The sequence below is a fragment of the Xanthomonas sp. WHRI 10204 genome, assembly GCF_040202875.1.
Lineage (GTDB): Bacteria > Pseudomonadota > Gammaproteobacteria > Xanthomonadales > Xanthomonadaceae > Xanthomonas.
Window position 1 is genome coordinate 308534 of the sequence record NZ_JBEGDW010000002.1, and the last position, 57671, is coordinate 366204.

Consider the following 57671-nt stretch of genomic DNA (forward strand, 5'->3'; position numbering starts at 1 on the left):
CGGCAGCGCTGGAGTGCGGACGACCTCAGCGCAGCCCGGTTTCCCCGCGCGCGATCACCAGGCGTTGAATTTCAGACGTTTCTTCGTAGATCTCGGTGATCTTGGCGTCGCGGAGAGCGTTCCAGCGTTGCCGCACCTGCGGCAGCGCTGGAGTGCGGACGACCTCAGCGCAGCCCGGTTTCCCCGCGCGCGATCACCAGGCGTTGAATTTCAGACGTTCCTTCGTAGATTTCCGTGATCTTGGCATCGCGAAAGTAGCGCTCCAACGGCATCTCTTTCGAGTAACCCATGCCGCCGTGGATTTGCACCGCCTGGTGAGTGATCCACATTGCCGCCTCCGAGGCGGTGAGCTTCGCGACCGCCGCTTCGGTGCCGAACTTTTTACCCTGCCCCTTGAGCCAGGCCGCACGCAGCGTCAACAGCAACGCAGCATCCAGCTTGCACTTCATGTCGGCGATCTTGGCCTGGGTCATCTGGAAGGTGCCGATGGCCGCGCCGAAGGCCTTGCGCTCCTTGACGTACGTAAGCGTGGCTTCATACGCGGCGCGCGCAATGCCAACCGCTTGCGAGGCAATCCCGATGCGCCCGGCATCGAGCACGCTCATCGCGGTCTTGAAGCCCTCGCCTTCCACGCCCAGCACGTCGTCCGGCTGCGCCACATAGTCGGCGAACTCGATCTCGCAAGTGGCCGAGGCGCGAATGCCCAGCTTGGGCTCGGTCTTGCCGCGATGAAAGCCCGGTTTGTCGGTGTCGACCATAAAGGCAGTAATGCCGCGCGAGCCCTTGTCAGGCTCGGTCACTGCAAACAACACAATGTACTTGGCCACCGGGCCGGAGGTGATCCAGCTCTTCTTGCCGTTGATGACAAAGCTGCCATCGGCCTGCTTGACCGCGCGGCAGCGCATCGCCGATGCATCCGAGCCGGACTGCGGTTCGGTCAGCGCAAATGCGCCGATATGCGTGCCTTCGGCAATCGCGCGCACGTACAGCTGCTTCTGCACCTCGCTGCCGTTCTTCAGGATGCCGGTGCAGAACAGCGAGTTGTTGACCGACATGATGGTGGAGTGCGCGCCGTCGCCGGCCGCGATCTCGATCATCGCCAGCGCGTAGCTGATCGGGTCCATGCCGGCACCGCCGTACTCGGCCGGCACTTCGATGCCCATCAGGCCGTTTTCGCCCAGCAGCCGGATGTTGTCCAGCGGGAACTCGCCACTGCGATCGAACTGTTCGGCGCTGGGGGCGATCTTTTCCTGGGCGATCCGGCGGGCCACGTCCTGGATCATCAGTTGCTCTTCGGTAAAGCTGAAATCCACGTTCGACCCCTTCCGGTTATTGACTGAGCGGCCATTGTAGCCACAACCATTCGCATGCGTATGTAGTTGACCCAACACCCCGCCGGGCCGAAAATATCTCCATATCGCGATATAGAGATATTCATGGATCTGGAAGACTGGTCGGCGCGCCTGAAAGTGTTTGCCGACGCCACCCGGGTACGCCTGCTGGCGCTGCTGGAACAGGAAGAACTCACCGTGGCCGAACTGTCGGCCATCACCCGTCTGGCCCAGCCGCGCGTGTCCACCCATCTGGCCAAGCTCAAGGAAGCCGGGCTGGTGCGCGACCGCCGCGCCGGCGTGTCGGCGTATTACCGCTTCGACGAAGTGTCGCTGGACCCGGCCCAGCGTGCGCTGTGGCTGGCGCTGAGCACGGGCAGCGACGACCCGCTGCTGCGCCAGGATGCCGAGCGCGTGGCGGCCGTGCTGGCCAACCGCGCCGCCGACCAGAACTGGGCCGATTCGGTGGCCGGCGACATGGAGCGGCACTACTCGCCCGGTCGCACCTGGGAAGCGCTGGCGCGCACCGCCCTGCCCTTGCTGGAAACCGGCGACGTGCTCGACATCGCCTCCGGCGACGGCGTGCTGGCCGAACTGGTCGCCCCGCACGCCACCCGCTACATCTGTATCGACACCAGCGCACGCGTAGTTGCCGCTGCCAGCGAGCGCCTGCGCAAACTGCGCAACGTGGAAGTGCGCGAAGGCGACATGCATGCGCTGCCCTTCCCCGACGCCAGCTTCGACCTGGTGGTCCTGATGCACGCGCTGACGTATGCCGCAAAACCGGCGCAAGCGGTGGCCGAATCCGCACGCGTGTTGCGCCCCGGCGGGCGATTGCTGCTGTGCAGCCTGGCCAAACACGAACATCGCGCGGCCGTGCACGCCTATGGCCACGTCAATCTCGGGTTTGCCGCCAAGGAACTGCGCAAGTTCGTCGAAAAAGCCGGGCTGGATGTGTCCAGCCTGGAGACGGTGACGCGCGAAAAACGCCCGCCCCATTTCGAAGTGATCTCGTTGATTGCGATGAAACCGGGAGTCGGAAGTCGGGAATCGGGATTGGTTGACAACAACAGCACGAGTGCGCGGAGAGCTGGCTGATGACATCCCTGACAATCGCAAATTCCGAACCCCTAATCCCGTTCTCGCTGCCATGGCTGCGTCCGGACCGTGCAGCCAAACTCACTGCCGCGCTGCGCGAACGCATCCTCATCATCGATGGCGCGATGGGCACCATGATCCAGCGCCACGATCTGCAGGAAACCGACTATCGCGGCACACGGTTTGCCGAGGGCTACGACAGCGCGCATGTGCATGGCCCGGGCTGCGATCACGCCCACACGCAGGAAGGCCACGATCTGAAGGGCAACAACGATCTACTGTTGCTGACCCGCCCCGAGATCATCGCCGGCATCCACCGCGCCTATCTGGATGCCGGTGCCGACCTGCTGGAAACCAACACGTTCAACGCCACCTCGGTCAGCCAGGCCGACTATCACCTGGAACACGTGGTGTACGAATTGAACAAGGCCGGCGCGCAAGTGGCGCGCGAATGCTGCGATGCCGTCGAAGCGCTGACGCCGCACAAACCGCGCTTTGTGATCGGCGTGCTCGGCCCCACCAGCCGCACGGCGTCGATCAGTCCGGATGTCAACGATCCCGGCTACCGCAACACCAGTTTCGATGCATTGCGCGAGACCTACCGCGAGGCTGTCGAAGGCTTGATCGACGGCGGCGCCGACACACTGATGGTGGAAACCATCTTCGACACGCTCAATGCCAAGGCCGCGCTGTACGCGATCGAAGAAATCTTCGAAGCACGCGGCGGGCGCTTGCCGGTGATGGTCTCCGGCACCATTACCGATGCGTCCGGTCGCACGCTGTCCGGGCAGACTGCCGAAGCGTTCTATGCCTCGGTTGCGCACGGGCGGCCGCTGTCGGTGGGCCTGAATTGCGCGCTGGGCGCCAAGGATCTGCGCCCGCATGTGGAAACGCTGGCGCAGATCGCCGACGCCTATGTCAGCGCGCATCCGAACGCTGGGTTGCCGAATGCGTTTGGCGAATACGACGAAACGCCCGAGGAAATGGCCGAGACGCTGCGCGAATTTGCCCAGTCCGGCTTGCTGAATCTGGTTGGCGGTTGCTGCGGTACATCGCCGGACCACATCCGCGCAATTGCCGAAGCGGTAGCGGATCTGCCGCCGCGGCAGTTGCCGGGTGCGCAGGAGCTGGCAGCGTGATGCAGTACGTTAGCCCTCATCCGGCGCTGCGCGCCACCTTCTCCCGCACGCGGGAGAAGGACAGCACATTGCTCCGCACGTGGACGAAAGCTCCCTTCTCCCGCACGCCGGAGAAGCACGACACATTGCTCCGCACGTGGATGAAAGCTCCCTTCTCCCGCACGCGGGAGAAACACGGCACATTGCTCGGCACATGTACAAAAGCTCCCTTCTCCCGCACGCGAGAGAAGCACGGCACATTGCTCGCCACGTGGATGAAAGCTTCCTTCTCCCGCGCGCGGGAGAAGGTGCCCGAAGGGCGGATGAGGGCCATCTCGATCCGCGCCCTGCCAACCGCCAACTATCATCGCCTCGCCTGGACATTCGCCACGTCCGACGCCCGCCAGAGCATCGCATGAGCACTCCCCGCTACACCCGCCTGTCGGGCCTGGAACCGCTGGTCATCACGCCGGACCTGTTGTTCGTCAACGTCGGCGAGCGCACCAACGTCACCGGCAGCGCGCAATTCCGCAAGCTGATCAAGGAAGAGCGTTACGAAGAAGCCGTGGACGTGGCGCGCCAGCAAGTTGCCAATGGCGCACAGATCCTCGACGTCAACATGGACGAGGGTCTGATCGATTCCGAAAAGGCGATGACGCGCTTTCTCAACCTGATCATGTCCGAGCCGGATATCGCGCGTATTCCGGTGATGGTGGATTCGTCCAAATGGACGGTGATCGAAGCCGGCTTGAAGTGCCTGCAAGGCAAGAGCGTGGTCAACTCGATTTCGTTGAAAGAAGGCGAAGCGCTCTTTATCGAACAAGCACGCAAGGTGCTGCGTTATGGCGCCGCCGCCGTGGTCATGGCCTTCGATGAAGTGGGCCAGGCCGACACCTGCGCACGCAAAGTGGAAATCTGCACGCGCGCCTACAAAGTGCTGACCGAGCAAGTGGGTTTTCCGCCGGAAGACATCATCTTCGACCCGAACATCTTTGCCGTGGCCACCGGCATCGAAGAGCACGATAACTACGCAGTGGACTTCATCGAGGCGACGCGCGAAATCAAACGCACGCTGCCGCACTGCCATATCTCCGGCGGCGTGTCGAATGTGTCGTTCTCCTTCCGTGGCAACGAGATGGTGCGTCAGGCGATTCACTCGGTGTTTCTGTTCCATGCGATCAAGGCCGGCATGGACATGGGCATCGTCAATGCCGGTGGCATGCCGATCTACGACGAGCTGGACCCGGACCTGCGCGAGCGCGTGGAAGACGTCATCCTCAATCGCCGCAAAGATGGTACCGAGCGGCTGCTGGAAATCGCCGAACGCTACAAGGGCAGCAAGGGTGCGGCCAAGGTCGAAGACCTGGCCTGGCGCGAAAAACCGGTGCGTGCACGCCTGGCGCATGCGCTGGTGCACGGCATCGATGCCTATGTGGAAACCGACACCGAAGAAGCGCGCCAGCAATCGACACGCCCGCTGGATGTGATCGAAGGCCCGCTGATGGACGGCATGAACGTGGTCGGCGACCTGTTCGGCGCCGGCAAGATGTTCCTGCCGCAGGTAGTCAAATCCGCGCGCGTGATGAAAAAGGCCGTGGCCTATCTTCTGCCGTACATCGAAGCGGAAAAACTGCGCACCGGCGACGTTGGCAAGTCCAACGGCAAGATCATCATGGCCACCGTGAAAGGCGATGTGCACGACATCGGCAAGAACATCGTCGGCGTGGTGTTGGCGTGCAACAACTTCGACGTGGTGGACCTGGGCGTGATGGTGTCTGCGCAGGTGATCCTGGACCGTGCGCGCGAAGAAAATGCGGATCTGATCGGGTTGTCCGGATTGATTACGCCCTCGCTGGAAGAAATGTCGCATGTGGCGCGCGAAATGCAGCGACAGGGTTTTGATATTCCGTTGTTGATCGGTGGCGCCACCACCTCGCGCGCGCACACCGCGCTGAAGATCGACCCGCATTACGCCGCACCCACGGTCTGGGTGAAGGATGCCTCGCGTGCGGTAGGCGTTGCGCAATCGCTGATTTCGCGCGACCTGCGTCAGGCCTTCGTCGCTGCCAACGAGGCCGACTACGCCGAGATCCGCGCACGCCATCGCAACCGTGGCGATGCAAAACGGCTGGTGTCGTTGGAAAAGGCACGCGCCCAGCGTTTCGATGGCGATTGGGCTAACTACACACCGCCCACTCCGCGTCAGCCTGGCCTGCACGTATTCGACGATTACCCGCTGCAAGAGTTGATTGAGCTGATCGACTGGACGCCGTTCTTCCAGGCGTGGGAGCTGGCCGGCAAATTTCCGGCCATCCTCAGCGACGAGATCGTCGGCACCCAGGCCAGCGAGCTGTATCGTGACGCGCGACGTATGCTCAAGCAAATCGTCGACGAAAAATGGCTCACCGCCAAGGCGGTGTTTGGGCTGTGGCCGGCCAATGCAGTAGGCGACGATGTTGTTGTACTGACCGAGCCGGCAGAATCGGGAATCGGGAATCGGGAATCGCAAGGCGATGCATCGGCACCCGACCATTCCCGATTCTCCATTCCCCATTCCCTGCATTTTTTGCGCCAGCAAGTCGACAAACCCGTCGACCGTCCCGACTTTTGTCTGGCCGATTTCATCGCACCCAAGAGCAGCGGCAAGCAGGACTGGATCGGCGGGTTTGCGGTCACTGCCGGCATCGGCATCGACCCGCATGTTGCGCGTTTTGAAGCGGCGCACGACGACTACAACTCAATCCTGCTCAAGGCATTGGCCGATCGCCTGGCCGAGGCACTGGCCGAGCGCCTGCATCAGCGTGTGCGCACCGAGTTCTGGGGATACATCGACAACGAAGAGCTCGACAACGAAGCCTTGATTGCCGAACGCTATCGCGGCATTCGCCCGGCACCCGGTTACCCCGCATGCCCGGAACACAGCGAAAAACGCACGTTGTTCGATCTACTCAATGCCGAACGCAACACGGACATGTCGCTCACCGAGAGCTTTGCGATGCTGCCCACTGCAGCGGTGTCCGGGTATTACTTCAGCCATCCCAAAAGCCAGTATTTCGTGGTCGGGCGGCTGGGCAAGGAACAGGTCGCCGACTACGCCAAGCGCAAGGGCATCACGCTGGCATTGGCCGAACGCTGGCTGGCATCGAATCTGGATTACGACCCGGAATAACACCGGGCCGGCATCGCCATCAGCGGCCAACCCAACAACGTAGGAGCGCACCAGGGCGCGATGCGGCCTTACCGATAAAACCCCATCGCGCCCTGGTGCGCTCCTACATCACGGCGCGGCCGCACAGACGGCCGCGCCCTATTACACCCGCATCAAACTGCTGGGCGAAACACATACAACACGTTGCAGGACACACGCATGGTGCGGCACCCGAATAACACCGGGCCAGCATCACCGCAAGCAGCGACCAACCAACGTAGGAGCGCACCCGGGCGCGACAAGGCTTTACCGATAAAGCCCCATCGCGCCCGGGTGCGCTCCTACATCACGGCGCGACCGCACGATAGACGGCCGCGCCCTGTCACACCCGCATCAAGCTGCTGGACGCAACACGTTCAACACTTCGTAGCACGCGCCCATGGTGTGGTAATCGGTCTTGCCGGCCGGGCTCTTCTCGTCGCTGTACTTGCGGTTATCCGCATCCAGAATGCGATACCACGCGCCGTAGCGGTGGTCGACCATGTGGGTCCAGGAGTACTCCCACAGCTTGTCGTACCACTGCCAGTAGTGCGCATCGCCGCTGCGCTGCGCCAACAAGGCAGCTGCAGCCAACGACTCGGCCTGCACCCAGAAATACTTGTCGTCATCGCACACCTGCCCGTCAGGTGCGAAGCCGTAATACAGCCCGCCGCGCTGCGCATCCCAGGAGCGATCCACCGCAACATCGAACAGATGTTGCGCAGTCGGCAACAACCAGTCTGTCGGCGCGTAGCGATCCAGCAGCATCAGCAGCTTGGCCCACTCGGTCTGGTGACCCGGCTGGAAGCCCCAGGGGCGGAACAGATGCTTGGGGTTATCGCGGTTGTAGTCCCAGTCGATGTTCCATTGCGGGTCGTAGTGCTCCCACACCAACCCATCGGCCTTGGCCGCCTGGCGTCGGGTCATGGTGTCGGCCAGCTGCAGCGCACGATCCAGATAGCGCTGCTCGCCGCTGGCCTCGTAGGCGGCGATCATCGCCTCGCACATGTGCATGTTGGCGTTCTGGCCGCGATAGCGGGTGAAGTTGAACTGCGCATCGGCCTCATCGCGATACAGGCCGAATTCCGCTTCCCAGAAGTACTTTTCCAGCAGCTGCCAGGTTTCGTCCATCCATTCGCGCGCTTCGGCAATACCGGCTTTCAGGCCGCACGAATACGCCAGCAGCACGAACGCCACACCGTAGCAGTGGTTCATGTCGTCTTCGACCACGCCATCGCGCAGCGTCCACGCATACCCGCCAGTGGCCGCATTGCGGTGCACGTTGCGCAGATACTCCAGGCCGTGACGCACCGCTTGCAGATACTCGGCATTGCCGAATTCGCGATAGGCCATCGCGTAGTTGAAGACGAAGCGCGTGCTGCTCACCAGATGCCGGTGGCCGGCATCGTAGATGCTGCCGTCATCCTTGAAATACTGGAAGAAGCCACCGGCCGGGTCGATCGCGCGCGGGTGATAGAACGCCATGGTGTCGGCAATATGCTGGCGCAACACATCGGCCGAGCGGAAATCGGGGGCGGGAGATGCGGGCAACGGGCTCATGCTTGTTCCTGGATCAGAGAATGGACTTCATCGATGCTGGGCATCGCGGCGAACGCGCCTTTGCGCGTCACTGCCAGTGCACCGACAGCGGCCGCGAAACGAATCACCTGCGTCATCGCCGCAGCATCGCCGCACAGGTGTTCAAGCGTGCTCGCACGTGCGGCCAGCTGATACAGCAGACCACCGACGAACGCATCGCCAGCCGCGGTGCTGTCGCGCACCTGTACAGTGAACGCCGGCACCTGGCCAGAATCCACCCGTGTCTGCCAATGCACCGGGCCACCGCCGTCGGTGACCAGCAGCCAGCGCGCGTTGCCCTGCCACAGCTTCTGCGTCACCGCGCTGGCATCGCTATGCAAGGTGCCGGCCAGATACTCCAGTTCTTCGCGCGAGAGCTTGACCACGTCGGCCAGCGCCAACGCTTCCCACAGCAACGCAGCCGGGTCCACATCCTGCGGCCACAGCATAGGGCGCAGATTGAGATCCAGGCTGACGATGGCGCCGTCGGCACGCGCGCGGCGCATGCCGTCCAGCGTGCATTGCGCGATCGCATCCTCGGTCATGCTGTTGGAGCACACGTGCAGCACCGCTGCCTGCGCAAACCCATCGGCGGCAAAGTGCTCCGGACGGAACAGCAGGTCCGCTGCCGGTGGCCGGTAGAAGCTGAAACTGCGCTCGCCGGCGTCGTCCAGCGCCACAAACGCCAGCGCGGTCTTGGCTTCATCGGTGCGCACGATGCCATCGGTGACAACACCGGCCTGCTGCAGACTCTGCAACAGGAAATCGCCAAACATGTCACGCCCGAGCATGCCCACAAAATGCGCAGCGCCGCCGAGCTTTGCCACCGCAACCGCCACGTTGGCCGGCGCACCGCCGGCATATTGCGCGAAGGTGCGCGCGTCATCGGTACTGGCCTGCGGCAAGGCCAGCATGTCGATCAAGGCTTCGCCGAAGCAAACCAACTGGTTCTTGGCAGCACTCATGCGCGCGCCTCCGCCAGTGCGCCGCGCAAACGCGAACCCCAGATGCCGTAAAACACGATGTACAAGTAGCACACCAGCGGCAGCACGAACGACTCATGCAGGCCGATGCGATCCGCCAGCAAGCCCTGCAGATACGGCACGATCGCGCCACCCACAATGGCCATGATCAACAGGCTGGATGCGCGCCCGGTCAGCGGACCGAGCCGCTCGATGCCCAGGGTAAAGATGGTCGGGAACATGATCGAGTTGAACAGCCCGATCGCCACCAGCGCATACACCGCCAGCATGCCGCCACTGGCCATGGTCAGGCCCAGCAGCAAGGCGTTGATCCCCGCAAATACCGACAGCAGCACGCGTGGCGACAGCTTGGCCAACAACGCCGAACCGATGAAGCGGCCGATCATCGCCAAGGTCCAGTACGCCGACACATAGGTAGTCGCCTCGCGCTCGGTGAACCCGCCGATCTCAGGCAACGAGAAGTAATTGACCATCAGGCTGCCGATCGCCACTTCTGCGCCGACATAGAAGAAGATCGCCAGCACACCGAAGCGCACATGCGGGTGACGCAGCGCATCCAGTAGCGAATGCTTGCTCTCTTCCTTCTGCGCGCCGGCATCGGTCAACGTGGGCAGACGGAACAGAAACACGAAGATCGCCAGCAAAAACAGCACCACGCCCAGCCCGATGTAGGGGCCTTGCACGGCCTGCGCTTCCTGCACGCGATAGGCCAGCTGCTCGGCCTCCGGCAACGCCTTGAGCTGGTCGCCGCTCATCACCGTGTTGGAGAGGATCAACCAGCCGCCCAACAGCGGCGCAATCGCGGTCCCCAGCGAATTGAGCGCCTGCGCCAGGGTCAGCCGGCTGGAGGCACTGCGCTCCGGACCCAGCAACGCGACATACGGATTTGCCGCCACCTGCAGGATGGTGATGCCGGTGGCAAGCACGAACAACGCCCCCAGAAATGCGCCATACACGCGTAGTTCCGCCGCAGGCCAGAAACCCAGCGCACCGACCGCCGCCACCGCCAGCCCAGCGACGATGCCCTGCTTGTAGCCCAGGCGATTCACCAGCCAACCGGCCGGCAACGACATCAGGAAGTACGCACCGAAGAAGGTGAACTGCACCAGCATCGCCTGCGCAAAGTTCAGCTCGAACACCGCCTTCAGATGCGGAATCAGGATGTCGTTGAGGCAGGTGAGAAAGCCCCACATGAAAAAGATCGTGGTGACCACCGACAACGCGACGCCGTTGTTGACGGGCGCCTTGTTGCCGCTTGGCACAGTGGATTGCGTGGAAAGGGAAACCATAGGAGTTGCCTGGTCAGCGGCCTGAGGCCTTGGTGGGGGAATGGGCGGGAGAATCGCTTACGGGATGTTGCGAAGACACAGAGAGGAGTGAGGGCGCGCAGGCGCTACTCGCGCGGACCTTCAGCGCCACTGCAGCGGTGAGCCGCTGCGACGCCAGGTCCGGGCTGCCGATGCGCTGCAGCACCAGCTGCGCAGCTTGCCGGCCGCGCGCACGCGGATCGGCCGCCAGCGTGGTCAACGCCGGGGTAAACAACGCGGCTTCGGCAATATCGTCGAAGCCAGTCACCGCGAAGTCGCGGCCCGGAACGATCCCATGCATCGCCAGCGCGGCCATCAGGCCAAGCGCAACGCTGTCGTTGTAGCAAACCGCCGCGGTCGCGGCATGGTCGGCATTGTCGAGCATGCGCGTGCCACACAGTGCGGCGTCCTGACGATTGGGCGCCGACTCGACGTACTGCACCGTCAGACCCGCGCCGGACATCGCGCGCGTATAACCGGCGCGGCGCTGCCGGCACGAGCTGGATTCGGCATGCCCGCCGAAAAACACGATGTGCCGATGACCTTGTTCAATCAGATGCGTGCAGGCCAGAAACGCGCCCTGTTCGTTGTCCAGCGCCAACAGGTCCCAGCCGGCGCCTTCCACCTCACGATTGAACAACACCACGTTGCGCTGGCGGCCCAGCACCTGCGCCAGCGCCTGCGCCTGGCTGCCCTCGGCGGGCGATAGGATGATCCCGGCCGGCGTGTGCTCCATCAACGAGGTCAGCACCGCCTGCTGCCGCTGTGTGGACTCGCCGGTACTGCCCAGCAGCGTGACGTAGCCGGCCGCACCCAACGCTTCGTCGACGCCAGCTGCAAACTCCGCGAAAAACGGGTTGGACAGATCATTGATGACCAGCGCGATGCTGGACGAGGTGCGCTGGCGCAGATTGGCCGCGGCCCGGTTGTAGACGTAGTTTTGCCGATCCAGCTCGGCTTCCACCCGCGCGCGCGTATTGGCATGCACCAGCGGGCTGCCGCGCAGCACCAGCGACACGGTTGCGCGCGAGACGCCGATTGCGCCTGCGATGTCGCGCAGCGTCACCGCGCCACGCCGTGCCGGGCGTACTTCGCCAGCCTCCGGCGCAGCCGAGGCCTGCTTGGGACGCGTCAAGCGCTGGGACCCGCTGAGTGAAAAACGCGCATGTAGTGGACTGGAATTGGATCGATCCAATTAAGCCTTTTCCCGCCATTCAATGCATGCGGCAGTGCAGCATGGGACGCGCAGATGCCAGCGGCGCAACTGTGGCCGGTCAATGGCACCGAGCCGCATCAGTCTAGACAAACAGCTTACTGCAGCTTCTGGCAACCGCAGCGTGCAGTCGCGATCTGTGGATGGCACGCGCGTTGCGCCGTGCGCCCCGCCCCGCTCCACGCGCGTCGATTGATCACCCACACGTCTGACAGACCGCCGTGACGCGCAGCCGAGAGATCTGCTGCAGTCACGCAAGCGTCCGAAATCCAAGCGACCGCGCCGTTACCCCAGCAACGCCAATGTAGGGCCGCCGCAATGCCAGGACTCGCGCCGCGCTGTCGCACGCGTGCCCGGGCTACTATTGACCCGTTACTGAAACGCGATCGACAAGCCGATCCCACCCTGCCAATCCGGGCTTTCCGAGGTCAGCCCGCGCAGCACCGAAACATCCAGCTGCATTGCGTGCGGCAGTTGCCAGGCACCGCCGGCGCCCGCCACACGCGAATGCTCGCTGCCGGTATCCAGGCCCGCTTCTACGTAACTGCTGAAATGCGCGCCCGAGAAGAACGTGTAATTGGGCGAAAACGTCCACGTGTGCCCATCGTTATCGCGTGCGTAATTGACGTACAACGCCAGCGCGCGCTGCTGCGCCAGATCCCACGATGCAGTCACCCCGAGCTCGCGCGAATAGCCATCGCTGAAGGCAGGGCTGCCGGTCGGCACGCGATAGGTGCCCAGTGCCGCCCAATGAAAACTCTCCGATCGCGACGGCAAGGCGACCTTCAACCCGACCTGGCTGTCGCCACCGCCGTGCGCGCGCGCACCACCACCGTGCTGCCAGTTGTAACTGTCGCTGCCCAGTTGCAGCTCCACATGCTCGGACACCCCAAGACGCAGCACGGTGTCGGCGGTGTACAGCGTCGTGCGCTGACCATCCGCACGGTCGGTACTCGCATCCGGCAAGCCCTGCTCCCATGCGAACGCGCCAGGCTGCAGCACCTCGGCAGCGAACGGGATACCAGGACGGTCGAACGCCGGGGCGTCTTCCGACTGCGCAAATGCCTGCGAACTCACACCACAACAGAGCGCAAACACGACGCCGGCCGACGCAAGCAGGCGACCGGCATGCAAACGCAGCGCATCAGGTGCGGCCGATGAAACCGATTCGCCAGCGCAGGACTTCATGCATTTGGAGGATGTGGACATATGCAGCACCAATCGGGAAGTGAGCCACAACGCAACAGGCACCAAGCCTGTCTGCGCCACTCTGTAGAGGCGCGCATAGTGCGGCCCCGGCCGTGACCGGCCTGTATAGCGAATGTACTCCCGGCACTGGTCCGCAACCGGCGGCTGGAAAGGAAATCCGACCAGATCCACCGCGACGCCCGGAATCGATAAGACATTGCCATTGTTCGCGCTGCCTGTCTTCCAACAGGAGTGCGTCAATGGAAGGCTCAGGCGGCGATCGATTGTTAGGTGGCTGGCATCGGCTTGGTGTTGGTGTTCCGCTTGCATCCACCGCATCGCCGGCTGACACTTGGCAGGTCACTTCATCGGACGGTCAACGTGGCAAGCCCCGCATCGGACGCAGCACCAGACAACACGGTCGTCGACGCCTCAGCCCACCTGGCCACCTTCGTTGGTCCATCCTGGCCTAACCAGTCAATCAAGCCGACGTACCTACGGCACGCGGCTTACTTCCGGCATTAGGGTGCACACGCGACAGGACGCAACATGGAAGTTCTAAAAGCGACTTTCGGCCCAAGAGAGCCGGGAACTAATTGGCAAATCGTCGCATTGGACTCGCTCCAGGCACATCCTGTGACCGCTCAAAAACTTGGTCTCTCCCGAGTCAAGGACGGGGTTCACCTAGCTGGGGAAAGGTCATTCGGCCCGATTTCATACTACTTAGGTCAGAGCATTGTCCCGATCGTTGCGCTATCGAACGATTTGTCGTGGATGAAATGCATTGGCACGGGCTTCTTCGTTAGCTGTTCTGGGCTTCTCGTTACAGCAGCACACGTAATTGCCGATCCGATCGAAAGCGACTATGCCGAATCTAGAGAAGTGTCCAGTTCTATATGGCAATCGGATGTAGTGACACTTGGGGTGATGGTCCCAAGCAATCCCATCATGGAACCAAGCGGCTACGTCTTTCGTCACCTTGAATGGGCCACGTTTCTGGCTGAAAAAGCAGACTCTCCGCTACCGTTTGGGCGTTCTCATCTCAAGCTAAATGCAGACATCGCTATCTGCAAAGTCCAACAACCAGAGCCACGAATACCCTATCAACCACTGGCCCTAATTCAGAAAGGTATCAACGGTTTTGGAGCTTCCGTTGGGAAGGACGCTACCGCTATTGGCTACGGCGAGATGAGAGATCACATCCAACTCAAGGTCAACGGGCATCAAGTCATATGTGACCTACCATTTCAACTAAACATCTCGACGGGAGTCGTGCTTGAGCACTTCGTAGACAACGCAATCAGCCGCGCCTCGCCGTCTCCCGGCCCTTGCTTTTCCGCGTCTCTACCGCTGCCACCAGGAATGAGTGGTAGTCCGATATTTGACCATGAAGGAATCTATGTGCATGGCGTCGCTAGCATGGGCCTGTCGGACTCAGATGGCCCCACCGATCATGGTTACGGCTCAATGCTGGCACATGCGATTCACATGCCAATTGCGGCACTGGAAAGCCGCAGCCTTGCCGACATAACGCGAGCAGGGGATTGCGGCATGATGATCATGCAGGGCCCCGGAGACATCTAAGTTCGCCCTAACAATTCGTCCAAGCCGACACCGCTTCGCGGCGCGGATTAACTCAGGTGTTCGACCGAGCCCAGGCGCAGCATGTAACGGTCAATGGCGCGATGTAAAACGGGCTGCGCCACCACGACGCAAACGCACCCAACGTTGCGTGGCCCGCGAAACCACCACAAACAACAAGGGCACCCGACAGGTGCCCTCGTGTCACACCACCAGTGGATTGCGGTGTTACCAGACCAGATCGTCGGGCACCTGATATTGGGGATCGGCGTACGGGTCGTCGCCTGCCGGCGCATTCGGGTCCACCTTCAGGGCCACCGACGGTGCGAACACGGATTCGGCCTCGGCGAGTACCTCGGCCGTCACCAGCAGATAGCGCCCATTGAGTTGCAGCACGCCCAGCTCGCCGGCATTGAGTGCCTTGAGCTGATCGGCGGTGACGTAGATGCGCTTGATCTTGCCGCCATACGGGAAATGCCGCGCGATGTCGGCATCGGCATGGTTCAAGCCCTTGTCCTTGAGCAGCTCCTCGAGCTTGGCCTTGGCTTCGCGACGCAGGCGTGCTTCTTCCTGCTTTAGGCGCTCGGCTTCGATGCGCTCGTCTTTTTCGCGCTGCGCACGGATCGCATAGGCCTTGGCCAGGTCGATGTCCTCGCGCGTGCGCGCCGGCCTGGGGCCACGCCGGTCGGCATTTGGATGTTGGGGGCGTGGCGACGCTGCCGGCTTGCCATCGTGGCGCCGGTCGGGCCTGCCATCGCTTTTGCGTTCGCTGGTTGCATCGGTCGCCGCAGCGGCGTGTGGCCGCTGCGGTCCCCTGCCCTGGCCACCCGGCCTGTTGCCGCCAGGTGCGGGCTTGCCACCGTTGCCATGGTGACGCGCGGCAGGCCGTGCGTCGGGTTTGCGTTCGGGCTTGGGCGCGGACTTGAAGCCCAGGCCAAGCAACTGGTCACGTAAGGTATCGCTCATGGCGGTGGCAATCTGCAATCAATAGTGCGGAGGCGGCGGTTCGTCCGCTGCATCGGCAAACAACGTGGAGCGCACCTTGCCCAGATCCTCGAGCAGGTGGCGGATCAGCTCGGCATTGCGGGCACCCGTCAAACGGGCGTCCGCAAGTGCTTCACTCAGTTCATTGAGCGCCTGCTCCTGAAAGGAGAGGCGCGTTTCCAGTTCCACCAACCGCGCGTCCAGTTCCTGGTCGCGCGGCGAGAGTTGCTCATGCATGCAACGAACGGCCTCGTCCGATGGCGTAGTAAGCAAGACCTGCGGCTTCGATTTCCTGCGGGTCATACAGGTTGCGGCCGTCGAACACGACGTCGTCCTTCAATGCCTGCTTGATCTTGCCGAAATCCGGACTACGGAACTGCTTCCACTCGGTGACAACAACCAGTGCGTCGGCGCCTTCCAGTGCAGCAAAGGCTTCGTCGCAGAAGGTCAGGTCGTCGCGCTCGCCGAAGATGCGCTTGGCCTCGTGCGTGGCTTCCGGGTCGTAGGCACGCACGGTGGCGCCGGCTTCCCACAACTGCGCCATCAGACGACGGCTGGAGGCCGCACGCATGTCGTCGGTATTGGGCTTGAACGCCAGGCCCCACACCGCGAAGGTCTTGCCGGCGATGCTGCCGCCTTCGCCACCGTAATGACGCTGCACCAGTTCGAACAGGTGCCCCTTCTGCGCGTTGTTGACGCTTTCCACCGCGTTGAGCAGGGTTGGCTGCATGCCGTACTGCTCTGCGGTCTTGGCAAGCGCCTGCACGTCCTTCGGGAAGCACGAGCCGCCGTAACCGGCACCGGGATAGATGAAGTGCCAGCCAATGCGCGGATCAGAGCCGATCCCGTTACGCACGTGCTCGACGTCCGCACCGACACGCTCGGCAATATTGGCGATCTCGTTCATGAAACTGATCTTGGTCGCCAGCATCGCGTTGGCCGCGTACTTGGTGAGCTCGGCCGAACGCACGTCCATTTCCACAATGCGATCGCGGTTGCGATTGAACGGGGCATACAGACGACGCATGCGTGCGATCGCAGCCGGCTTCTTGGCGCCGATCACGATCCGGTCCGGACGCATGCAGTCGGCCACCGCATCGCCTTCCTTCAGGAACTCGGGGTTGGAGACGACATCGAATTCGTGGTCCACGCCACGTGCGTCCAGCTCTTCCTGGATCGCCGCGCGCACCTTGTCGGCGGTCCCGACCGGCACCGTTGACTTGTTGACCACGACCGACGGGCCGTCGATATGGCGACCGACAGTGCGCGCAACCGCCAGCACGTACTGCAGGTCGGCACTGCCATCTTCGTCCGGCGGCGTGCCCACAGCGATGAAGGTGATTTCGCCGTGCGCAATCGCCTCGGCGGCGTCGCTGGTGAAGCGCAACCGGCCAGAGGCATGGTTGGCTTTCACCATCGGCTCCAAGCCGGGTTCGTAGATGGGAATCACCCCACGATTGAGACCATCAACTTTCGCCTGGTCGATATCCACGCAGATAACGTGATGACCTACTTCCGCCAGACAGGTACCGGTGACAAGACCAACATAGCCGGTACCAAAGATCGCAACTCGCATGGGTGGGGGTACTCCTGTGGGGGATCAGGGAAGGATACCCATCAGTTCGACATCGAACGTCAACGTTGCGTCCGGTCCGATCGGCCCCCCTTGCGTGCCGTTCGGGCCATAGGCCAAGTTGGATGGAATCCAGAAACGATATTTCGAACCGACCGGCATCAATGCGACGCCCTCGGTCCAACCGGGAATGACTTGATCCAGACCGAACTCGGCCGGCTGGCCGCGCTGGTACGAACTGTCGAAGACCTGCCCGTCGAGCAGCTTGCCTTCGTAGTTCACACGGACCTTGTTGGTCCGCATCGGGCGCTCGCCGCTGCCCTGGCGCAGCACCATGTACTGCAGGCCGGACGCGGTGGTGATCACGCCTTTCTCGGTTTTATTCTTGGCGAGGAAGGCATTGCCGTCTTCGCGATTCTTGGCGCCGGCAGCGCCCTGCTTGGCAGAGGCAAAGGCCTGCATGGTGGCGGCCGCTTCCTGCTGGGTCAGACGCGTGGTGCCCTTGGCGAACACGGTACGCACCGCTTCCATCAGGGTCGACAGATCGATCTCGTCCTTGATGCCGGCGAGCGACGGACCAACCGCACGGTCGCCCAGCATCAAGCCGACATTTTCCTTGGACGGGGTGGCCGGCGCGGAGCCTGGCGCCATGCCCGGCACCTGCTGACCATTGCGGGCAGCCAGCGCGGTGCGCAATGCGGTATCGGTCGCCTGAGTCTGCTCATCGGACAACAGCGGCTTGCCACCCTTGAATGCATTTTCGATGGCGCGTTGCATCGCGCTCAGATCGATGTCCTGGGCAATCGGCTCGAACGAGCGCGCTACATCCATACCGATGGCGTAGCTGACGTTGTCGCGCGTGCTTTTCTCAGACGATGCATTCAAAACTGGCTTCTCCTTGGTGGCCGCTGCGGCCGGTTGCTGCGACATCGCCGGCATCGAAGCCGTCATTGCCACCATCAGTAGCGACGCCGCCGCGCCGCGCTTTCCGATCTTCATTCGATGCACTTCCCGAAAGTGAAAAGACACGCCACCGACGGCGCTGAACACGCATTGTCGCATGCGCACGCGGCGTTGCGAGAGCCGCGCTCAGCGCGACGGCGCAGTGAGCTCGCGTTCGATCGCCGCCAGCACGCTCGGATCGTCCGGTTTGATCTTGCTGGGGAACTGCGCTACCACGCGCCCGTCGCGTGCAATCAAATACTTGTGGAAGTTCCAACCCGGCGCCACGCCCGTTGCCTGCGTCAAGCGCTGATACAGCGGCGTCGCTTCTTTGCCCAGCACGTGCACCTTCTCAAACATCGGGAACTTGACGCCATAGGTCAGTGTGCAGAATTCCTGGATCTGCTTCTCAGATCCGGGTTCCTGTCCCTGGAAATCGTTGGATGGAAAGCCCAGCACCGCAAACCCACGGCTGGCGAAGCGCTGGTTGAGCGCTTCCAGACCTTCGTACTGCGGTGTGTAGCCGCATTTGCTGGCCGTATTGACCACCATCACTACCTTGCCGCCGTAACTCTGGTTCAGGTTGATTGGCGCTTTGCCAGCCAACGGGCGGTAGTCCAGATCCAGCAGCGGCGCCCCGGCGGCCATGGCCGAGCTTGCAAAAAAGCCAGCGAATACAACGACCAATAGACGTTTCAGCAGCATTGGAAGTTCCTCGAAGGTGATTTGGCACCCCGGTCCGCGTGGGGTGCCATCAGTTGGGTATGACAGACAGTTGACTGCCTGCGTGTCGGTGTTATAGTTGAATACAACACCAGTCATCCAACGCAGGGGGAAAGCATGAACAGCACACGTGTCACGCGACCAGTTCCGCTGTTGCTGTTCGGCAGCACCCTGTTTGCCATTGGTTGGCTGGGAGCCGCTTCCAGTCAGGTCACGGAGTCCGGCGCCGATTATGGCGTGTCGGAGGCGGTTACGGAAAACGCGACAACTCCCCCCGAGGAGCGCACCCGGCCTGGCCGGCACCTGCGCGCTTCGCTGTCGATGCCCTATTTCTCCTTCGCGCAGGTTCTGCGCCCACGGAGCTGATCATGAACGACATCCAATGGAGCGACGGCGCTCCCATCTACCGCCAACTCAAGGAACGGGTCATTGCCATGATGCTCGATGGAATCCTCAAACCTGGCGACGCACTGCCTTCGGTGCGCCAGGTCGCGGCGGACTATCAACTCAATCCCATCACCGTCTCGCGCGCCTACCAGGAGTTGGCCGACGAGAACCTGGTGGAAAAACGCCGCGGCCTGGGCATGTTCATGACCCCGGAAGCTGCACAGAAGCTGCGCGGAAGCGAACGCGACCGCTTCTTGAATGAAGAATGGCCGGCGGTGCTGGAACGAATCCAGCGCCTGGGCCTGTCCATCGACGATCTGTTGCCACAGGGGAAAACACCATGACCGCCGTCTCCACCGACCATGTCGTCGACGCACGTGGGCTACGCAAGACCTACAAACATCGGCTGGCGCTGGACAACACCAGCTTCACCATCGCCGCCGGCCGCATCGTCGGATTGATCGGCCCTAACGGCGCCGGCAAGACCACCGCGCTCAAGGCCGTGCTGGGGCTGACCGACTTCGACGGCGACTTGAAGGTGCTGGGCATGGACCCGCGCACCGAGCGCAACGCGCTGATGAACGAAGTCTGCTTTATCGCCGACGTAGCGGTGTTGCCGCGCTGGCTACGGGTGGGCGAAGCGATCGACTTTGTGGCGGGGGTGCATCCGCGCTTCGATCGCGCCAAGTGCGAGCGTTTTTTGGCCAACACCCAGCTCAATCGCAAATCGCGGGTCCGCGAATTGTCCAAGGGCATGATCGTGCAGCTGCATCTGGCGCTGGTGATGGCCATCGACGCGCGCATTCTGGTGCTGGACGAGCCCACGCTGGGCCTGGACATCCTGTATCGCAAGCAGTTCTACCAGCGTTTGCTGGAGGATTACTTCGACGAGCAGAAGACCATCATCGTCACCACCCACCAGGTCGAAGAGATCGAACACATCCTCACCGATGTGATGTTCATCCGCGACGGCCGCATCGTGCTCACCGCCGACATGGAAGACGTTGCGCAGCGCTACACCGAAGTGCTGGTCGGTGCCGAACACCTGGAGACTGCGCGCGCCCTGACCCCGATCGACGAACGCGCCCTGCCCTTCGGCAAGACCGTGATGCTGTTCGATGGCGTGCCCAAGGATCAGCTCGCCCGCTTCGGCGAAACCCGCAATCCCGGCCTGGCCGACCTGTTTGTTGCCGTCATGAAGGGGACCTACGCATGAATGCCATGACCAACCACGCATCGCCTGCCCGTACCTTCGGCTGGCTACTCAAACGCGAATACTGGGAACACCGTGGCGGCTTCGTCTGGGCGCAGGTGATCACCGGCGGCATCGCGGTGTTCTTTGCGCTGCTGGGCGCGGTGATCGGCGCGATCAGCGCGCGTCGCAACATGACCGGCGACAGCATCCGGATGGACGATCTGGCCGAATACACGCGCACCTTGGGCCAGGTCGGCGACGGGCTGCTGCTCGGCGGCATCGGCATCGCCTCGGTGGTCCTGGCGTTCGTGGTGTTCTTCTATGCGCTTGGCAGCCTGTACGACGATCGCCGCGACCGCAGCGTGCTGTTCTGGAAATCGTTGCCGGTGTCGGACGTACAGACCGTATTGTCCAAGGCCGCCTGGGCCTTGCTGCTGGCGCCGCTGATTTCCATCGTGATCGGTACGGTGGTCGGCCTGGCGTTATGGTTGATCGCCATCGTTGGCGCCTCGATCGCAGGCGTGCCCAGCCCCTGGGCGTTGGCTACTCACTCGCACCCGTTCGCATTGTTGTGGCTGCTGTTGAAGACCGTGCCGATGAGCCTGTTGTGGTCGCTGCCGACCATCGGCTGGCTGATGTTCTGCTCGGCGTGGGCCGGCAGCAAGCCGTTCCTGTGGGCGGTGCTGTTCCCACTGCTGGCCTGCGTGATGTTGAGCATCCTATCGGCGATGCCGGGCGTGTCGCTGCCGATCGGCGGGATCTGGTACGTGGTCGGCTATCGCGGCCTGCTCAGCGCCTTGCCTGGTACGTGGTCGCCGCTTGCCGTCAGCGGCAACCTGGACAGCAGTGCGCTGCAAAACCCCAGCGACCTGGTGCAATGGGCCTTGCAGCACACCGACAGTTCGCGTGTTTACGGCGACCCGGACATCTGGATCGGTGCCGCCATCGGCATCGCGCTGATCGCCGCTTCCATCTACCTGCGCCGTCGGCGCTCCGAAGCCTGAAGGACACCCCATGCGCCTGCCTTTGACCCTGGCCATCCTGTTCGCATTGCCCGGCGCCGCAGTGGCCGAGGAGCAGTGCAAATTCTCCGAGCCACGCAGCCTGGAACTGCAGCTGGCGGGAGTGAAATCGGTGTTGTTCGAAGTCGGTTCCAGCGACCTGCATCTGGAAGCATTGCCCGGCAATGGCGGTCGTCTGCATGGCCGCGCTTGTGCAGCCAAGGCCGACGTACTCAAGGGCCTGACGGTCACCCAGAAGCGGGTGGGCGACCGGCTGGTGGTGACGCTGACGGACGACCGCCTGCTGCGTATGTCCGTCGGCGAAAACTATTCGTATCTGGACCTGCGCGGCAGCGTGCCGAGTCACCTGCTGGTGCAGTTGGATGTGGGCTCCGGCGATGCCGACATCACCGGCGCCGCTGCAGTGAGTGCCGATGTCGGCTCCGGCGATGTGGCGATTCGCAAGAGCAAGGGACGTGTCACCGTCAAGGTGGGCTCCGGCGATGTTGAACTGGAAGACATCGGTACGCTCCGCGTGTTGGCTGTGGGCTCGGGCGATCTGAAGGCCAAGCAGATCCATGGCGCGGCGGAGATCGGCAAGGTGGGCTCGGGCGACGTCACGCTGCGCGACGTGGCCGGCAGCATCAAGGTCGGCACGATCGGGTCCGGCGATATGGAGCTCAACGACGTGCGAGGAAACATCACCGTCGAGGCGATCAATTCCGGCGCGCTCAACGTGCGCAAGGTGAGCGGCGATGTGAGCGTTGCGCGCAAGGGCAGCGGAGATATCAATGTCAAGGACGTCGCCGGCACCACGCGCGTGCCGGCCGAGCGCTGATCACTTCATCCACGATTCGAAGGGGACTGCTGATGAAATCATTTCTCTCTGCGGTGTTGGTCGGTGCGCTGCTGGTTGGCTGCGGCAAGCCAGAGGTCGCCGTCGACGGCTCCGCGCACATCCAGGGCAGCGGCGTGACGTTCGATGGCAAGAGCCTGACGCTCAAGCGCGACACCTTACCTGCTGCCACCATCGGCATGGATGGCACGCTCAGCATCGGGGGCAAGCCGGTGGCCCTGAACGATGCACAGCGCCAGGCAATGCGCGGTTATTACGCGCAGGTGCAGGCGGTGGCCAACAAGGGTATCGATATCGGCACCCAAGGCGCGGCATTCGGCGCCCATGCGGCCGGCGAAGCGCTCAAGGGTGTGCTCAGTGGCAACGTGGAGAAGATGGGCGACAAGATCCAGGCCGACGGCGAAGCCTTCAAGCAAAACGCCCTGCGCATCTGCGACCAGTTGGGCAAGCTACGCACCGCCCAGGACGCCGCCGTGCAGCTGGTGCCGGCGTTTGCGCCTTACTCCACCCTCACCCAGCACGACGTCGACGATTGCCGTAAGGAATGACGGGGCCACAGCCGCTGCGTCGCCGCCGACAAGTGCAGCGGCTGTCAGCAACCCAAAGGCGCGCGGGACCATGCGGTTTTTGGGCGCACGCCATGGCGCGGAGGCGGGACCTGCGACATTTTGTCAGCCGGTCCGGCTGGCCGCCGCGCTGATCGACAGCGTGGGCGCGGATTACACTAGGCGCTTCCCACGACAGATTGACCCCATGAACAAGTTCGTGATGCTCTGCATGGCGCTGCTGCTGTGCACCCTTGCCGCCTGTGGCGACCAGTCGTCCCGTCGCGCCGAACGCGGTAAGCCGCGCGTTGCCATCACCACCCAATCGGTGATGATCCGCCGCCCACCGGCTGCCAATGCGGAAATCACGCCCGATGGCACGCTCAAGATCGATGACATCGCGCTACCGCAGAAGGAGCCGACCCGCGCCAAGTTGCAATTGCTGTTCGGGCATCTGCAGATGCTGCGACAGCAGGCCGTCAACGCCGCTGGCGCAGACACGGAGTACAAGTCGATCAAGCTGACCGCCACGCCGGAGATCCAAACGCTCAGCGGCGAACTGCTGGATGAAATCCCGTCGCTGCAGCCGTATCGCGAGAGCTTCGGCAACGTGCAGGCTGAGCGGCACTGAGTATTAGCGAAGCCGCGAGAACGGAAGGCTAGAACCCAGGATCGGAGCGCGCCCGAGCGCGACGGGGCTTTATCGACAACGCCCCATCGCGCCCGGGTGCGCATACACGCACATTGTGATGATCAGCCACCGCCGCCACTGCTGCCGGCCTGGATGCCACCACGCGTCAGTGCAGCAGGATCCAGCAAACGGCGCAGGTCCGCTTCGCTGAGCCCACTGTCTTCCAGGGCCACCTCCAGCACCGGGCGCTGTTCCTTGTAGGCGCGCTTGGCGATCGCTGCGGCTTTTTCGTAACCGATGATCGGGTTGAGTGCGGTGACCAGGATCGGATTGCGGCCCAGCGCCTCGCGCACGCGGTCCTGACGCACCTTCAATCCGGCAATGGCGGTATCGGCCAACAGACGCGACACATTGCCCAGCAAGGTGATCGAATCCAGCAGGTTGTAGGCGATCAACGGCAGCGTCACGTTCAATTGGAAGTTGCCGGTCTGCCCCGCCACGGTGATCGCAGTGTGGTGGCCGATGACCTGCGCGCAGGCCATCACGGTCGCCTCGGGAATCACCGGGTTGACCTTGCCCGGCATGATCGAGCTGCCCGGCTGCAGCGCCGGCAATTCAATCTCGCCCAGGCCCGCCAACGGGCCGGCGTTCATCCAGCGCAGATCATTGGCGATCTTGATCAACGCCACCGCCAGCGCGTTGAGCTGGCCGGACAACTCCACCGCATCGTCCTGCGCAGCCAGGCCTTCGAACTTGTTTTCCGCGCTCTCGAACTTGGCGCCGCTCAGGCTCGACAAGGCCTTGGCCACCTTGCCGCCGAAGCGCGGGTCGGCGTTGATGCCGGTCCCGATCGCGGTGCCGCCCAGCGGCAGGCGGCGCAGCCGCTTGAGCGCATCGTCGAGCCGGTCTTGCGCCGAACTCAATTGCGCAGACCAAGCCCCAAATTCCTGCCCGAACGTCAGCGGCATCGCATCCATCAAATGCGTGCGACCGGTCTTGACGATCTTGTCCAGCGACCTGGCGCGCTTGTCGATGGTCTTGCGCAGATGCTTGAGCGCCGGCTGCAGGTGTTCCTGCACCGCAAGCAACGCCGACACACGGATTGCGGTGGGCACCACATCGTTGGAACTCTGGCCGAGATTGACGTGATCGTTGGGATGCACCGCGTCCTTGCCGGCGCGCGTGGCCAGCGTGGCAATCACCTCGTTGGCATTCATGTTGGACGAGGTGCCCGAGCCGGTCTGGTACACATCGATCGGAAACTGCGCGTCATGGGTGCCATCGGCCACCTGCAATGCCGCGGCCTGCACGGTCTTGCTGATCGACTTCGGCAGCAGCCCGAGCTCGGCATTGACACCGGCGGCGGCGGCCTTGATCAAGCCCAGCGCGCGAATGAAGCCGCGTGGCATCGGCTGGCCGGATACCGGAAAATTCTGCACGGCACGCTGGGTCTGCGCGCCCCACAATGCATCGGCGGGCACCTGCAATTCGCCCATGCTGTCGTGTTCGGTCCTGAAACGTTCGCTCATCTGCCTTCTCCGCACAGTGTTGGATTGTGGTGACGCAATGGCTGGCAGCGGGCGCACCCACGCTGGCGAGGGTCATTACGATACTCGCTGGCAGCGTTGCAACGATGTCATCGCAGTGCGTGGACTAGACTCAGCATTGATCCATACGAGGTACCACGCCGCCATGGGCGACGACCCTGACTGTAGAAACGCACTGCCCGCGTTCTGCTTCGCTGCACCCCGCACCACCACGCACACGCCTGCGTTTATGCATCCACCCGCCGCCCCTGCACCGCGCGGAGGCGAACATGCTCGGTAATGTGCTGCTGTTGATCGTCGCGCTGTTGCTGGTGCTGTTGAACGGCTTCTTCGTTGCCGCCGAATTCGCCCTGGTCAAACTGCGGCACACCCAGGCGGTGGGGCTGGCCCAGACCCATGGCTGGCGCGGGCGTCTGTTGCTGGGGGTGCACGCCCATCTGGATGCGTATCTGTCGGCATGCCAGCTCGGCATCACCCTGGCATCGCTGGGATTGGGCTGGGTCGGCGAACCTGCATTCGCGCATCTGCTGCAGCCTTTGTTCGATGTGCTGGGCATGTCCGAGGACGCCGCGCAGTTCACCGCCTTGGCAATTGCCTTCAGCCTGATTTCGTTCCTGCACATCGTGCTGGGCGAATTGGCCCCCAAAACCATGGCGATCCGGCGCCCGGAGCGCATGTCGTTGTGGACCGCCGCGCCGTTGTACGTTTTTTACTGGGCCATGTACCCGGCAATCTGGGTGCTCAATACCAGCGCCAACCGGCTGCTGCGCCTGCTGGGCTGGGGCGATGTGGAGCACCAGTCGCACCGCTATTCGCGCGAAGAACTCAAACTGATCGTCGGCCGCCAGGACCCCAACGCGCCTACCGCCGATCATGGGCTGGCGCTGATGAGCCATGCGCTGGAACTGCCGGATCTGGTGGCCGGCGACCTGATGCGCCCCCGCGAGCATATGCGCAGCCTGCGCGAGGACATGAACCTGGAAGCGGTGCTGGCCGAATTCAGCGAGTCGCGCTACAGCCGCTACCCCTGGTTCGACACCGATGGCGAGCAGGTGCTGGGCATCCTGCATACCAAGGATCTGCTGGTGGCGATGGCGCGCGGCCAGGACCTGGACGACCTGCGTCCGTTGCTGCGACCACCCACCCGGCTGTCTCTGGAAACCCCCATTCCCAGCGCGCTGGAGCAGTTCCGCAGCGGCACTACCCATCTGGCGCTGTGCGTGGAGGACGAAGGCCGCATTCTGGGCTTCTTCACCCTGGAGGACCTGCTGGAAGTGGTGGTCGGCGAGATCGAGGACGAGCACCGTCACGTGGTGCGCGACGCCCCGGTACGCAGCCAGGACGGCTCGCTGCTGGTGGCCGGCAGTACCTCGATCTTCCGCCTGGAACGCTTGCTGGGCCAGGATCTGAGCGCCCCGGACCATGTCAATTCGGTCGGCGGGCTGATCGTGCATCAGCTGCAGCGGCTGCCCGAAGAAGGCGAAACCCTGGAACTGGACGGCCACGCGCTGACCGTTCGGCGCATGGCCGGCCACCGCATCCAGGCGGTGACAGTGCGGCCGGTGGGCGAAGCGGGCGTCGGGGCGGCGTAGAATACCGGCCCCGCCAGCTTCCCAGTGCCCTCCCCATGTCGGATTCCGCCCTGCTCGCCCTGTCCCCGCTCGACGGCCGCTACGCCTCCAAGGTGGATGCGCTGCGCCCGATCTTTTCCGAATACGGCCTGATCCGGGCACGGGTCAAGGTCGAGATCGAATGGCTGCTGGCCCTGGCCGCCGAGCCGGGCATCGCCGAACTGGCGCCGTTTTCGGCCGCCGCCAGCCAGCGTCTGCGTGCGCTGGCCGACGACTTCAGCGTGACCCATGCCGGGCGGGTGAAGGAGATCGAACGCACCACCAACCATGACGTCAAGGCGGTGGAGTACTTCATCAAGGAACAGCTCAAGGACGATGCCGAGCTGGGCCCGGCACTGGAGTTCGTGCACTTCGCCTGCACCAGCGAAGACATCAACAACCTCAGCTACGGCTTGATGCTGGAGCAGGCGCGCCGCGACGTGCTTCTGCCCACGCTGGACGGCATCACCGCCTCGCTGCGCACACTGGCGCATGCGCAGGCCGCGCAACCGATGCTGTCACGCACGCATGGCCAGACCGCCTCGCCCACCACGCTGGGCAAGGAAATCGCCAACGTGGTCGCGCGCCTGGAGCGCCAGCGCAAGCAGATCGCCGCGGTGGAACTCACCGGCAAGATCAACGGCGCGGTGGGCAACTACAACGCGCATCTGGTGTCGTACCCGCAGCTGGACTGGGCCGCGTTTGCGCAGCGGTTTGTGGAGAGCCTGGGCCTGGTGTTCAACCCCTACACCACCCAGATCGAGCCGCACGACAACGTGGCCGAAATCGGCGACGCCACGCGTCGCGCCAACACCATCCTGATCGACCTGTCGCGCGATATCTGGGGCTACATCTCGCTGGGGTATTTCAAGCAAAAGTTGAAAGAAGGCGAAGTCGGCTCGTCCACGATGCCGCACAAGGTCAACCCGATCGACTTTGAAAATGCCGAAGGCAATTTCGGCGTGGCCAATGCGTTGTTCGAGCACTTTTCCGCCAAGCTGCCGATCAGCCGCTGGCAGCGCGACCTCACCGATTCCACCGTCCTGCGTGCGCTGGGCACCGCGTTCGGTCACACCCAAGTGGCGCTGGATTCGCTGGCCAAGGGTCTGGGCAAGCTGACCGTCAATCCGCAGCGCCTGGATGCCGATCTGGACGCCGCCTGGGAAGTACTGGCCGAAGCCGTGCAGACGGTGATGCGTCGCCACGGCCTGCCCAACCCGTACGAACAACTGAAGGCGCTGACGCGCGGCCACGGCATCACCGCCGCTTCGATGCAGGCCTTCGTGGAAAGCCTGGAGCTGCCCGAAGAAGACAAGCAGCGCCTGCGTACGCTCACCCCGGGCGGCTACACCGGCCTGGCCGAGCAGCTGGCGCGCGCGATCTAAGAAAGCGCTCAACAACGCCAGGCATGACGAGTGAGCCCGGGATTTCGCTCACATGCGGCGGCCTCCCACGCTGAAGATCAAGCACGTGCGCGTAGTGAAGAGTGCTTCGGTTGCTGATCGACAGCACGTGGAAAAGGCGTTCAACGCTGGCCTAAGCGGGAACACCATCGGCCGTGCCACGCCAAGCGGGCGCGGCCATTGCCGGGATGCGGTAGGTCCTGGGGATGCGGTAGGTCCTGGCATTTCTACCGACGTGACAGTACGGCTGCTTCGCCGGGCGTGTCGGCAACGCCCAAGCGTCGAGCCGGCGTCAACGGCGCTCCCCCGACGCGGCTGCTATGGTGCCGGCCTCATCCAAGCGAGGGATCACCCATGCATGCAGCCCGGACTATCGCGTCGCTGTTCGCCCTGTCCAGCATCGCCGCACTGAGCGGATGTGGCGCCGACGGCCCTGCGGCCCAAGCGCTATCGGCCGTCTCGTCCACAGTGACCGACCCGGCCAGCGGCGCCGATTGCGACGGCAAGGATGTGCGCCTGACCCGCGACGACAGCGAGTGGATCCTGCATGGCAACTGCGGCGCGGTGACCATCACCGCCTCACGCGGCGCGATGAATCTGGACAACGCACGCAGCATCCGCGTGGAAGGCAGCAACTTCACCGTGCTCAACAAACAGCTGGGCCAGCTCAGCGTCTCTGGCCACGACAACACGCTCAATCTGACCAATGTCGACAGCGTGGACATCCAGGGCAACAAGAATCTGGTGCTGGCGCGCGAGGTCAAGCAGGTCCGTTTTTCCGGCAACGACAACACGGTCAACCCATCGAGCAAGCCCACGCTGGACGACCGCGGGAGCGGCAACAAGGTGATGTAAGTCGGTGGCCGCGACGGCGCGCTAGCGCAGCCTTCGCCCAGCAAGGCAGCAAGATTGCAAATGACGTACGCATGCTGCGCCGTGCGTGCCGAGCACTCGGCTTTCTTGCCAGCCAGCGGGGGCCGCGAATGCTCCCACCCCGGATGCCATTCGCGGCCCGATGCCATTCGCGGCCCTGGATTGCAGCACTTACGGCCGCCACGCCGCCACTAGCACTACGTCGCGTGGCTTGACGGTGCCAAGTACGATCACAAAATGCAGCGCGTCGCCCGCGCAAACGTGATCTGTGCCGCACAGCGCGAGCGCACGTCGATGACAGTATCGCCAGCAACAGCGGCCTGCCGGGCCGCGCACAGCAAGCAGCTGTGAACGTGGCGAGACCCGCAATGTGTGGCTTTCACCACCAATGGCTCAGCGCGCCCTGCTCTTGTCAGCGCGCCCTGCTTTTGTAGGAGCGGCCTTGGCCGCGAAGCCGTCCACGCATCCCATCAGGCTTCACGGCAAGCACGCTGTACCGCCCGAACACCGCTGCAGCACGTCTTGACGTGATCGCCAGCCAGGCGCATTCGCCGGCAGCGCGCAGACCGAACCACCACGTCCCTGAAGCATTGCCTGTTGCCGGCCCCGCGCGCAGGTGCAGATCCGGCGCAGGCATCGGACAATGGGGCATCTGCGCCGGCCCTGCCTGCGCCCCAGTATTCCATCGACACCTGCAAGGACTCCCCATGGCTGCACGCAAGGCAAACCCTCCCGTCATCGAAGTCCAGGCCCGTCCAGGCCAGCCGCTGGGCATGCCGGTGGAGCGCTTTCTGCGCACTTACTGGCACAAGCACCCGCTGCTGATCCGCAATGCCTTCGCAGATTTCGCCTCGCCGCTGCAGCCGGAAGATCTGGCTGGCCTGGCCTGCGAAGACGGCGTGCTGGCACGCCTGATCAGCCACGACCGCGCCACCGACGGCTGGAGCGTGCGTACCGGCCCGTTCCAGGAAACCGACTTCCCCGGCCTGCCCGATCACGATTGGACGCTGCTGGTGCAGGACGTGGACAAGTGGGACGCCGACGTGCGCGCACTGCTTGAGAAGTTCCGCTTTCTGCCGCGCTGGCGCATCGACGACATCATGATCAGCTTCGCCGCTACCGGCGGCTCGGTCGGCGCGCATGTCGACCATTACGACGTGTTCCTGCTGCAGGGCCAGGGCCACCGCCGCTGGCAGATCGACGCACGCACCTCGCAAGGCCGCAAGCCCACGCCGCTGGCGTTCCGTGACGACGTCGACATCAAGCTGCTGCGCGAGTTCAAGCCGACCCACGACTGGGTGCTGGGTCCGGGCGACATGCTGTATCTGCCGCCGCTGGTGCCGCATCACGGCGTGGCCGAAGACGCCTGCCTGACCTTCTCGATCGGTACCCGCGCACCGTCCTCGGCGGAATTGATCGGCGATTACCTGGACACCCTGATCGCCGATGCCGACGAGTCGGTGCGCTATCACGACGAAGACCTCAAGGTGCCGGCCGACCCGTACGAGATCGACGTCACCGCAATGAACCGCGTGGTCGAAGCGCTCAATGCGCTGCGCATGAACGACCCGGATCGCCTGGGCGACTGGTTCGGCCGTTTCATGACCACCTATCGCGCCTCCGGCGACGTGGTGCCGGCGCCCGAGCCGATCCAGCGCGAAGCGGTCGAACAGGCGCTGGAAGAAGGCGTGGTGCTGTATCGCCACCCCTGGTCGCGGCTGGCCTGGCGGCGTGCCAAGCGCGGCGCCACGCTGTTCTGCAGCGGCCTGGAATTTGCGTTGTCGGCCAAGGACGCGGCGCGTCTGGCGGCGGCCGAAGAAATCGATGGCGGGCTTTACGCACAGCTGAGCGCACGCGGCCGCGAGGTGGTGTTGGAGCTGTTGGCGCAGGGCCATTACCAGCGCGCCCATGACGACGCGCACGAAGACATCGACGACGATCAGGCGCACATGCTCACCGTGTCGGCCGACCACGACGACACTCAGGACGACGCCGACAGCGCAGACGCAGACGACGCCATCGATACCGATGCCGATGTCGAAGCGGTGGCGGACGACGCAGACAGCCCGGCAGATATCGCCGACATCGCGCAGAACGAAGATGGCAGCGCAGACGCTTCGGACATCGGCGAAGACGGCAACGACGACGAGGCCCCGGAGCGCGCATGAGCCCGCACGGCAGGCCGCAAATCGTGTCGCTGGACCCGGCATCCGATGCCGCGGCCCTGCGTGCGCTGCGGCAGGCCTGCACGACCGACATCGCGGGCAACGCCCACGATGCCGAGTGGGATGCGCTGGACCCGCTCAGCCTGCACGTGGCCGCGCGCACCGATGACGGCCAACTGGTCGGCTCGGTGCGCTTGACGCCGGATCGCCGCATCGACCGGCTCGGCCTGCTGCCGGCCTGGCGTCGTCGCGGGCTGTCGGACCAGCTGCTCGCCGCAGCGGTGGATGCTGCAACTCAACGTGGCTGGCCCAGTCTGCACGCCCGCGTCACCGCAAACGCCGAGGCCGTGTTCGCACGGCTCGGCTTTTTACCCGAACTCCCCTCGCATTCTCCTCACGGGCGCACCACCGATGCCGGCGCTGCGCCCGGCACGCCCCTGCATCGCCGGCTCGACGGCCCGATGGCGGTGGACGACCTCGCCGCGGCCCTGGCTGCCACCACCGGCCTGCTGTGCAGCACACGTCGGCAGGTGCTGATCTACACCCGCGCGCTGGATCCGCAATTGTTCGACAACGCTGCCGTGCTCGATGCACTGCGCCGCTTCGCCACCGCACGCCACGACAAACGCGTGCAGGTGCTGGTGCAGGACACTGCCAGCGCCGCCGCCAGCAGCAGCGCGATGTTGCGCCTGGCCCAGCGCCTGCCCAGTGTGTTCCGGTTCCGCGCGGTCAGCGATCCGGTCGATACCAGCTATGCGTCGGCCTATGTGATCGGCGACGACGCCTACTACTTTCGTCCAACGGGTCACCGCTTCGACGATGGCGAAACCTGGCTGTCCGGTGCGGCGCGCAGCCGCCAGCTAACGCGCGAATTCGCGCAGATATGGGAGCGCAGCGCGCTCTGGAACGAACCACGCGCGCTTGGCATCTGACACCGCAGCGCCCCTCGCACGTAGGCGCCCGACCAATTGGTCTACCCCGCCGGTCAGCTCGCAGACGCCCCCTCACAAGCGCAAGGGGGTATAATTTTTCGAGATTTGAGACCGACCGATAGGGCAACTCGCCCTGCCGCTTCCGCACAATCATCCCCACAGCAGACCCGACTTACCATCGTGGATAATCTCCTAAAGCAGTTCGCGCAGTCATCGCAGCTCGCCGGCGGCAACGCCGCCTATATCGAGGATCTGTACGAGCAGTACCTCGTCGCCCCGGACAGTGTCGATCCGAAGTGGAAGAGTTATTTCGACGGCTTCCAAGGTCGCGATGCGGGTGATGTACCGCATTCGGCGGCCATTGCCCACATTCTCAGCGCGTCCAAACAGGCCGCCAATGCCGGTACCGGCGCGGGCGCCAGCGACGAGCGCGAGCGCAATGTCGGCCGTCTGATCACCGCCTACCGTGCACGCGGCCACCTCGGTGCGCAGCTCGACCCGCTGGGGCTTACCCCGCCGGTCAACCCGCCCGATCTGGACCTGCCCTTCCACAGCCTGTCGCAGGCTGACATGGACAGCGAGTTCAGCACCGGCGGTGTCGGCGGCCAGCCGCGGATGAAGCTGAAAGATCTGCTGGCCCGCCTGAAGGCGACCTACGCCAGCAGCATCGGCGCAGAATTCATGCACATCCAGGAATTCGACCAGCGCCAGTGGATCTACAAGCGCCTGGAAGATGCCGGCGGCAAGATCGCAGGCGATGCGGCCAGCCGTAAGCGCACGCTGGAGCGGCTCACCGCCGCCGAAGGCCTGGAGCGCTACCTGCACACCAAGTACGTCGGCCAGAAGCGCTTCTCGCTGGAAGGCGGCGATGCGCTGATTCCGATGATGGACGCGATCATCCACCAGTCCGGCAAGGACCAGGTCAAGGACATCGTGATCGGCATGGCTCACCGCGGCCGCCTCAACGTGTTGGTCAATACGTTGGGCAAGAACCCGCGCAAGCTGTTCGACGAATTCGAAGGCAAGTTCGAGCATGCCCACGACGACCGCGCGCACACCGGCGACGTCAAGTACCACATGGGTTTCTCGGCCGACATCGCGGTAGGCGACAGCAACCAGGTGCATCTGGCGCTGGCGTTCAACCCCTCGCACCTGGAAATCGTCGACCCGGTCGTGGTCGGCAGCGTGCGTTCGCGTCAGGAACGCTTCGGCGATGCCGAACGCAAGACCGTGCTGCCGATCCTGATCCACGGCGATGCCGCATTCGCCGGCCAGGGCGTGGTGATGGAGCTGTTCCAGATGTCGCAGGCGCGCGGTTTCGCGGTCGGCGGCACGGTGCATATCGTCATCAACAACCAGATCGGCTTCACCACCAGTACGCGTGACGATGCCCGTTCCACGCTCTACTGCACGGACGTGGCCAAGATGATCGGCGCGCCGGTCTTCCACGTGAATGGCGACGACCCGGACGCGGTGATGTTCGTGTCCAAGCTGGCCTACGAATTCCGTCAGCAGTTCAAGAAAGACGTGGTCATCGACCTGGTCTGCTACCGCCGTTGGGGCCATAACGAAGCCGACGAACCGGCAGCGACCCAGCCGGTGATGTACCAGACCATCCGCAAGCACAAGACCACCCGCGAGCTGTATGCGACCAAGCTGGAAAGCGACGGTGTGCTGAGCGCCGACGAGGCCAAGGCGCTGGTGGACGGCTACCGCAACAAGCTGGATTCGGGCGAATACACCACCGAGCTCGCTACGCGCAAGCCGGACGAATTCGCCATCGATTGGTCCAAGTATCTGGTCGGCACTGCTGCCGATCCGGTGGATACGCGCGTCAAGCGTGACCAGCTGGATCGTCTGGCCAAGTTGATCACCACCATTCCCGAAGGCGTGGAGCTGCATGCCCGCGTCGCCAAGATCTACGACGACCGCGTCAAGATGGCCGCCGGCAATCAGCTAGGCGACTGGGGCTTTGCCGAAAACCTGGCGTACGCCACGCTGCTGGCCGAAGGCCACAAGCTGCGTCTGGTCGGCCAGGATGCCGGTCGCGGTACGTTCTTCCACCGTCACGCGATCCTGCATGACCAGAAGAACGACAACTACTACCTGCCGCTGCGTCAGCTGGTCGAGAACCCGGAAGACGCCACCATCATCGATTCGCTGCTCAGCGAAGAAGCGGTGATGGGCTTCGAATACGGCTACTCCACCACCGACCCGAACGCGCTGTGCGTGTGGGAAGCGCAGTTCGGCGACTTCGCCAACGGCGCGCAGGTGGTGATCGACCAGTTCATCGCTGCCGGTGAAGCCAAGTGGGGCCGTATCGCCGGCCTGTCGCTGTTCCTGCCGCATGGTTACGAAGGCCAGGGCCCGGAGCACAGCTCCGCGCGTCTGGAGCGTTTCCTGCAGCTGTGCGCGCTGGAGAACATGCTGGTCTGTGTACCGACCACACCGGCGCAATGCTTCCACATGATCCGTCGCCAGATGCGCATGACTACCCGCAAGCCGCTGGTAGTGATGACGCCCAAGTCGCTGCTGCGTCACAAGCTGGCGGTGTCGAGCCTGGAAGAACTGGCCGATGGCGAGTTCCAGCATCTGATTCCCGATGCCAAGGCCGATGCCGGCAAGGTCAAGCGCGTGGTGCTGTGCTCGGGCAAGGTCTATTACGACCTGCTCGAAGACCAGACCAAGCGCGGCCAGGACGACGTCGCGATCCTGCGCGTGGAGCAGCTGTATCCGTTCCCGCGTGCGCAGCTGGCCGCCGAACTCAAGGCCTATGCCAACGCCACCGACGTGGTGTGGTGTCAGGAAGAGCCGCAGAACCAGGGTGCGTGGTACCAGATCCGCCATCACCTCAATTTCTGCCTGGCCGGCGGTCAAAGCCTGCATTACGCCGGCCGTGTCCGTTCGCCTTCGCCTGCCGCCGGCCACATGGCCGACCACATCGTCGAACAGCAAACGCTGGTTGCCGATGCGCTCCTCAATCCGTTCAACGACCAAGTCGCTGAATAACTCCTCTTCCCCAAAGAACGAAAACCCTAGGACGCTCCCCGAATGGCCACCGAAGTCAAAGTTCCGGTACTGCCCGAATCCGTTTCCGACGCCACCATCGCCAGCTGGCACAAGAAGGCCGGTGAAGCGGTCAAGCGCGACGAGAATCTGGTCGACCTGGAAACCGACAAGGTCGTGTTGGAAGTTCCTTCGCCTGTCGATGGCGTGTTGAAGGAAATCAAGTTCGAAGCCGGCAGCACGGTCACCAGCAACCAGCTTCTGGCGATCATCGAAGAAGGCGCCGTTGCCGCCGCGGCTCCGGCCGAAGAGAAGAAGGCCGACGCACCGGCCGCCGCTGCAGCAGCTCCCGCTGCCGCCCCGGCACCGGCTGCTGCCGCTGCGCCGAGCGCGTCGAAGTCCGCTGCCGATTCGCTGCCCCCGGGTGCGCGTTTTTCCGCGATCACACAGGGCGTGGATCCGTCGCAGGTCGACGGTACCGGCCGCCGCGGCGCGGTGACCAAGGAAGACATCGTCAACTTCGCCAAAGCCGGTGGCGTGGGCAAGGCCTCTGGCGCCCGTCCGGAAGAGCGCGTGGCGATGACCCGCGTGCGCAAGACCATCGCCAAGCGTCTGATGGAGTCCAAGAACTCCACCGCGATGCTGACCACCTTCAACGAAGTGAACCTGGCCAAGGTGTCGGCCGCGCGCAAGGAACTGCAGGACGAGTTCCAGAAGGCGCACGGCATCAAGCTCGGTTTCATGAGCTTCTTCGTCAAGGCCGCCGCCAACGCGCTGCAGCGCTTCCCGCTGGTCAATGCCTCGATCGATGGCGACGACATCATCTATCACGGCTACAGCGATATCTCGATCGCCGTCTCCACCGAAAAGGGCCTGGTCACGCCGGTGCTGCGTAATGTCGAGCGCCAGTCGTTCGCTGAAGTCGAACAGGGCATCGCCGACTACGCCGCCAAGGCGCGCGCCGGCAAGCTGGGCCTGGACGATCTGCAAGGCGGTACGTTCACCATCACCAACGGCGGCACCTTCGGCTCGCTGCTGTCCACCCCGATCATCAACCCGCCGCAGAGCGCCATCCTGGGCATGCACGCGATCAAGGAACGTCCGATCGCCGAGAACGGTCAGGTCGTGATCGCGCCGATGATGTACCTGGCGCTGTCTTACGACCACCGCATCATCGACGGCAAGGATTCGGTGCAGTTCCTGGTCGACATCAAGAATCAGCTGGAAAACCCGGGCCGGATGCTGTTCGGCCTTTAAGAGCCGGGAATCGGGAATGGAGATTCGGGAATGGGACCAGCGCCCATCGACCGCTCCATTCCCGCCTGGACCTGGATGGGACGCAGCAGGCGCATGCGCTTTTGCCATTCCCCATTCCCTATTCCCCATTCCCGTGAGCAAATGAAATGAGCGAACAATTCGACGTCGTCGTCATCGGTGCCGGCCCGGCCGGCTATCACGCGGCGATTCGCGCGGCCCAGCTGGGCATGAAGGTCGCCTGCATCGACGCGGCACTCGGCAAGGACGGCAAGCCCGCCCTGGGCGGTACCTGCCTGCGCGTGGGCTGCATTCCGTCCAAGGCGCTGCTGGATTCCTCGCGCCAGTTCTGGAACATGGGTCACCTGTTCGGCGACCACGGCATCAGCTTCAACGATGCCAAGATGGACGTGCCCACCATGATCGGTCGCAAAGACAAGATCGTGAAGCAGTTCACCGGCGGCATCGCGATGCTGTTCAAGGCCAACAAGATCACCCCGTACTACGGCTTCGGCCAGTTGCTGCCGGGCAATATCGTCAAGGTCGCCCAGCACGAAGGCGGCGAGATCGAGCTCAAGGGCACCAACGTGATCCTGGCGGCCGGTTCGGAATCGATCGAACTGCCGTTCGCCAAGTTCGACGGCGACACCATCGTCGACAACGTCGGCGGCCTGGATTTCACCGCTGTGCCCAAGCGCATGGCAGTGATCGGTGCCGGCGTGATCGGCCTGGAACTGGGCAGCGTGTGGAAGCGCCTGGGCGCCGAAGTCACCATCCTCGAAGCGCTGCCGGACTTCCTGGCCCTGGCCGATGCCGAAGTGGCCAAGACCGCGCTGAAGGAATTCAAGAAGCAGGGCCTGGACATCAAGCTGGGTGCCAAGGTCGGCAAGACCGAGATCACCGGCAGCGGCGATGCCAAGCAGGTGGTGCTCAGCTACACCGACGCCGCAGGCGAGCAGACCCTCACCGTGGACAAGCTGCTGGTGGCCGTGGGCCGCAAGGCCGCGACCAAGAACCTGCTGGCCGACGGCACCGGCGTCAAGATGACCGACCGCGGCCAGATCGAGGTCGATGGTCATTGCCACACCGGCGTCGACGGCGTGTGGGCCATCGGCGACTGCGTGCGCGGGCCGATGCTGGCGCATAAGGGTTTCGAGGAAGGCATCGCGGTGGCTGAACTGATCGCCGGCCTGCCGGGTCACGTTAACTTCGACACCATTCCGTGGGTGATCTACACCGAGCCGGAGATTGCCTGGGTCGGCAAGACCGAGCAGCAGCTCAAGGCCGAGGGCGTGGCCTACAAGGCTGGCAGCTTCCCGTTCGCGGCGATTGGCCGTGCGGTGGCCATGGGCGAGCCGGCCGGCTTCGTCAAGGTGATCGCCGATGCCGAAACCGACCGCGTGCTGGGCATGCACCTGGTGGGCGTGGGCGTCTCCGAGCTGGTGCACGAAGGTGTGCTGACGATGGAATTCAACGGCTCGGCCGATGACCTGGCGCGTATCTGCCACGCGCATCCGACCTTGTCCGAAGCGATCCACGACGCCGCGATGGCGGTGAGCAAGCGCGCCATCCATAAGGCCAATTAAGCCTGGAATCGGGAGTTGGGAATCGGGAATCGTAAAAGCGATCCCATCCCCTCACTCCTCATGCTGACGCCGGACCTAGGTCCGGCGTCATGCGTTCTGGCTTCTATATTTGCTTTGACCCATACCCTATTCCCAACTCTCGATTCCCGAATCCCTGATCCCCGATGAAATCAATCTGCGTCTACTGCGGCTCCAATGCCGGCAACAAGCCTGTCTATGTCGAGCGCGCCATGGCGCTGGGCGATCGCATCGCCAAACAGGGCCTGCGTCTGGTCTATGGCGGCGGCAACGTCGGCTTGATGGGCACGGTGGCCAACGCGGTGCTGGCCGCCGGCGGCGAAGTCACCGGCGTCATTCCGCAGCAGCTGGCCGATTGGGAAGTGGCGCATCGCGGGCTGACCACGCTGGAAGTGGTCGGCTCGATGCATGAGCGCAAGATGCGCATGTTCGAGCTGTCCGATGCCTTCGTCGCCCTGCCCGGAGGCTTCGGCACCATGGAAGAGATTTTCGAGATGCTCACCTGGCGCCAGCTCGGCATCGGCAACAAGCCGTGCGCGTTTCTGGATAGCGCGGGCTTCTATGCACCACTGATCGGCATGATCGATCGCATGGTGGAAGAACGTTTCCTGCACCCGGATCAGCGCGCCGACCTGTGGTACGGCGACGACATGGAGCAGATGCTGGAGTGGATGCAGCACTACACCCCGGCGCAGGCATCCAAGTGGATCGACGAGAAGCGCCGCTCCACGCTGGTGTAATCGAAGACACCCCTGGCCCACGCGGCCGCAACGCACGTCGCTTTCTGCAAGCGCCCGCGGCAGTAACGCGCATCGACTCAGCAAACGCATGCTCATGCTAATACCGGGCAAACGCGTGCGCCCGAACATCTGCCAGGCGCGACGTCGGTCGCCAACGTCCGACGCACAGTAGCGGTGCATCGCTACAGCACCACCACGCCCCAGTCGCCCCGATCTGCCAGCTTGCAACGGCAGTCACGCTGACTGCAGCAACCGACATCGCCGCCTCGCATAGAATGGCGACGATGCTCGATACCCTCGCCGCTGACGCGTACCACAGCCTGGACATCAAGCACAGTCGCTTTCTGGCCCATGCTGCTGCACTCGATTCTTCCGCGCAGGCGTTGGAGATCGTGCAGCGCGTGTCGGTGCCGGATGCCACGCACAACTGCTGGGCCTACCGGTTCGGGCAGGAGTACCGTTCCAGCGACGATGGCGAGCCCAGCGGAACGGCGGGGCGGCCGATTCTGGCAGCCATCGATGGCCAAGGCTTCGATCGCGTGGTGGTGGTGGTGACGCGCTGGTATGGCGGGATCAAGCTCGGTGCCGGTGGGCTGGTGCGCGCTTATGGCGGCACGGCAGCCGAATGCCTGCGCCTGGCCACGCGGCGCCAGCTGGTTGCGCTGACCCTGCTCGACCTGCAATGCCAGTTCGACGATCTGGGGCTGGTACACGCGGCGCTTGTCGCGTTCCATGTCGACAAACTGGATGAACACTTCGACGCCCAAGGCGCAGCGTTACGCGTGCAGCTGCCTGCAGATCAGCTGGCTGGCTTGAAAACCCGCCTGTGCGACGCCACTCGCAATCGTGTCCATCTCTCAACACCGGAAGCCGCATGACTCAGCCAGCCGCCGCCAGGCCCAACCCATTGCGGAAGCTTGGCAGCCTGCGCACCTTGTGGCCGTTCGTGCAACGCCAGCGCGGCCTGTTCGCCGCCTGGCTGATCGCACTCGCGGTGTCCTCCGCGGCCACGTTGAGCCTGCCGGCAGCGGTCAAGCGCATGATCGACCACGGCTTCTCCGGCGGCACACAGATCAACCAGGCCTTCGCATTATTGTTTGTGGTGGCCGTGGTGCTGGCCCTGGCGACCGCAGCGCGTTTTTACTTCGTGGCGTTGCTGGGCGAAAAAGTCGTCGCAGATCTGCGCGGCCGTCTGTATGCGCACCTGATCAGCCTGGACGCCGGTTTTCATGATCGCAGCCGCAGCGGCGAGCTGGTGTCGCGGCTGTCGGCCGACAGCGAGCTGTTGCGCGGGCTGATCGCCAACACCATGTCGGTGGCGTTGCGCAGCTCGGTGACGGTGATCGGCAGCATGGTGATGTTGTTCGTCACCAGCCCGCGCCTGGCCGGATTCACGCTGATCGGCATTCCGTTGGCGGTGCTGCCGATCGTGCTGGGCGCGCGCCGGCTGCAAAAGATTTCGCGCGCCAGCCAGGATCGCGTGGCCGACGCCAATACGCTGGCGGCCGAAACGCTCGGCGCGGTCCGCACCGTGCAGGCGCATGCGCGCGAACGCTACGAGAGTCAGCGTTTCAGCCAGGCGTTGTTCGCGGCGATCGATACTGCGCGGCTGCGCATCCGCACCCAGGCCGGCGTCACCGCCATTGCGATCATGCTGATCTTCGGTGCCATTGTCGGTGTGCTGTGGTTGGGCGCGCACGACGTGGTGTCCGGCCGCATGACGCCCGGCACGCTGGGCCAGTTCGTGCTGTATGCGTTGATCGGCGGCGGTTCGGTTGGCGCGCTGGCCGAGGTGTGGAACGAGTTGCAGCGTGCCGCCGGCGGCATGGGCCGGGTTGGAGAACTGCTCGACGAACAGTCGGCGATCGTGGCGCCGGCCACGCCCATGCGCTTGCCGCAGCCGCTGCGCGGGGCGATTCATTTCGACCAGGTGATGTTTCATTATCCGCAGCGCCCCGACGCACCGGCGCTGGATGGATTCGACTTGCATGTCAGCCCCGGCGAAACCGTTGCCCTGGTCGGCCCGTCCGGCGCCGGCAAGAGCACGGTGCTGGCGATGCTGCTGCGCTTCCACGACCCCGCCAGCGGCAGCGTACGCATCGACGAAGTGGACCTGCGCCAGACCGACCCGGTGCGCTTGCGCGAGAACATCGCACTGGTCCCGCAACAACCGACCCTGTTTGCCGCCAGTGCCGCCGACAACATCCGCTACGGCCGCCTGGAGGCCAGCGATGCCGAGGTGGAAGCGGCAGCGGCCGCAGCAGAAGCCGATGTCTTTATCCGCGCCCTGCCCCAAGGCTATGCCAGCGAGCTGGGCGAGCGTGGTACGCGCCTGTCCGGCGGCCAGCAGCAACGTGTGGCAATCGCACGTGCGTTGCTCAAGGACGCACCCATCCTGCTGCTGGACGAAGCCACCAGCGCACTGGATGCACAGAGCGAGCGCGCCGTGCAGCAGGCACTGGACCGACTGATGCAGGGCCGCACCACCCTGGTCATCGCACACCGCCTGGCAACCGTGCTCAAGGCCGACCGCATCGTGGTCATGGATGCCGGCCGTATCGTGGCGCAGGGCACGCATGCGCAGTTGATCGCCGAAGGTGGCCTGTACGCCGAGCTGGCGCGGCTGCAATTCATCGATCAATGACGCCCGGTTGATGCCTACTCCGGGCCACACGCTCGCTCACCGGCCTCGCCGGCAGTGCGACTCCGAGCGACCCGACGTACCGATGCGACCATGCCCCGCCCCAAGACCACTCTTCGCCAACTCAGTTACTTCGTCGCGCTGGCAGATACCGGCAGCTTCACCCGTGCTGCCGAGCAGATGGGCGTGTCGCAGCCCTCGCTGTCGCAACAGATCCGCGCACTGGAAACCATCATCGGTGCGCCGTTGTTCGAGCGCGGCGTCCCGGCCATCCTGACCCCGCTCGGGAGCGACCTGCTCGACCGCGCGCGCAGCATCCTGCTCGATGTGACCGATCTGGAAGAAGTACGCACGACCTCGACCGACACGCTGATCGGCACCATCCGGCTCGGTGTCTCGCCCACGCTGGGCGCCTACCTGATGCCCAGCCTGGTCGCACGACTGCACCGCGAGCACCCGGCGCTGCGCGTGCACGTGCGCGAGGGCCTGCCGACCGTGCTCGCCCGCGACCTGGCCAACGGCGTGCACGATCTGATCCTGGCGCAATTGCCGGTGGCCGGGAGCAGCCTGCACAGCGAGCGGCTGTTCCGCGAACCGCTGCACGTGACCATGGCCGCCGATCACCCGCTGCGCAGCAAACGCTACATCACCCCTGCCGATCTACGCGGTGCCAACCTGCTGACCTTGATGCCGGAATACCGATTGGCCGAACAGGTGGCCGCAATCGCGATGGAAGTCGGCGCACATGTGTTGCGCGACTACGAAGGAACGAGTCTGGATGCGATCCGACAGATGGCCGGCATGGGCATGGGTCTGGCCCTGCTGCCGGAGCTTTACGTGCGTCAGGAAATCCGCGAAGGCGACGATGTAGTGGTGCGCCCGATCAAGGGCGGCCGCTATTACCGCGAGATCGGGCTGCTGTGGCGGCAAGGTGCGGGGCGCGCGCCAGCGTTCGGTTTGATCGCAGATCTACTGCGCGCGGCAGCCGCATAGGAAAATCCTATACAACGGATAAGCGCTCCGGCCTTGTCCTATAGCGGCAACTCGTCAATGCTTCACTGAACTCATCAATGGAAGTTCAATGGCGGCAAAGCGGATCGGATGGCGGGAAGCGGTGGGCTGGCTGGCGGAAATCGTCGGGCCGGACATGCCGTATGTGCGTTTGGCCCTGGTGTACGGCGTGGCGATCAGCCTGCTGTCGCTGGCCACGCCCATATCGGTGCAGCTGCTGATCAACAGCGTCGCCAATACCGCGCTGCCTGCGCCGCTGTGGACGTTGTCGGGCCTGCTGCTGGGGCTCCTGCTGCTGGTGGCGTGCCTGAGCGCAATGCGGGTTTGGGTGATGGCGCTGTTCGAGCGCCGCCTGTTCGCGCGGGTGGTGGCCGAGATCACGGTGCGCGCGGTGCATGCGCAGAACCCCTTCTTCGCCGACCAGAACCGTGGCGATGTGTTCAATCGCTACTTCGATCTGGTGGTGGTGCAAAAAGCGGTGCCCAGCCTGGCGATCGGCGCCTTCACCATCGTGCTGCAATCGGCGGTCGGCTTGATCCTCACCAGCTTCTACCACCCGTTTTTCCTGGCCTTCAACGCCTTGCTGCTGTTGATCATCTTTGCGATCTGGATGATCTGGTCGCGCGGCTCGATCCGCACCGCGGTCGAACTCAGCCACGCCAAGCACAATGCCGCGCACTGGCTGGAAAGCGTCGGCGGCTCCAACGGCTTCTACAAATCCAGCCGCCATCTCAACTTTGCGATGGATCGCTCCGAGGCGGTGACTGCCGCCTACGTCGACCGGCACCGGCGCCATTTCCGCTACAGCTTCACCCAGACCGTGGCCTTCCTGCTGGTGTACGCGGTCGCCAGCGCGGCGTTGTTGGCCCTGGGCGGCAGCCTGATCCTGCGCGGCGAGTTGTCGATCGGCCAACTGGTGGCCGCCGAGCTGATCCTGAGCGCGGTGTTCTATGGCATCGCACAGCTCGGCGCCTATCTGGACACCTTCTACGATCTGGTTGCCAGCGCGGAAGAATTGTCGCTGCTGTACGCCATTCCGCAGGAACGCGCCGTGGTGGCGGCCGGCAAGATCCCCGGCAACAGCGCGGTGCGGCTGGATGGGGTGATGATCGAAGGGGCGCGTTTCGATTTCGCCCTGGAAGCCGGCGAGCAGCTGGTGACGCTGGCCGATGGCGGCGCCGAGCGGCTGCTGGCGATGGTGCTCAAGCGCCACGTGGTGCCGGATCGTGGCCTGGTGATGGTGGGTGGCGCAGACCTGGCCACCTTCGACATGTACCTGTTGCGCTCGGAAGTCACCGTGCTCGACCGACCGACGATTGTCGAAGTCACCATCCGAGAGTATCTGTCCATGGCCTCGGCCGACGTAAGCTCCGAAGCGATGCTGGAAGCCATCGACACGGTGGGGCTGCGCGCACGCATCGCCGCGCTGCCGCAGGGCCTGGACACGCGACTTGCCGCGTCCGGCTACCCGCTGTGGATCGGCGACGTGATGGCTTTGAAGCTGGCTAACGCCTTACTGGTGCGCCCTCGCGTGCTGATGTTGTCGCAGCTCTACGATCTGCTGCCCGCAGAACGCCTGACCCGCGTGCTGGGGCGCTTGAAGGAGGCCGGCACCACGGTGTTGCTGTGCACCGGCAGGCCGGAAGACATCGCCCTGGATGGTTGGTTCCGTCTGGAACCCGAGCGCCAGCAACGCTACGCCACGCGCGCCGAACTCATCGCATCCACCCAGGAGGCAACCAATGCAGCACGCCCCTGATCGGATCGCGCACTTCCCCACCCTGGCCTCGATGCGGCCACCGAGCATCGCCAAGGTACTGGCGTGGATGCTGTTGCTCAGCGTCGCCATCGCAGGCGCCATCCTGGCGTTCGCGCCGTGGGTACAGACTGCCAGCGGCAAGGGCCAGGTGGTCTCGCTGGACCCAGGCGATCGCCAGCAGCAGGTCACCGCCTTCGTGCCCGGCCGCGTCGAGCGCTGGTATGTGCACGACGGCCAGCACGTGTCCAAGGGCGACCCGATCGCGCGTGTCGGTGACCTCGACCCGGATCTACTGACCCGACTGGCCAGCGAGCGCGCGCAGGTCGCGGCGGAAATTACCGCCATCCAGCAATCGCGCGCGGTCGCCAGCATCGACGTCGAACGCAGCCGGCAATTGCTTGCCGAAGGACTGGCCGGCCGCCGCGATTACGAGCTGACCCAGATCAAGGTGGCCGAAGCCGACGCCAAGTTGGCCGAATCGCGCGCCAAGTTGACCCGCATCGACATCCAGTTGAACCGTCAGTCCGCGCAGCTGGTGCGCGCGCCGCGCGATGGCCGTGTGCAGCAACTCAACGCCGCCAGCGGCAGCGCCATGGTCTCGCCGGGCACGGTGTTGGCAGTGATCGCGCCGGAACGCGTGGAGCGTGCCGTGGAGCTGTACATCGATGGCCGCGACGTGCCGTTGATTCGTCCCGGCCGCCCGGTGCGGCTGGAGTTCGAAGGCTGGCCGGCGATCCAGTTCAGCGGCTGGCCGTCGGTGGCGCACGGCATGTTCGATGGCCGCGTGCGCGCGATCGACCCCAACGCCGCGCCGGATGGGCTGTTCCGCATCCTGGTCGAACCTGCGCCGGGCAAACCGGCGTGGCCGGCACAGGAATTCGCCCGCCAAGGCGGCAAGGTGCGCGGCTGGGTGCTGGGCGAGACGGTGCGGGTGGGCTACGAACTGTGGCGCCAGCTCAACAACTTCCCACTGGAATTCGGCCGGCGCCCCGCCGCGACCACGCAGGGCGATGGCAAGGCCAAGCCCGCCGCCGACAAGTCCGAAGACGACGCGACGGGCAAGAAATGATGCGCGGTCTGGTTGTCCTGCTGATCGCACTGTGCCCCGGTGCGGCCTTCGCCCAAACCACGCCACTGAGCCTGGACGAGGTGCTGCAGTCCTCGGCCCGCTCTGCGCCGCAGATCGTCGAAGCGCTGGCGAAAGTCCGCCAGGCCGAAGGCAAGGGAATCTCGGCCGACGGCGCGTTCGACACCGTGTTCGATATCGAAGGCCGCTCGCGCGAGGCCGGCTACTACGACGGCAGCAGCATCGAAAGTGGCGTCAAGCGGCCGTTCGAGAACAACGGCGGCTATTACTACGGCGGCTACCGGTCCTCGCGAGGGTCGTTCCCGGTCTACGAAGACAAGTCGTATACCGATCGCGGTGGCGAAGTGAAGATCGGCGCGCTGTACGCGCTGTTGCGCGACCGCGTGGTCGACGAGCGCCGTACCCGCCGCAGCGTTGCCAGCGCCGACATCAACGTGGCGCAGTACGAAGCGGAGATGGTGGCGATCGGCGTGCAACGCCGCGCCGTGGACGCCTATCAGAACTGGGTGGCGGCCGGTTTGAAGCTGCGTGCGTACAACGACCTGCTGGCGTTGGCAGAGCAGCGCCGCAACGCGATTTCGCGGCAGGTGACGCTTGGTGCGCGCCCCACCATTCTGCTGACCGAAAACGACCAGAACCTGGTGCGCCGACGAGCGCTGGTGGTGCGCTCGGAACAGGACTTCGCCAACGCCGCCAATGCCTTGTCGCTATATCTGCGCGACGACGCCGGCATGCCGCTGATCGTCTCCACCGAACGTTTGCCGCCCGACACCTCGGCGCTGGAAGGCCTGGCCGGTGCCAACAAGATCACTGCGCCGGTGGAGCGGCCCGACTACCGCGCCGTGCTGACCCGCATCGACCAGGCCACTGCGCGGCTGATGCTGGCGCAGAACGATCTGAAGCCGCGGCTGGATGTGAGTTTCGAAGTCAGCAAAGACCTGGGCGACCCCGGCGTGGGCGGGCCGAACCGCTCGCCGACCGATGCAATCATCGGCTTTCGTTTCAGCGTGCCGCTGGAGAACCGTTCCGCCAAAGGCCGCGTTGCCGAGGCGCGCGCCGAGATCGAAGCACTGGATCAGCGCAGCCGCTTTCTGCGCGACCAGATTTCGGTGGAGGTGGAGTCCATCGTGATCTCGCTCAACGCTGCCGAGCGGCTGGCCAAGATGGCCGACGAAGAACGCGGCCTCGCCGACCGCCTGGCTGTCGCCGAACGGCGACGCTTCGAGCTGGGATCGGGCGATTTCTTCCTGGTCAACCAGCGCGAAGAAACCGCCAACGATGCACGCGTGCGTTTGATCGATGCACAGGCGCGGATTGCGTCGGCGCGCGCAGAGTTGGCAGCGGCTACCGCTGACCGGGATGCGTTGCAGTTAAGTCGTTAAATCGTTGACGCGTTGCGTCTGCGCTAGTCCACGCCTGCACCTGTGGATCCTGCGCCGCAGCCAGTGCGTCGCGTGCAGGCCCAGGAGGTTTCAACCCGCATCCTTGGCGATGCGACAAGCTGGGCGGGGGCCGTTGCTGACTACTTGTTGCGGGTATTCAGACCGACATCGGCAAAAACGTGCACGACTTTCAGCGTGCTGCTGCGCTGCAGAGTGTGATGCTGCGTCGCTTGCGGGCATCGAGCGGCCGTGACATTGCGAACGACTGCGCTGTATTGCGAGCGATCACTAAAATCGGAGGGTCGACGCCGCATGGCGAACTCGACCTGGGCCCTGTCCCCTCATCGCACGATGACGCTTGAGTAACATATGCGTGCGCATGCTCGGCATGTCAGCCAACCGCTGGCGGTGCGGGCATGATGACCCGCAAGGCAACCTTGGAATCCTTCGGAGGTGCATATGTCTTTTCGGCAATTTCCCGCGATCGGCGCAGATGGCGAGCCATACGTCGTCATCGAATTCCGCGACGAGCAGTCAACTGGCCCGGGCACGCAACCTGCGCCGCGTTATGAACTCCCGGATGGCCGTCACCTGCAACGACAGGGCCAGCGCTTCGTCACCGAAGGCGGCGATCTGCGACTTTCCACGCCCTGAGCCGCACCTGGTCATTTTTTGATCACCCAGACACCAGCCCTTGCCGTGCAAGGGCTGCGCCCGGTTATCCACATGCTTGTGCAACCTTCATCCACACCCCGTGTGGATGAAATCCTGAGCCCGTTCCGACGCCAGGCTTCGAGTGCACCACGCGGGCGGCTCACATTACAAAGCGCGGCGGTGCGCCATTGCTGCTCTGCAGAGCAACACGCAGACCACGCCGTTTTGTTGGCGCAGCTTGTAGGTCAACCGGTGCGTCAGCCTGCGACGCGATCCGACCGCTCCAGCACCCGTCCGATTCCACTGAGGTCGATCTCGCTTGCCGCACGCGCCAATGCTGCACGATCACTATCGGGTTCGAACCCGATCCGGAAATGCAGCTCGCCTACCGGTGTGCGCGAGGAATGGATCGAGGACAGATTTACCCCGTGCCGTTCGAAGACATGTAACAGCGCGCGTAGCGAACCGGGCTGGTCTTCGGGCAGATACACGCTCAGGGTCAGCGGTTCGGTGAGATCGGCAAGCAAATAGCCAACGCGCTCGTAGGTGTAGTTGCCCGCGGCCAACGCGGTGTGTTGCAGGGCCTGCACGTTAGCGTGCAGGAACTGACTGCGGAACTGCGCGCGCGCCGCGTCGTCGCCTTGCGCCACCAGCGCGCGTAACTGCTGCAGCTGCGACAGCAGGCGGTCGAGCATTTCGCCGACGTACGGGTTACCGAACTGGATGTCTTCATAAATCGATGGATTGAGCGAGAGGATGCGCGCGATCACTGCCGTGTCGAGTTCGAACGACGCGGAGCGATACGGCATCAATGCCTGCAATTCGCCCAGCAGCGGCACGTAGTCGCGCAAGGTGCCGGCCTGCGCCAGATGGGTGGCGTGCACCATCGCCTGCACCAAGGCCATCACCCGGTCGTGGTGCTCGGGCGTGGCGTAAACGCACTCTGCCTGGAGTGCCACGTACAAGGTCTGCACCCACGCCGACCAATGCTGCAGGCGCGCTTCGCAGACCACCATCACTCGTCCCTTCAAGGTTGGCGATTTCGGCGGCGCGGTCATCGGATGCAGGCCGACCACGTCTGCCTGCGACGCCAGCATCGCAGCAACCGGCGCCTGCTTGATCGAGGTGACGTCCATCCACAGCTGCGATGCAGCGCGTGCGCCGGCCAGTTCCACATAGCGTTGGATCAACGCGGCGGTGTGGCGAATCGGCGCAGAAAAAATCAGCACATCCGCACGCTGCGCCAGGGTGGCTTCGTCGATGTCGCCGCTGGCTGCAGGATCGAAGCCGATCACCTCCAGCTGCATGCGGGTGCGCAAAAACTGCGCCAGCCAGCGCCCGTAGGCGCCGGCAATGCCGACGATGCCGACGACCGGCTGCGCACTCATGCCAGGCGCTCAGCGGCAAAGCGCGGCAGTGCCGCAAGCGCGGCCGGAGCGGCGGCCAGCACATCGAACTCTTCGTAACCTGCCGCCAGTGTGGCCTCCAGCGCGCTGTGCACACCGGTGAGCGCGTGTCCCACCGCCTGCTCAAACGGCACATCGCGCAGCAGAAAGCCGATCAGCAGCGCCATCAACACATCGCCGGTGCCGGCCACGTCGACCGGCAGATGCGGGCTGGCCCAGCGATACACCGCATCAGTGCTGACCGCCAAGGTCACCAATTCGCCTGTCGCGCCGGCCACGCTATGCGCGAGCACCCATTGCGGGCCGCGTGCGAGCAGGACGCGTGCCGCAGCGATGGCGTCGTCCTGCTCCAGGCTGGGCATACCGGTCAAGCGTCCCAGCTCGAACGCATTGGGCGTGACCAGCCACGCATGCGGTAGTAGCCGTTCGGCAAACACGCGCTCCAGCCCCGGCTCGACGTAGGGGCCGGTATGCGTATCGCCGATCACCGGATCCAGGCAATAGCGCAGCTGCGGCGCCTGCGGCAGGGTCTGCTCCAGCCAATCGGCGAATGCTTCGCCATTGGCCAGGCTGCCGAAATAGCCGGAGACCAGCATGCGCGCCCGCTGCGGCAGGCCGCGTTCGGTGGCGCCCAGCAACAGATCGGCCAGCCAGTCGGCAGGCAAGATACGGCCGCGCAAGGTTGCATAGAACGGCGCGTTACTGAGCAAGGTGGTCGGCACTTCGGCCACACGTAATCCGAGCGCGCGCAGCGGCGGCACGGCAGCGCTGTTGCCGGCATGGCCGTAGACCAGCTGCGACTGCACCGAAATCACATCGATCGGCGAAGGACCATCGGGGCGCTGGCGGCGACCGTGGACGAGATGACTGTCGGTTGCATCGCTCATGGGAGGCGCCGTCGTGAGAGGAGAGCCCCATTATCTGCCGCAATGCGTGAGCGCGTGGCGTGTTTGGAGCCGCGCCATGTTCAGTGCGACGCGCGTTGACTGGCTGCGAGCTGGATGGCGCTGACATTCATACCGTTTGGTGACGCAGACATCGGAGCCGAACGCTTCAGCGCTGCCCATTCCCTGCATGTTTTGCAGACGTTGCGATCTGACGAGGCGCGACCGCGCCGAGTGAGCGGGTATCGGCTCAGCGTTGGGATGGTGTCAGTGGCTCAGATGCAGTTTGCAGCATCGCGCAGCGATTTGATCAAGAATGCTGGCCACTGCGCGCGTGAGGTGAGTGAAGCGCAGGCCTGCATGGAGGGCAACACGACGTGTTGTCAGGTGAGCATCTCTGCTGATGCACGACTGCACCGGAGCAAGAGGCCAAGTTGCCGATTGCAGGTGGGCGTTGGCGATCGGTACGCCGCACCCTCATCCGCCCTTCGGGCACCTTCTCCCGAGGGGAGAAGGATGTTGTTCTTCTGGCACTTTCTTGCGAAGGAGGGTTTGGTACTTTCCTGCGAGCAAGCTTCTGGCAGTTTGTTTCGTTCTGGCAGTTTGTTTCGAACGCTCTTGTGGCAGTTCTTCCGAGCGAGAAGGATGTCGTTTGTGTAGCGCTTCTCGCCACAGGAAAAGGATGTCGCTGCAGGAGCGCTTTCGATCGTACGAAGGAAAGCTGCCTTTTCCTCATTCGCCTCGCTCAACGTCCACGCCTGCTCCCTGCAGGCGTAGGCGTAGTTTTGTTCGGCAGCTTCCCCACACTGCCCATGACGTCGCTTACGACGTCATGCGATCCCAGAACCCCTTGACGCCATCGATGAAGGTGGCCGACTTGGGCGAATGCTTGCGCGCATCCTCACCGGTGAAGGTTGCCTCGAACTGCTGCAGCAACTCGCGCTGATCGGCCGTGAGGTTGACCGGCGTTTCGACCACGACGCGGCAATACAGATCGCCTTCGCTGCGGCTACGCACCGAACGCACGCCCTTGCCGCGCAAACGGAACAACTTGCCCGTCTGCGTCTCGGCCGGAATGCGGATTTCCGCTTCGCCGCCCAGGGTCGCAACGCGTACGGTGTCGCCGAGTGCCGCCTGCGAAATACGGATCGGCACTTCGCAATGCAGGTCGTCGCCGTCGCGCTGGAAAATCGCATGCTCGCGCACACGCACTTCCACATACAGATCGCCCGGCGGTGTACCGGCCGGGCCGGCCTCACCTTCGCCTGCCAGCCGGATGCGGTCGCCGGTATCCACGCCGGCCGGCACCTTGATCGACAGCACCTTGTCTTCTTCCACGCGACCGGCGCCGTGGCAGGTCTTGCACGGGTTCTGGATCAGCGTGCCGCGGCCATCGCAGTGCGGGCAACTCTGCTGCATGGCAAAGATGCCGCGCTGGATGCGCACCTGGCCGCGCCCATGACAGGTGGCGCAGGTCTCGACCTTGCCGTCTTCCGAGCCGCTGCCGTGGCAGGGTTCGCATTCGATCAGGGTCGGAATCTCGATGCGTCGCTCGATGCCGGCGACGGCTTCTTCCAGATCCAGTTCCAGTACGTAACCGACGTCGGCGCCACGTCGCGCAGCGCGCGGACCGGCGGCGCCACCGCCAAAAATATTGCCGAAGATATCGCCAAAGATATCTCCCATGTCCGGGCCACCCGGCCCGCCACCGCCACCGCCACCCATGCCGTGCTCGAATGCCGCGTGGCCATGCGCATCGTAGGCGCGGCGCTTGTTGCCGTCCGACAACACTTCATAGGCTTCCTTGCACTCCTTGAACAGCGCCTCGGACGCGGCGTCGCCCGGATTACGATCCGGGTGGTGCTTCATGGCGCAACGGCGATAGGCCTTCTTCAGCTCTTCGTCGCTGGCACCGCGGGCAACGCCCAGCACTTCGTAGTAATCGCGTTTGCTCATAAGCGGGGATTCGTGGTTCGTGATTCGTGATTCGTTTGAAACGCGAAGGCGGACAGCATGCTGCTGGTCCGCCTTGGCGACGCGACGCGTAGAGGATATCGGGCGGGAGGGGCGTGCGCTTTAGCGCCTGCCCCTCCCCACGCCCGACTCCCAAATCACGGCTTACTTCTTGTCGTCCTTGACCTCGGTGAACTCGGCGTCCACCACGTCATCAGCAGCCTTGGAGGCCTGCGCATTGCCGCTGGCCGCATCGGCGTTGCCGCCCTGCTCTGCCGCGGCGGCCGCTGCGTACAGCGACTGGCCGGCTTCTTCCAGCGTCTTGCTGCGCGCGTCGATCTGCGCCTTGTCGTCGCCCTTCATGGCGGTCTCAAGATCCGACAGCGCCGCTTCCACCTTGCCGATCACATCGCCACCGACCTTGCTGCCATGCTCGGTGATCGCGGTGCGGGTAGCGTGGATCAGGCCATCGGCCTGGTTGCGGGTCTGCACCAGTTCCTGGAACTTCTTGTCTTCTTCGCGGTTGGCTTCCGCGTCGGCGACCATGCGCTGGATCTCTTCGTCCGACAAGCCCGAACCGGCCTTGATCTCGACCTTCTGTTCCTTGTTGGTCTTCTTGTCCTTGGCCGACACGTGCAGGATGCCGTTGGCGTCGATGTCGAAAGACACCTCCACCTGCGGCATGCCGCGCGGCGACGGCTCGATGCCGGACAGGTCGAACTTGGCCAGCGACTTGTTGAAACGGGCCTGCTCGCGCTCACCCTGCAACACGTGCACGGTCACGGCCGACTGGTTGTCTTCGGCGGTGGAGAAGGTCTGCGAGGCCTTGGTCGGGATGGTGGTGTTCTTTTCGATGATCTTGGTGAACACCCCGCCCATGGTTTCGATACCCAGCGACAGCGGGGTCACGTCCAGCAGCAGCACGTCCTTGACGTCACCAGCCAGCACGCCGCCCTGGATCGCAGCGCCCACGGCCACGGCTTCGTCCGGGTTGACGTCCTTGCGCGGTTCCTTGCCGAAGAAATCGGCCACCGCCTGCTGCACCTTCGGCATGCGGGTCTGACCGCCGACCAGGATCACTTCATTGATGTCGCTGGCGCGCAGGCCTGCGTCGTTCAACGCGGTGCGGCACGGCTCGATCGACTTCTTGACCAGGTCTTCCACCAGCGCTTCGAGCTTGGCACGGGTCAACTTGATGTTGAGGTGCTTCGGGCCCGACGCATCGGCGGTGACGTAGGGCAGATTCACTTCGGTCTGCTGGCTGGTCGACAGCTCGATCTTGGCGCGTTCTGCGGCATCTTTCAGGCGCTGCAGCGCCAACGGGTCCTTGCGCAGATCGATGCCCTGATCCTTGTTGAACTCGTCCACCAGGTATTCGATGACGCGGTTATCGAAGTCTTCGCCGCCCAGGAAGGTGTCGCCGTTGGTGGCCAGCACTTCGAACTGCTTCTCGCCATCGACTTCGGCGATTTCGATGATCGACACGTCGAAGGTACCGCCGCCCAGGTCGTACACCGCAATCTTGCGATCGCCGCCGTTCTTGTCCAGGCCATAGGCCAGGGCTGCGGCGGTCGGCTCGTTGATGATGCGCTTGACGTCCAGACCGGCGATGCGGCCGGCATCCTTGGTGGCCTGGCGCTGGCTGTCGTTGAAGTACGCCGGCACGGTGATTACCGCTTCGGTGACTTTCTCGCCGAGGAAGTCTTCGGCGGTCTTCTTCATCTTTTCCAGCACGCGCGCGGAGATTTCCTGCGGCGCCATGCGCCTGGAATCGCTGGTCTGCACCCAGGCATCGCCGTTGTCGTGCGCCAGGATGCCGTACGGCACGTGCGAGATGTCTTTCTGCACTTCGGCGTCGGTGAACTTGCGGCCGATCAGGCGCTTCACCGCGTAGAAGGTGTTCTTCGGGTTGGTCACCGCCTGGCGCTTGGCCGAGGCACCGACCAGCACTTCGCCGTCCTTGGTGTAGGCGACGATCGAGGGCGTGGTGCGATCGCCCTCGGAATTTTCGATGACGCGGGCCTTGCCGCCGTCCATGATCGCCACGCACGAGTTCGTGGTGCCGAGGTCAATACCAATGATCTTGCCCATGGATACGCTCCTGATGATTCTGTAGCTGTGTCCGGCGACGCCGGGTCTGGCTGAGATGTGGGGGTGGCGCGCAGGTGTTCAAGCCATCTGTGCGCATCTGTGTTCTAACGGCGCGCCCGGCAGTTCAGCCGGGCGCTGCCGATCAGTCGTGCTTGGCCACGACCACCAGGGCCGGGCGCAGCAGGCGATCGTTGAGCAGATAGCCCTTCTGGAACACCTGCACGATGTGGCCCGGCGCAATGCCTTCGGCCTCGCCCTGGCTGATCGCCTGGTGCTGGTCGGGATTGAACGGCTGGCCAACCGGGTCCAGCAGGGTCAGGCCGTTGTCGGCAGCGACCTTGAGCAATTGCTTGTAGGTCATGTCCAGGCCATCGCGCAGCGGGCTGGGCTGGGTACCGGCCGCGGTGAGCCCGGCGTCCAGGCTGTCGAACACCGGCAGCAACTCGCCCAGCAACTTCTCGTTGGCGAACTTGCGCGCGTTTTCGACGTCGCGAGCGATGCGCTTGCGCTGGTTTTCCAGGTCGGCGCGCTCGCGCAGGGCGTCGGCCTTGACCAGCGCGATCTCGCTGCGCAGCGACTCGATCTCGGCCTTGAGCGGATCGGTCTCGGGTGGATTCTGGGACAGGTCTTCGGAGTCGAATTCGGGGTGGTCTTGGTTCATATGCAGTTCCCGGGCAAGCGGAACGCCCGCCCCAACGTCACCCCGTATGTGGGCGCTCGGCCGCGTTTCAAGCAAAACGATGGCTTCGATTGCCGCTGGTTATCGCGTGCCGGGCGGCTCCATGGCCGCGCCCAGCACCTGGGCGGCGGTCTGCACCAGCGGAATCAGGCGGTCATAGGCCATGCGTTTGGGACCGATTACCCCCAGCACACCCAGCACCTGGCCATTGGCGGCATACGGTGCGGTGACCAGCGAGACGTCTTCCAGCGACACCATGCCGGTCTCCTCGCCGATGAAGATCCGCACGCCCGGTGCCTGGATGGTGCGTTCGAGCAGCTGCAGGATCTCGCGCTTGCTGGCGAAGGCTTCGAACAGCTCGCGCAGCCGGTCCAGGTCCGACAGGTCCTGCACGCCCATCAGCCGGGTCTGCCCGGCCATCACCATGTCATCCGCCTCGGCCGGCACCAGCGCCTCGCTGGCCAGGTCCACGCTGTGGGCCAGCAACTGCTCCATTTCGTTCTTGGCCACGCGCAGTTCGCGCAGCAGGCTGGCGCGGATGTCCGACAGCGCGCGCCCGGCGAACTGCGCATTGAGGTAGTTGGCCACCCGCTCCAGCTCGGCCGGCTCGTAGGCGCGGCGCGGCTCGATTACCCGGTTCTGCACTTCGTTGTCGGCAAACACCAGGATCGCCAGCACCCGCCGCGCATCCAGGGGCACGAAATCGATATGCCGGAACGCGAACTGCTCCCGGCGCGGGGCGCTGACCACCCCCACGAAGTGACTCATCGCCGACAGCATCTGCGAGGCGCTGCCCAGCAGCGACTGGGTGCCATTGCCGCTGGCCAGCTCCGCGCGCAGGCGCCGCACCTCTTCTTCGCCAGGCGGCTGCATCTGCACCAGACTGTCGACGAACACCCGATAGCCGTGCGCAGTAGGAATGCGCCCGGCCGAGGTGTGCGGAGAGCTGAGCAGCCCCACGTCCTCCAGATCGGCCAGAATATTGCGGATGGTCGCCGGGCTCACATCCAGCCCGGCATGCTGGGCAAGGGTTTTCGAGCCCACCGGCTCGCCATCGCGGATGTAGCGTGCGATCAAGGTGCGCAGCAACTGGCGGGCGCGGGGGTCGAGCATTGGGGACTGGGACGCGCGCATGGGATCATCCGGTGAGACTGGGCATAGATAATGTCTGGCCCCGGGGATGGCAAGCGTCCGACTCCCCGACCGCACCTTCCTGCCCTAAGCTTCCCCAACGTATTCACACTCGACCCTCATGCTCAGACACCTCTCGATCAAGGATTTCGCCGTTGTCCGCGCCACCGAACTGGAGTTCGGGCCGGGCATGACCGTGGTGTCGGGCGAAACCGGCGCCGGCAAGTCGCTGATGGTGGACGCGCTGGGCTTCCTGTCCGGCCTGCGCGCCGACAGCGGCGTCGTGCGCCATGGCGCCGACCGCGCCGAGCTGTCGGCGGAGTTTCAGCTGCCGGCCGCGCACCCGGGCCTGACCTGGCTGGCCGACAACGAGTTGGACGACGAAGCCCAATGCCAGCTGCGTCGCATCATTCGCGCCGACGGTGGCTCGCGCGCCTGGATCAACGGCCGCCCGGTGACCTCTTCGCAATTGGCCGAACTGGCGTCACGGCTGGTGGAAATCCACGGCCAGCACGAGCACCAGGCCCTGATGGCCCGCCACAGCCAGCTCGCCCTGCTCGACGCCTACGCCCGCAACAGCGCCCAGCGCGAGCAGGTGCGCCAGGCCAGCCAGCGCTGGCAGGCGCTGCTGGACGAGCGCGACGCACTGTCTGCGCAGGGCGATGTCTCCGACCGCATCGGCTTTCTCGAGCATCAACTCGGCGAACTGGAACGCGAGGACCTGGACCCGGCCGCGATCGCGGCCCTGGACGTCAATCACCGCCGTCAGGCGCATGCCACCGCGCTGATCGGCGCCTGCGACAGCGTGGCCCAGCAGCTCAACGGCGATGACGGCGCGTCGGCACTGGGCTTGTTGCAGGACAGCCGCCACGACCTGGCCCGCGTCGCCGAGCACGAGCCGCGCCTGGGCGAGGTGGACGCGCTGCTGGACAGCGCCGTGATCCAGATCGAAGAAGCACTGGCCCTGCTCGACCGCGTGCGCGACGACCTGGACGCCGACCCGGCCCAGTTCGAAGCGATGGAACGCAGTCTCGGCCGCCTGCACGACCTGGCGCGCAAACACCGTGTCGCCCCGGACGAACTGGCCGCCCACCGCGAGCGCATGAGTCTGGAAGTGGAAAGCCTGCGTGGCGCCGACGAGCGCCTGCAGCAGCTGGACAAGCACATCGAGTCCGCCACCGGCGCCTGGCGCAGCGCCGCCGGCGTGCTCAGCGACAGTCGCAAGACCGCCGCCGAAGCCTTGTCCGAGGCCACCACCACACTGATCGGCGAATTGGGCATGGGCGGCGGGCAATTCCTGATTCAGCTGCAGCCGCAGGAGACCCAGCGCCCGGATCCCAACGGCGCCGAGCGGGTGGAATTCCTGGTCGCCGCCAATGCCGGCCAGCCGCCGCGCGCGCTGCGCAAGGTGGCCTCGGGCGGTGAGCTGTCTCGGATTTCGTTGGCGATCGAAGTCGCCGCACTCGGCCTGGACAGCGTGCCGACCATGGTCTTCGACGAAGTCGATTCCGGCATTGGCGGCGCGGTGGCCGATATCGTCGGCCAGAAGCTGCGCGCCTTGGGCGAAGAGCGCCAGGTGCTGTGCGTCACCCACTTGCCGCAGGTCGCAGCCAAGGGCCACGCGCATTACCGGGTCAGCAAGGCGCCGGTGGACGGCATGACCCAGAGCGCGGTCGAGCTGCTCGGCCCGCAGGCGCGCCAGGAAGAGCTGGCCCGCATGCTCGGGGGTGTGGAAGTGAGCAAGGAAGCACGCGCGGCAGCCCGCAAGCTGTTACAGAGCGCCTGATCGAGGTCTATTGCGGAGGCTGCGGTGTCAATGCGTTATCGCAGCCTCTGCTGGCGGCTCCGGGCGTTGCAGCAATCAACCGACGCAGCGCCCGCCCTTTCTCGGGCTTGGAGCGGCTGGCAACCTTGACTGCGCGCACCGCCAGGCAGGCGCTGCCGGTGCTTGGTGTTGGTGCTTGGTGTTGGTGCTTGGTGTTGGTGCTTGGTGTTGGTGCTTGGTGCTTGGTGCTCGGTGCTCGGTGCTCGGTGTGGCATTAACACATGCCCACTCCGGTTCTCAGCGCGCCGCCCACACCCGCCTGATCACTGCTCGCTACCTTTTGCCAGCAGCTCCCAGGCGCGAACTTTTGCTCTGCAGAACTGACAGCGAGTCCGCCCAGGAAAGCGCTCCGCCAGCGCGCTTCCCCGCATGTGCCCGAAGGGCGGATGGGAGCACACAGACGCCAGCGAATCATCACGAACTGCACCTCAAAACGCACAAAGCGGCCGAAGCCGCCTTGTCATTGCCGTACGCGATGACGCGCGCTTAGCGCGGCCGCTTTTTACGCACGTACAGCACCAGCGAATGCTCTTCCAGCTCATAGCCGTGCTTGGCGGCAATCTGACGCTGCAGTGCCTCGATCTCTTCGCTTTCGAATTCGATGACGTGGCCG

At 64.3% G+C, this 57671-nt stretch carries 48 protein-coding genes and 1 other RNA gene (1 of these 49 cut by a window edge); 30 read left to right on the top strand and 19 right to left on the bottom strand.

Annotated features, from left to right (window positions below):
• Positions 1–164: 164 nt before the first annotated feature.
• Positions 165–1313: an acyl-CoA dehydrogenase family protein gene (locus ABQZ00_RS12080; protein WP_323538224.1), complete on the bottom strand. Its 1149-nt coding sequence runs from the start codon at positions 1311–1313 to the stop codon at positions 165–167.
• Positions 1314–1436: 123 nt separating this feature from the next.
• On the opposite strand from ABQZ00_RS12080, the gene ABQZ00_RS12085 reads away from it, so the two are divergent.
• From ABQZ00_RS12085 to metH, 4 genes are read left to right on the top strand one after another with little or no spacing between them, the layout of a single operon-like run.
• Positions 1437–2429: an ArsR/SmtB family transcription factor gene (locus ABQZ00_RS12085; protein ID WP_323538223.1), complete on the top strand. Its 993-nt coding sequence runs from the start codon at positions 1437–1439 to the stop codon at positions 2427–2429.
• Positions 2429–3568, top strand: coding sequence for a homocysteine S-methyltransferase family protein (locus tag ABQZ00_RS12090; protein WP_323538222.1), 1140 nt, complete (start codon positions 2429–2431; stop codon positions 3566–3568). The genes ABQZ00_RS12085 and ABQZ00_RS12090 overlap by 1 nt, the downstream gene beginning before the upstream one ends.
• A complete protein-coding gene (locus tag ABQZ00_RS12095) occupies positions 3565–3966 on the top strand; it encodes a hypothetical protein (RefSeq protein ID WP_323538221.1) in 402 nt (133 codons plus the stop codon). Before ABQZ00_RS12090 ends, ABQZ00_RS12095 begins: the two co-directional genes overlap by 4 nt.
• Positions 3963–6716 carry a methionine synthase gene (metH, locus tag ABQZ00_RS12100; protein ID WP_323538220.1) on the top strand — a complete coding sequence of 918 codons (2754 nt, stop codon included), beginning with the start codon at positions 3963–3965 and terminating at the stop codon, positions 6714–6716. The genes ABQZ00_RS12095 and metH overlap by 4 nt, the downstream gene beginning before the upstream one ends.
• Before the next feature lie 372 nt (positions 6717–7088).
• Here the strand turns inward: metH and ABQZ00_RS12105 are convergent, their stop codons facing one another.
• The 5 genes from ABQZ00_RS12105 to ABQZ00_RS12125 form a co-directional block, all read right to left on the bottom strand.
• Positions 7089–8294: an AGE family epimerase/isomerase gene (locus ABQZ00_RS12105; RefSeq protein ID WP_323538219.1), complete on the bottom strand. Its 1206-nt coding sequence runs from the start codon at positions 8292–8294 to the stop codon at positions 7089–7091.
• Positions 8291–9277 carry a carbohydrate kinase family protein gene (locus tag ABQZ00_RS12110; RefSeq protein ID WP_323538218.1) on the bottom strand — a complete coding sequence of 329 codons (987 nt, stop codon included), beginning with the start codon at positions 9275–9277 and terminating at the stop codon, positions 8291–8293. Before ABQZ00_RS12110 ends, ABQZ00_RS12105 begins: the two co-directional genes overlap by 4 nt.
• On the bottom strand, positions 9274–10584 hold the full coding sequence (fucP, locus tag ABQZ00_RS12115) for an L-fucose:H+ symporter permease (RefSeq protein ID WP_323538217.1): 1311 nt from the start codon (positions 10582–10584) through the stop codon (positions 9274–9276). The genes ABQZ00_RS12110 and fucP overlap by 4 nt, the downstream gene beginning before the upstream one ends.
• 13 nt (positions 10585–10597) lie before the next feature.
• Positions 10598–11737 carry a LacI family DNA-binding transcriptional regulator gene (locus tag ABQZ00_RS12120; protein WP_503064276.1) on the bottom strand — a complete coding sequence of 380 codons (1140 nt, stop codon included), beginning with the start codon at positions 11735–11737 and terminating at the stop codon, positions 10598–10600.
• Between the two features lie 450 nt (positions 11738–12187).
• Positions 12188–13036 (bottom strand): transporter, encoded by an 849-nt coding sequence (locus ABQZ00_RS12125; protein WP_503064289.1) that lies wholly within the window; start codon positions 13034–13036, stop codon positions 12188–12190.
• 516 nt (positions 13037–13552) lie between these two features.
• Between ABQZ00_RS12125 and ABQZ00_RS12130 the strand changes: the two genes are divergently transcribed.
• On the top strand, positions 13553–14587 hold the full coding sequence (locus tag ABQZ00_RS12130; RefSeq protein ID WP_323538215.1) for a S1 family peptidase: 1035 nt from the start codon (positions 13553–13555) through the stop codon (positions 14585–14587).
• A 225-nt stretch (positions 14588–14812) separates the two neighbouring features.
• On the opposite strand, the gene ABQZ00_RS12135 is transcribed toward ABQZ00_RS12130, so the two are convergent.
• The 5 genes from ABQZ00_RS12135 to ABQZ00_RS12155 form a co-directional block, all read right to left on the bottom strand.
• Positions 14813–15550: a DUF2058 domain-containing protein gene (locus tag ABQZ00_RS12135; protein ID WP_323538214.1), complete on the bottom strand. Its 738-nt coding sequence runs from the start codon at positions 15548–15550 to the stop codon at positions 14813–14815.
• A gap of 18 nt (positions 15551–15568) precedes the next feature.
• Positions 15569–15805 carry a SlyX family protein gene (locus ABQZ00_RS12140; RefSeq protein ID WP_024939344.1) on the bottom strand — a complete coding sequence of 79 codons (237 nt, stop codon included), beginning with the start codon at positions 15803–15805 and terminating at the stop codon, positions 15569–15571.
• Entirely contained in the window at positions 15798–17144 is a 1347-nt protein-coding gene (locus ABQZ00_RS12145; protein ID WP_055844814.1) for a UDP-glucose dehydrogenase family protein, read from the bottom strand. The genes ABQZ00_RS12140 and ABQZ00_RS12145 overlap by 8 nt, the downstream gene beginning before the upstream one ends.
• 24 nt (positions 17145–17168) lie before the next feature.
• Positions 17169–18140, bottom strand: a complete 972-nt coding sequence (locus ABQZ00_RS12150; RefSeq protein WP_323538213.1) for an FKBP-type peptidyl-prolyl cis-trans isomerase — start codon at positions 18138–18140, stop codon at positions 17169–17171.
• 90 nt (positions 18141–18230) lie between these two features.
• On the bottom strand, positions 18231–18788 hold the full coding sequence (locus ABQZ00_RS12155) for a glutathione peroxidase (RefSeq protein ID WP_323538212.1): 558 nt from the start codon (positions 18786–18788) through the stop codon (positions 18231–18233).
• A gap of 135 nt (positions 18789–18923) precedes the next feature.
• On the opposite strand from ABQZ00_RS12155, the gene ABQZ00_RS12160 reads away from it, so the two are divergent.
• The 7 genes from ABQZ00_RS12160 to ABQZ00_RS12190 all read left to right on the top strand — a co-directional run bounded on the left by ABQZ00_RS12160 (position 18924) and on the right by ABQZ00_RS12190 (position 23421).
• Positions 18924–19172, top strand: coding sequence for a hypothetical protein (locus tag ABQZ00_RS12160; protein WP_055844822.1), 249 nt, complete (start codon positions 18924–18926; stop codon positions 19170–19172).
• 2 nt (positions 19173–19174) lie between these two features.
• Positions 19175–19537 carry a GntR family transcriptional regulator gene (locus tag ABQZ00_RS12165; protein WP_005988451.1) on the top strand — a complete coding sequence of 121 codons (363 nt, stop codon included), beginning with the start codon at positions 19175–19177 and terminating at the stop codon, positions 19535–19537.
• Complete coding sequence (locus tag ABQZ00_RS12170) at positions 19534–20409, top strand: ABC transporter ATP-binding protein (RefSeq protein WP_115527501.1); 876 nt, start codon at positions 19534–19536, stop codon at positions 20407–20409. The genes ABQZ00_RS12165 and ABQZ00_RS12170 overlap by 4 nt, the downstream gene beginning before the upstream one ends.
• Complete coding sequence (locus ABQZ00_RS12175) at positions 20406–21392, top strand: ABC transporter permease (protein WP_323538211.1); 987 nt, start codon at positions 20406–20408, stop codon at positions 21390–21392. The genes ABQZ00_RS12170 and ABQZ00_RS12175 overlap by 4 nt, the downstream gene beginning before the upstream one ends.
• Positions 21393–21402: 10 nt before the next feature.
• Positions 21403–22227 (top strand): DUF4097 family beta strand repeat-containing protein, encoded by an 825-nt coding sequence (locus ABQZ00_RS12180; protein WP_323538210.1) that lies wholly within the window; start codon positions 21403–21405, stop codon positions 22225–22227.
• Positions 22228–22259: 32 nt separating this feature from the next.
• Positions 22260–22793 (top strand): DUF2884 family protein, encoded by a 534-nt coding sequence (locus ABQZ00_RS12185; RefSeq protein WP_115553444.1) that lies wholly within the window; start codon positions 22260–22262, stop codon positions 22791–22793.
• Between the two features lie 205 nt (positions 22794–22998).
• On the top strand, positions 22999–23421 hold the full coding sequence (locus ABQZ00_RS12190; protein ID WP_323522072.1) for a hypothetical protein: 423 nt from the start codon (positions 22999–23001) through the stop codon (positions 23419–23421).
• Positions 23422–23543: 122 nt separating this feature from the next.
• Here ABQZ00_RS12190 and ABQZ00_RS12195 read toward each other — a convergent pair whose 3' ends face one another.
• Positions 23544–24950, bottom strand: a complete 1407-nt coding sequence (locus tag ABQZ00_RS12195) for a class II fumarate hydratase (RefSeq protein WP_323538209.1) — start codon at positions 24948–24950, stop codon at positions 23544–23546.
• A 287-nt stretch (positions 24951–25237) separates the two neighbouring features.
• Between ABQZ00_RS12195 and ABQZ00_RS12200 the strand changes: the two genes are divergently transcribed.
• The 16 genes from ABQZ00_RS12200 (at position 25238) to ABQZ00_RS12275 (ending at position 47089) form a co-directional block, all read left to right on the top strand.
• Positions 25238–26560: a hemolysin family protein gene (locus tag ABQZ00_RS12200; protein ID WP_311238722.1), complete on the top strand. Its 1323-nt coding sequence runs from the start codon at positions 25238–25240 to the stop codon at positions 26558–26560.
• Between the two features lie 35 nt (positions 26561–26595).
• Complete coding sequence (purB, locus tag ABQZ00_RS12205; RefSeq protein ID WP_115527496.1) at positions 26596–27963, top strand: adenylosuccinate lyase; 1368 nt, start codon at positions 26596–26598, stop codon at positions 27961–27963.
• Between the two features lie 372 nt (positions 27964–28335).
• A complete protein-coding gene (locus ABQZ00_RS12210) occupies positions 28336–28836 on the top strand; it encodes a DUF3060 domain-containing protein (protein ID WP_311238721.1) in 501 nt (166 codons plus the stop codon).
• Positions 28837–29561: 725 nt separating this feature from the next.
• Positions 29562–31022, top strand: a complete 1461-nt coding sequence (locus tag ABQZ00_RS12215; protein ID WP_323538208.1) for a ribosomal protein uL16 3-hydroxylase — start codon at positions 29562–29564, stop codon at positions 31020–31022.
• Positions 31019–31951, top strand: coding sequence for a GNAT family N-acetyltransferase (locus tag ABQZ00_RS12220; protein WP_323538207.1), 933 nt, complete (start codon positions 31019–31021; stop codon positions 31949–31951). Before ABQZ00_RS12215 ends, ABQZ00_RS12220 begins: the two co-directional genes overlap by 4 nt.
• A gap of 180 nt (positions 31952–32131) precedes the next feature.
• Positions 32132–34960: a 2-oxoglutarate dehydrogenase E1 component gene (locus tag ABQZ00_RS12225; RefSeq protein WP_055844860.1), complete on the top strand. Its 2829-nt coding sequence runs from the start codon at positions 32132–32134 to the stop codon at positions 34958–34960.
• 42 nt (positions 34961–35002) lie between these two features.
• Entirely contained in the window at positions 35003–36214 is a 1212-nt protein-coding gene (gene sucB / locus ABQZ00_RS12230) for a dihydrolipoyllysine-residue succinyltransferase (protein ID WP_055844863.1), read from the top strand.
• 146 nt (positions 36215–36360) lie between these two features.
• Positions 36361–37797: a dihydrolipoyl dehydrogenase gene (gene lpdA, locus ABQZ00_RS12235; protein ID WP_115512077.1), complete on the top strand. Its 1437-nt coding sequence runs from the start codon at positions 36361–36363 to the stop codon at positions 37795–37797.
• A 164-nt stretch (positions 37798–37961) separates the two neighbouring features.
• Entirely contained in the window at positions 37962–38555 is a 594-nt protein-coding gene (locus ABQZ00_RS12240) for an LOG family protein (RefSeq protein WP_115559460.1), read from the top strand.
• 275 nt (positions 38556–38830) lie between these two features.
• The gene (locus ABQZ00_RS12245; RefSeq protein ID WP_323538206.1) at positions 38831–39433 is read left to right on the top strand and encodes an IMPACT family protein; all 603 of its coding nucleotides are present in this window, start codon (positions 38831–38833) and stop codon (positions 39431–39433) included.
• On the top strand, positions 39430–41199 hold the full coding sequence (locus ABQZ00_RS12250; RefSeq protein ID WP_055844875.1) for an ABC transporter transmembrane domain-containing protein: 1770 nt from the start codon (positions 39430–39432) through the stop codon (positions 41197–41199). The genes ABQZ00_RS12245 and ABQZ00_RS12250 overlap by 4 nt, the downstream gene beginning before the upstream one ends.
• A gap of 90 nt (positions 41200–41289) precedes the next feature.
• Positions 41290–42189, top strand: coding sequence for a hydrogen peroxide-inducible genes activator (locus tag ABQZ00_RS12255; protein WP_323538205.1), 900 nt, complete (start codon positions 41290–41292; stop codon positions 42187–42189).
• An 88-nt stretch (positions 42190–42277) separates the two neighbouring features.
• Positions 42278–43966 carry an ABC transporter transmembrane domain-containing protein gene (locus ABQZ00_RS12260; RefSeq protein ID WP_115512079.1) on the top strand — a complete coding sequence of 563 codons (1689 nt, stop codon included), beginning with the start codon at positions 42278–42280 and terminating at the stop codon, positions 43964–43966.
• Positions 43950–45035 (top strand): HlyD family secretion protein, encoded by a 1086-nt coding sequence (locus tag ABQZ00_RS12265; RefSeq protein WP_323538204.1) that lies wholly within the window; start codon positions 43950–43952, stop codon positions 45033–45035. The genes ABQZ00_RS12260 and ABQZ00_RS12265 overlap by 17 nt, the downstream gene beginning before the upstream one ends.
• Positions 45032–46435 carry a TolC family protein gene (locus ABQZ00_RS12270; RefSeq protein ID WP_323538203.1) on the top strand — a complete coding sequence of 468 codons (1404 nt, stop codon included), beginning with the start codon at positions 45032–45034 and terminating at the stop codon, positions 46433–46435. The genes ABQZ00_RS12265 and ABQZ00_RS12270 overlap by 4 nt, the downstream gene beginning before the upstream one ends.
• Before the next feature lie 459 nt (positions 46436–46894).
• Positions 46895–47089 (top strand): hypothetical protein, encoded by a 195-nt coding sequence (locus ABQZ00_RS12275; protein ID WP_115512082.1) that lies wholly within the window; start codon positions 46895–46897, stop codon positions 47087–47089.
• A gap of 257 nt (positions 47090–47346) precedes the next feature.
• Here the strand turns inward: ABQZ00_RS12275 and ABQZ00_RS12280 are convergent, their stop codons facing one another.
• From ABQZ00_RS12280 to hrcA, 6 genes are all read right to left on the bottom strand, one after another.
• Positions 47347–48477 (bottom strand): prephenate dehydrogenase, encoded by a 1131-nt coding sequence (locus ABQZ00_RS12280; RefSeq protein WP_323538202.1) that lies wholly within the window; start codon positions 48475–48477, stop codon positions 47347–47349.
• On the bottom strand, positions 48474–49382 hold the full coding sequence (gene pdxY / locus ABQZ00_RS12285) for a pyridoxal kinase (RefSeq protein WP_323517213.1): 909 nt from the start codon (positions 49380–49382) through the stop codon (positions 48474–48476). The genes ABQZ00_RS12280 and pdxY overlap by 4 nt, the downstream gene beginning before the upstream one ends.
• Positions 49383–50201: 819 nt before the next feature.
• Entirely contained in the window at positions 50202–51335 is a 1134-nt protein-coding gene (gene dnaJ, locus ABQZ00_RS12290; protein WP_055844906.1) for a molecular chaperone DnaJ, read from the bottom strand.
• Between the two features lie 162 nt (positions 51336–51497).
• On the bottom strand, positions 51498–53423 hold the full coding sequence (gene dnaK, locus ABQZ00_RS12295) for a molecular chaperone DnaK (RefSeq protein WP_323517217.1): 1926 nt from the start codon (positions 53421–53423) through the stop codon (positions 51498–51500).
• Positions 53424–53565: 142 nt separating this feature from the next.
• A complete protein-coding gene (gene grpE / locus ABQZ00_RS12300) occupies positions 53566–54084 on the bottom strand; it encodes a nucleotide exchange factor GrpE (protein ID WP_055844911.1) in 519 nt (172 codons plus the stop codon).
• Between the two features lie 99 nt (positions 54085–54183).
• The gene (gene hrcA, locus ABQZ00_RS12305; protein WP_161961808.1) at positions 54184–55215 is read right to left on the bottom strand and encodes a heat-inducible transcriptional repressor HrcA; all 1032 of its coding nucleotides are present in this window, start codon (positions 55213–55215) and stop codon (positions 54184–54186) included.
• A gap of 139 nt (positions 55216–55354) precedes the next feature.
• Between hrcA and recN the strand changes: the two genes are divergently transcribed.
• Positions 55355–57019 (top strand): DNA repair protein RecN, encoded by a 1665-nt coding sequence (recN, locus tag ABQZ00_RS12310; protein ID WP_323538201.1) that lies wholly within the window; start codon positions 55355–55357, stop codon positions 57017–57019.
• A gap of 260 nt (positions 57020–57279) precedes the next feature.
• Positions 57280–57347, top strand: a non-coding RNA gene (locus ABQZ00_RS12315) — sX9 sRNA.
• Positions 57348–57544: 197 nt separating this feature from the next.
• Here ABQZ00_RS12315 and fur read toward each other — a convergent pair.
• Positions 57545–57671: the final stretch of a ferric iron uptake transcriptional regulator gene (fur, locus tag ABQZ00_RS12320; protein WP_055844918.1), read on the bottom strand. It continues 284 nt past the right edge of the window; only the last 127 of its 411 coding nucleotides appear in the window; its start codon lies beyond the right edge, outside the window — the gene reads right to left on this strand; the stop codon is at positions 57545–57547.

Bases quoted from the DNA above. Each gene is read 5' to 3' on its own strand.
- ABQZ00_RS12085 (WP_323538223.1), top strand. From the start codon at position 1,437: ATGGATCTGGAAGACTGGTCGGCGCGCCTGAAAGTGTTTGCCGACGCC.
- ABQZ00_RS12090 (WP_323538222.1), top strand. From the start codon at position 2,429: ATGACATCCCTGACAATCGCAAATTCCGAACCCCTAATCCCGTTCTCG.
- metH (WP_323538220.1), top strand. From the start codon at position 3,963: ATGAGCACTCCCCGCTACACCCGCCTGTCGGGCCTGGAACCGCTGGTC.
- ABQZ00_RS12105 (WP_323538219.1), bottom strand. From the start codon at position 8,294: ATGAGCCCGTTGCCCGCATCTCCCGCCCCCGATTTCCGCTCGGCCGAT.
- ABQZ00_RS12110 (WP_323538218.1), bottom strand. From the start codon at position 9,277: ATGAGTGCTGCCAAGAACCAGTTGGTTTGCTTCGGCGAAGCCTTGATC.
- fucP (WP_323538217.1), bottom strand. From the start codon at position 10,584: ATGGTTTCCCTTTCCACGCAATCCACTGTGCCAAGCGGCAACAAGGCG.
- ABQZ00_RS12130 (WP_323538215.1), top strand. From the start codon at position 13,553: ATGGAAGTTCTAAAAGCGACTTTCGGCCCAAGAGAGCCGGGAACTAAT.
- ABQZ00_RS12135 (WP_323538214.1), bottom strand. From the start codon at position 15,550: ATGAGCGATACCTTACGTGACCAGTTGCTTGGCCTGGGCTTCAAGTCC.
- ABQZ00_RS12140 (WP_024939344.1), bottom strand. From the start codon at position 15,805: ATGCATGAGCAACTCTCGCCGCGCGACCAGGAACTGGACGCGCGGTTG.
- ABQZ00_RS12145 (WP_055844814.1), bottom strand. From the start codon at position 17,144: ATGCGAGTTGCGATCTTTGGTACCGGCTATGTTGGTCTTGTCACCGGT.
- ABQZ00_RS12150 (WP_323538213.1), bottom strand. From the start codon at position 18,140: ATGAAGATCGGAAAGCGCGGCGCGGCGGCGTCGCTACTGATGGTGGCA.
- ABQZ00_RS12155 (WP_323538212.1), bottom strand. From the start codon at position 18,788: ATGCTGCTGAAACGTCTATTGGTCGTTGTATTCGCTGGCTTTTTTGCA.
- ABQZ00_RS12160 (WP_055844822.1), top strand. From the start codon at position 18,924: ATGAACAGCACACGTGTCACGCGACCAGTTCCGCTGTTGCTGTTCGGC.
- ABQZ00_RS12165 (WP_005988451.1), top strand. From the start codon at position 19,175: ATGAACGACATCCAATGGAGCGACGGCGCTCCCATCTACCGCCAACTC.
- ABQZ00_RS12170 (WP_115527501.1), top strand. From the start codon at position 19,534: ATGACCGCCGTCTCCACCGACCATGTCGTCGACGCACGTGGGCTACGC.
- ABQZ00_RS12175 (WP_323538211.1), top strand. From the start codon at position 20,406: ATGAATGCCATGACCAACCACGCATCGCCTGCCCGTACCTTCGGCTGG.
- ABQZ00_RS12180 (WP_323538210.1), top strand. From the start codon at position 21,403: ATGCGCCTGCCTTTGACCCTGGCCATCCTGTTCGCATTGCCCGGCGCC.
- ABQZ00_RS12185 (WP_115553444.1), top strand. From the start codon at position 22,260: ATGAAATCATTTCTCTCTGCGGTGTTGGTCGGTGCGCTGCTGGTTGGC.
- ABQZ00_RS12190 (WP_323522072.1), top strand. From the start codon at position 22,999: ATGAACAAGTTCGTGATGCTCTGCATGGCGCTGCTGCTGTGCACCCTT.
- ABQZ00_RS12195 (WP_323538209.1), bottom strand. From the start codon at position 24,950: ATGAGCGAACGTTTCAGGACCGAACACGACAGCATGGGCGAATTGCAG.
- ABQZ00_RS12200 (WP_311238722.1), top strand. From the start codon at position 25,238: ATGCTCGGTAATGTGCTGCTGTTGATCGTCGCGCTGTTGCTGGTGCTG.
- purB (WP_115527496.1), top strand. From the start codon at position 26,596: ATGTCGGATTCCGCCCTGCTCGCCCTGTCCCCGCTCGACGGCCGCTAC.
- ABQZ00_RS12210 (WP_311238721.1), top strand. From the start codon at position 28,336: ATGCATGCAGCCCGGACTATCGCGTCGCTGTTCGCCCTGTCCAGCATC.
- ABQZ00_RS12215 (WP_323538208.1), top strand. From the start codon at position 29,562: ATGGCTGCACGCAAGGCAAACCCTCCCGTCATCGAAGTCCAGGCCCGT.
- ABQZ00_RS12220 (WP_323538207.1), top strand. From the start codon at position 31,019: ATGAGCCCGCACGGCAGGCCGCAAATCGTGTCGCTGGACCCGGCATCC.
- sucB (WP_055844863.1), top strand. From the start codon at position 35,003: ATGGCCACCGAAGTCAAAGTTCCGGTACTGCCCGAATCCGTTTCCGAC.
- lpdA (WP_115512077.1), top strand. From the start codon at position 36,361: ATGAGCGAACAATTCGACGTCGTCGTCATCGGTGCCGGCCCGGCCGGC.
- ABQZ00_RS12240 (WP_115559460.1), top strand. From the start codon at position 37,962: ATGAAATCAATCTGCGTCTACTGCGGCTCCAATGCCGGCAACAAGCCT.
- ABQZ00_RS12245 (WP_323538206.1), top strand. From the start codon at position 38,831: ATGGCGACGATGCTCGATACCCTCGCCGCTGACGCGTACCACAGCCTG.
- ABQZ00_RS12250 (WP_055844875.1), top strand. From the start codon at position 39,430: ATGACTCAGCCAGCCGCCGCCAGGCCCAACCCATTGCGGAAGCTTGGC.
- ABQZ00_RS12255 (WP_323538205.1), top strand. From the start codon at position 41,290: ATGCCCCGCCCCAAGACCACTCTTCGCCAACTCAGTTACTTCGTCGCG.
- ABQZ00_RS12260 (WP_115512079.1), top strand. From the start codon at position 42,278: ATGGCGGCAAAGCGGATCGGATGGCGGGAAGCGGTGGGCTGGCTGGCG.
- ABQZ00_RS12265 (WP_323538204.1), top strand. From the start codon at position 43,950: ATGCAGCACGCCCCTGATCGGATCGCGCACTTCCCCACCCTGGCCTCG.
- ABQZ00_RS12270 (WP_323538203.1), top strand. From the start codon at position 45,032: ATGATGCGCGGTCTGGTTGTCCTGCTGATCGCACTGTGCCCCGGTGCG.
- ABQZ00_RS12275 (WP_115512082.1), top strand. From the start codon at position 46,895: ATGTCTTTTCGGCAATTTCCCGCGATCGGCGCAGATGGCGAGCCATAC.
- ABQZ00_RS12280 (WP_323538202.1), bottom strand. From the start codon at position 48,477: ATGAGTGCGCAGCCGGTCGTCGGCATCGTCGGCATTGCCGGCGCCTAC.
- pdxY (WP_323517213.1), bottom strand. From the start codon at position 49,382: ATGAGCGATGCAACCGACAGTCATCTCGTCCACGGTCGCCGCCAGCGC.
- dnaJ (WP_055844906.1), bottom strand. From the start codon at position 51,335: ATGAGCAAACGCGATTACTACGAAGTGCTGGGCGTTGCCCGCGGTGCC.
- dnaK (WP_323517217.1), bottom strand. From the start codon at position 53,423: ATGGGCAAGATCATTGGTATTGACCTCGGCACCACGAACTCGTGCGTG.
- grpE (WP_055844911.1), bottom strand. From the start codon at position 54,084: ATGAACCAAGACCACCCCGAATTCGACTCCGAAGACCTGTCCCAGAAT.
- hrcA (WP_161961808.1), bottom strand. From the start codon at position 55,215: ATGCTCGACCCCCGCGCCCGCCAGTTGCTGCGCACCTTGATCGCACGC.
- recN (WP_323538201.1), top strand. From the start codon at position 55,355: ATGCTCAGACACCTCTCGATCAAGGATTTCGCCGTTGTCCGCGCCACC.